Source organism: uncultured Algibacter sp. (assembly GCF_947487575.1).
GTDB lineage: Bacteria > Bacteroidota > Bacteroidia > Flavobacteriales > Flavobacteriaceae > Algibacter_B.
The window spans coordinates 1-57,671 of the sequence record NZ_CANKXG010000009.1 but is presented as its reverse complement, the minus strand read 5'-3'; the positions used below and the strand labels follow the sequence as shown (position 1 = coordinate 57,671).

Here is a 57,671-nt window from a genome sequence, read left to right as displayed (position 1 = left end):
GATTCCAGATTTAATTAACACACCTCAAGGTATTAAGAAAGTATTTTGGAGTCGTAGATGGTGGATTGCAGATAAATACAAAGACACTATTCTTTCAACTTACACTAGAAGCTTGTCTTTTAAAGCAATTAAAAACCAGGCTATTATAAAATATATTGGTCAAGAAACGATTCCGTATTATGAAAAACAACCGTTTACTAAGTTTTCGAAACGAAATAAGCATATAATTGTTTTTAGTTTAGACTCCGAACTTTTACTAAATAATATAAGAAAGTTACGCACGGTTAAACCATTAGTAAAACTCATATCCTCTCTCTCTTATAATTTTACTGCGATAATTAATAAGTTTAAAAACAAAAAGCGTGTTAAAGGTTTAACTTATGAATATATTTCTTTTATAGATAACCATTCATGGAAATATATTGAACCCTTTTTAAAAAATGATTTAGTTGTAAAAACACCCGTATATATCAATTGGCAAATAGATAATAGCCAATACACACAAGTTAAAAACAAATATAAATCCTCACATTATTGTTTAATTAATAGTTCTACAAGCAATATTTACAACCTTAATTTTTTGGTTAAAAAAGAGACTATTATTGGTTTTATTTCAATTCTAGTAAGGAATACAGAGTTTCATATTCGATATTTTATAACTAGTGAAGATAATTATGATTATTGTGTAGACGCCTTGATGGATAATTTCATATTAGCAAAGGCAACTATAATCCATACTGAAAATGATAAACTAGGTAGAAGCTTAAATAGAAGGTATTTTAGTACTCATACTAAAAAAAGAGAAATATTTACCCTTGTACATAAAGATGTAAATTTAGAAACAAAAAACATCCATATAACAGATCAAGATGGTAATTTTGCATAATTAATTTTTTCATGAACCTCATACCAAATCTTAAAAAATCTTTTGAAAAACATGCTAGCAAAAATGCATTATGTATTAATGATGTTTTTTATACGTATAAAGCCTTTTCTGAACAAATTTTAAAAATTAGAAAATTAATTCAAACAGAAATATCTTCTAAGGAAAAGTTTATTGGTTTAATAACAAATGATGATATTCAAACCTATGCCTCTATTTTTGCACTTTGGTTTGAAAACAAAGCGTATATACCAATAAACCCATCGGCGCCCATGCAAAGAAATAAAGAGGTTTTAAATTCTACAGGAGCTAGTTATATTTTAAATTCAAATATAGATGCTTTTAATGACGAAGCATTTTCTGTATTACCAACTCATAATATAGGTTATAATTCATATAAAATTAAAGAGGGAGAAATTAACCAGAACGGAATAGCATATATTTTATTTACTAGTGGAAGTACTGGAAAACCAAAAGGAATTCCTATAACACTAAAAAATGTAGATTCATTAATATATGCATTAACATATGATGGAGAATACATTTTAAACGATTCTGATAGGTGTTTACAAATGTACGACCTTACTTTTGATGCCTCACTTACTGCATTTTTACCAGCATTTTTATCAGGTGCATGTAGTTATACTGTTCCGCCAGGTAGCATGAAATACTTTCATATTTTTAAACTTTTACAAAAGTATGAGTTAACAGTATTAAAAATGGTGCCTTCAATAATACACTATCTGCGCCCATATTTTTCTGAAATATATGCAACTAGTGTTCGGTATTGTATTTTTGGTGGCGGAAAACTTTATGAGGATATTGTAAAAGAATGGCTAAAATGTATTCCAAATAGTAAATTATATAATCATTATGGCCCTACAGAATGTACAGTATGCAGCACTTATCACACATACTCTAATACACTAGGTAAATCGCATAATGGCGTAATTTCAATAGGAAAACCATTAAAAGGTTTTAATCATCTTATTATTGATGATAAGAATAATATCATAGAAAGTGGTGATGAAGGGGAACTATGTTTATCTGGGCCACAAGTAACGCTTGGTTATTGGAAAAATGACACTTTAAATTCTGCTTCGTTTTTCACGAAAGAAGTTAATGGAATACTAGAACAATTTTACAAAACTGGTGATATATGCTATGAAGATTCAGAAGGGTATTTAATGTATATAGAACGTAAAGATTTTCAGGTAAAAATTAGAGGTTTTAGAGTTGAATTAGGAGAAATCGAATTTCACTCAAAAAAAGTTATAACAAAAAATAATCTCTCCATAATTGATATAAATAATAGTAATGGAAATAATGAAATAGCACTAGTAATAGAAGGTAAAGCATTTGATATTAAAGAATTACAAAACCATTTACAAAGTGTACTACCAAACTATATGGTGCCTACAAAATATTTTTTTCTTGATAACTTTCCACATAACACTAATGGTAAATTAGACAGAAAAGCATTGAGAAATTTAATAAAAACAGATTAAAAATGAATAAAGAAGATATTTTAAGATCTATAAATCAGTCCTTTATAAAAGTACTAGAACATGATAATTTTAAACTTACAGAATCAACAACCGCAAATGATGTTGATGGATGGGAATCTGTGACACATATGATGATTATTACAGATATAGAAAACACACTTAATATTAAGTTTAAACTAATGGATTTAATGGGTATGAATAATGTGGGAGATTTAATTGATACTATAAAAAAAGAAATATAAAGGCTAAATTATTAACTCATATTTCTTAATTTTTAGTAAACCATCAATCGTCTTAATTAAAAAATTTCCGTCATAATTTAAGACAAGTTCACCTGGTTTGGCATTCTCGAATTTTTTAAGAAGAGGTATATGTATTATGACTTCTGCTTCGAATATTTTATAATTTTTAAGTTCGATTTTTGCAATACAACCTTGTGTATCGACACCAAAACTTTTAATTTTGCGTAAAAGATTTACTGTATTGTCTTCTTCAAAATTTAAGGTTTGCATTGTAATAGTTCTATTAAAATAAGTGCCTTTTTCAAGTTGCTTAATCCCTATGTTTTTAAAATCAGCTTCTTTTAATTTTTTCCAGCCTTTGATAAAAACAACTCCTTCCATAGACATAGCTAAATGATATAAAAGCCCTAAATCAATATCATTTGTTAATTCTTCCTTTTGTTGATAAATAATATCTCCAGTATCAACCCCATTATCTATATAATGCATAGTTGCTCCGTAAAAATCATAATCTAAATAAAACACACCATTCATTGGTGTTTTTCCTTGTAAATGTGGCAGGTATGTAGGGTGTACATTTATAAGTATTTGATTAGAACCAAATCTGTTTACAGGAAATAATATAGGGCAGCCATTGGAAATTAAAACATCAAAATTTAAGGCTAATAATTCATCCAAACATTTTTGTTTTTTATCCATTGAAAAAGTTTTAAAAACTAACCCTTTTTCATTAGAGTAAGTTTCCAAAAAACTATTCTTTAAAGCATAAATTGATAGGTTTATAAATTCTTTATCTTTCAACAACTCTTCAATAACATATACCCTAGAACCAATTAAAACAATATTTTTTTTGTTGCCCATTATGTTTCTTATAAAATTTAAATATTTACAGATACAAATCTATTCATTTATATCCATTTTTAATACATTGCGAAACATGAACAATAATATAAAAGAAAAAAAAGGCTATGGTTCTTTTTTTTCACACATTGACTCTGAGTTTTTTAAAGATTTCCCTAATAGTTTTATTCCAAAGAATAATAAATTATTCTATTCAGGGAGACATGCTATAAAATATATTATTGAAAATATAAATAAAATAAACAAAGTAAATATTATTTGGGTTCCTGAATATTATTGCCAGCATGTAACACATTGGCTTAAACAAAACTATAATAACATTAAGTTTTATGAAGTTAAACCAGCAAATAACTCATATATAATAGATGGAAGCAATTTTTTAAAAGAAAATGATATTATTTTAATAAATAATTTCTGGGGAACATCAGAATGCTTAATAAATTACACTGAAAAAAACTTTCAAATAGTTGAAGATCATTCACATGGTTGGTTGAGTAAATCCTGTATAGAAAGTAATGCAGATTTTTGCTTTGCTTCTTTAAGAAAATCTGTACCTACTCCATTAGGAGGAATTGCTTGGATACCAAATGGCGATAAACTAGGAGTTATAGAAGTAAACGGTTCTGATTATTTTAAAAATATATGGACTAATATTTCCAACGCTATGCTAAAAAAGCAAGAATTCGAAAAAAAAGAAGGTATAGATGAAGATTTAAAGAAAGAATTTTTAGAATTAGTTTATGATGCAGAAAACAAAATGCACAATAATTACGATTTATTTGAAATTGACACTAAACATAAAGTTATACTTAAAGAGTATTTGAAACATAACTATTTAGATTTCAAAAAGAATAATTTTGAAAAAATAGTTAAGCTAATAAACCAAAATAATAAATTTTCAATTTTAAATAATGATACTACACCATTTGGATTAACGCTTCTCTTTCAAAATATTATCGAATTAAATGAGTTTAAGGAATATTTAATATTTCATTCTGTTTATCCATCCTTGCTATGGCCCAATAACTCAATTAAATATGGGTATTTTCTTAATATACATGTTGATTATAGATATAACAATTTAGATATAGAATATATTGCTAGTGTAATTAATAATTATTTTCAAAAACAGTAATTATAAATTTTAAGATTATAGAATTTACTAATTAATAAAATATGTCTATTGCTAATCTCAAAATTTACTCCTAATCAAAAATATTTACGCTTTAGCGTAAAATATAGTTTAATAGGTTAAACCGTACTATTTTTACCATATGAATTCATACAATATAATTAAAAGGGTATTAGATTTTTTCGCAGCATTAATCGCCTTGCTTATGCTATCCCCTATTTTTTTATTTGTTTTTTTCTGTTTATTAATGGTAAATAACGGTAAACCTTTCTTTTTTCAAGAGCGCCCTGGGAAAAACGGCAAATTATTTGAAATAATAAAATTTAAAACTATGGCTGACTATAAGTCAGAATCAAATGAAAATATTCATAGTCTAAATCGAGTTACTAAAATTGGTGGTTTTTTAAGAAAGTATTCTTTAGATGAAATCCCGCAGCTATTAAATGTTGTCAAAGGAGACATGAGCCTTGTTGGACCAAGACCACTATTAACTAAGTATTTGCCTTTGTATAATAATGAGCAAAAGAAAAGACATGATGTAAAACCAGGTATTACAGGTTGGGCTCAGGTAAAAGGAAGGAATTCTATCTCTTGGGAGCAAAAGTTTAATTTAGATGTCTGGTACGTTGAAAATCAATCTTTCATTTTAGATATAAAAATCATTTTTCTTACTATTAAACGAATTATTATTCCTGAAGGAATAAATAACGGTGGGGAAATAAATATGCCTGAATTTACAGGGTCAAATATGAATTAAGTAATTTGTGAACTTTAAATCAATTTGAACACATACTTAGCAGTAAGTTATAAAATAAAACATTCTCCCTAAAGACTCTAAAAATCAAAAAGATTATGTATAATCTTAAATTCCAAACTAACAAAAATGTTATTGACATCAATAACTACAACAGTATTTTAGATAAATTTGAGAAATCTAGTGTATTTTATTCTTTACAGTACTGCAATTATACCAAAGAAAAATGTTTAAGTTATTTTCTTTTAACTAAAAATAACTCACCCTTAGTATTATTGCCTATATACTTAAATAAAATTGAATCTAAAGCAATAAATAGTGAGGAAGACTATTTTGATGTTATATCACCATACGGATATAGTGGTCCTTTAATTAATAACGATGCCTCTATAGAGGATATAAAAGTGTTTTGGACTAAGGTTGATAATTGGTATAAAAACAATAATGTAGTAACAGAATTTATTCGTTTTAATTTAGATAATAATCATATAAATTATTCTGGACATCTGATACCTACATTAAACAATGTGAAAGGGAAAATAGATGATTTTGATTCTATTTGGAATAACTTCAAACAAAAAGTAAGAAATAATTACAGAAAAGCTTCAAATAGTGAACTGACCTTCAAAATTTATGATAAAACCAAAACCCCTAATCTTATTCAAGATTTTTATGATATTTATATAAAAACGATGGTTAGAAATGATGCTGCTAGAAATTACTTCTATCCAAAAAATTATTTTTTAGATTTAGTAGAAAATAATTATGATAATACGCTCTTAGCATTTGTTTATAAAGATGATACTCCAATTTCAGCAGAATTAATAATATGTAACAATGGAGAACTTTATTCCTATTTAGGAGGGACACTTCAAGATTATTTCAATTATAGACCCAATGATTTTTTAAAAATTGAAGTTATTAAATGGTCATTAAAAAACAATAAAACCCACTACATACTTGGAGGAGGCAGAAGCAATAATGATGGTTTGTATCAATACAAAAAAGCATTTTTTCCTAAAGAAGAGGATGCGGTTTTCTACACAGGCAGAAAGGTAATTAATGAAAACATTTACAATAAATTAATTAGAGATATAAAAATTGAATATACTAGTGTTGAAAATTTAATATCAAACTCTAAAAACTATTTTCCCATCTACAAAAAAATGAATAACACATCACCTAAATCATTCTCGGTTATAACTAATAAAGAAGAATGGCAAAAAGCTCTACAAAAAGCTAATAATTACGATTTTTATCATACCTATGATTATCATGAGCTATCAAAACAAGATAATGAAAAAGCTATACTAATAGTATATAAAGAAGATGATAAAGAAATATTTCTTCCACTAATAATTCGTCAAATACCAGAAACCACGTATTTTGATGCAACCTCCGTATATGGATATGCTGGACCATTGCAGAAAAATATAGATCATACTTTTGATAATGCAAATTTTATCAAAAATTTAAATAATTTTTTTAAACAAGAAAAAATTGTTTCAGTTTTCTCAAGATTAAACCCTTTTATAAAAAACCAAAAAGTAGTATTAAATGGTTTAGGTGAAATTAATAATCTTGGTAATATTGTTAACATTGATTTAACTAAAGATGTCGGTGAGCAAAGAACTATTTTCTCAAAAACTACAAAACGCTATTTAAATAAATGTAGGAAGTTATGTGACTTTAAAATAAGTGAGAAATCAGAAGATATAAATATGTTTATTGATTTATATTATGAAAACATGGATAGAGTTAATGCTCAAAAGAAATACTATTTTTCTAAACAATATTTTTACGACTTTATTAATAGTAGTGATTACAAAACAGAAGTATTGTTTGCATTAGATAAAGAGTCTGGAGATATTATATCAGCAGCTATGATGGTAAAAACCAACAGTATAATTCAATACCATATTTCAGGAACAAAAAATGACTATCTAAATCTTTCCCCGATACGATTACTTATTGACGAAATGAGACTTAAAGGTTCTGAAGAAAACTACACTTACTTTAATTTAGGAGGAGGGCTTGGCAATAATGAGGATGAATTATTTAGGTTTAAGTCTTCTTTTTCAAAAGATTTTAAACCATTTCATGTGTGGAAACATATAGCAATGCCAGATGAATATAGAAATTTAGTCATAGAAAAAGAATGTAATGATTCAGATGCAGATTTTTTTCCTCAATACAGATATAAAGAAAATTTTATAACATTATAACAATAATTTAATCAACAATCTTTACTAACATTTATTTAGTCATACCCTAATTTTATTAAACTAAACCAATCCTAAAGATAATTTTCAACTATTATTTTAGAAAATGATAATAACATTTTACTTATGCTTTCATATCTAACTATTAAAAGATTTTTAGACATTACATTATCATTGGTTGGCATATTATTACTCCTGCCTATATTCATTATTGTGTTTCTTTGTTTAATCTATATTAATAAAGGAAAACCATTCTTTTTTCAGGAACGACCTGGTAAAAATGAACGTATTTTTAAAATAGTAAAATTTAAGTCCATGACAGACCAAAAAGATGAACACGGACAGTTATTACCAAATGCGCAAAGAGTTACCGTGTTTGGTAATTTTATAAGAAAATATTCTTTAGATGAAATACCTCAACTATTTAATATCTTAAAAGGTGATATGAGTTTAATTGGTCCAAGGCCTTTACGAGTTCATTACCTACCATATTATACTAAAAAAGAGTCTATTCGGCATAGTATAAGACCTGGAGTTACTGGATTGGCTCAAGTCTCAGGAAGAAACCTTTTAAGTTGGAACAAGAAATTAGCCTTAGATATTGCGTATGTAGAAAACATATCATTTTCTAATGATTTTATGATTTTACTTAAAACAGCAAAGAAAATTTTTAATACAAATAACATTGAATTAGATCCTGATATGCCAGATCTTGATGATGAAAGAAAACATAAACTTACGTGAAACACAATATACTTTTTACATGTGCTGGCAGACGAAACTACCTTATTAACTACTTTAAAAAAGAGTTAAATGGTGACGGACTCGTAATTGCAACTGATAATCAATTAAATGCTCCAGCCTTAATAGACGCTGATGTTGCATTTACAGTACCTGATATTTACGATGATAATTACATTCCACGTTTAAAAGAAATAATCAATGAATTTAATGTGTGTTTAGTCATTTCTTTAAATGATTTAGAATTACCCATTTTATCTAAATATAAACATCAATTAGAAAGTAAAAAAACTAAAGTTCTTATTTCTGATGAAACAGTCATTTCAATTGGATTTGATAAATGGAAAACTTATCAGTTTTTAAAGAAAATAGGACTTAACACCCCTAAAACTTTTATTAGTATAGATGAAGCTATTAAATGTCTTGAAAATGGAAGTTTAAAATTTCCTTTAGTTATAAAACCTCGTTGGGGAAGTGGGTCTATTGGGGTGGAGTTTCCTGAATCTATTGAAGAACTTCGATTAGCATATAATCTTCAAAAAATTAAACTAAAAAGAACAATATTAAACACTGCAAGTAAAGAAGACATTGAAAACTCAATTATAATACAAGAAAAACTTGACGGAAAAGAATTTGGCCTAGATATAGTTAATAATTTTAAGGGTGATTATTTTGGTACTTTTGCTAGAGAAAAAATTTCGATGCGTTCTGGAGAAACAGATAAAGCTCAATCTATTGTGTTAGATATTTTTGATAAAGTAGGTAAAGAAATTGGTAGTAGCTTAAAACATATTGGTATTATGGACGTAGATGTCTTTCTGGTAAAAAAACAATTATATGTTTTAGAATTAAATCCAAGATTTGGTGGCGGTTATCCTTTTTCCCATGAAGCTGGAGCTAACATTGCTGCGGTTTACATTGGTTGGCTAAAAAGGCAAAGTAATATTGATATTTTGAAACATATAAATTATCAAGAGCATATTACCTTTAGCAAATGTGATAGATTATTAAAGGTAAGTAATTAAATCATTTAAGGTACTCTATAATTGATTTAGCGACAAGAGCCCTACCGTGGTTATTCCAATGTTTATCATAAATTAACGTAGTTGGAACTTTAGCCTTCGTCAAGTCCTGAGATAAATCTATAAATTTATAGTTATTCTTTTCTAAATAATTGATAAACGCATCAGGTGTTTGCGCTTCCTCTAAAAGAAATATAAACCTTTCTTTATCGAAATTATAAGTTTTAACTAATTCATTGAAATTTGACAAATAGTCAAGATTCATTTCTTTTAAACTACTCTTTGTATTTACTTTTTCATTCTTTTTTTCTTTAATCCTAAAAGAAATTAATTGAGTAAATCGTTTTTTTAAAGCATCAACTGCTCCAATACTGTTCATATAAGTTAACAACTTAATTTTTCGCAAGTTTCTATAGAGAGGAGACTCTAGCTTCATTCTATCCTGAATAATTTTATGTTTACCTCTTTTTAAATCCGTATGAAACTCAATGCCGATAAAAACAAAATCTATATAATCAAAATCCTTTTTATATTGATGCATTAAATTAAATTGATCTGCTAAGTCATAACCTGCATAACCATATTCATAGACCTCAATACCTTTTAACGTGTTTTCTATTTTTTTTCCTATTGAGGAATTATAATCTTGATGAAAGCCCTCAATAAAAGAATCTCCAACTAAAGCTATTTCCTTTTTATCATCAGAAGGCGTAAATTCTCGATAAGAATTAAATCCAGAACTATTTATTCTGAATTCAGAAAAATTTTGTCGTCTATTACCAGTAACAGAAAACCCACTTTGATTTGGTTTCCACTTTTCTACACCAAAATCATCAATTATTCTAACAGGGTAATCTTTTGTTAAATGGAATACACGAATTATTAATTCTAATAAGACCAGGATTAGAACAAAATAAATGAAACTTTTGAAAAATAACTTTTTCATTTTTAAAAACATTAATATCATTGTTTAGACAAAATAAAGTCACCCATTACCAAATAATCCAATCCTGTTGAGAAAAAACACCGTATAGCATCTTTAGGCGATTCAACCACTGGTTCTCCTTGAATATTAAAACTCGTATTTAACACCACAGGAACTCCTGTTTTATCTCCAAGGCTTTTAATTAAATTATAATAACGTTCGTTTGTTTCTTTGTTCACAGTTTGTAACCGTGCACTGCCATCTACATGTGTTACAGCAGGAATAACACTTTGCTTATCATGTAACACATTACATACTTTTAGCATAAATGGTGCTTCAACCTCTAAATCAAAAAAATCATCTTTTGCCTCTACAATTGCTGAAGGAGCAAAAGGTCTATAAGCTTCTCTAAATTTCACTTCAGAGTTAATTTTATCCTTCATTTGAGGAAATGCTGGGTTTGCCAAAATACTACGATTTCCTAGTGCTCTAGGTCCAATTTCCATTGCGCCTTGAAACCATCCAATAATATTTCCTTTTTCTAAAAGAGAAGCCGCTTCATCACACACATCTTCAAAATAGTCATATTTAAGTTTAGCACCTTTAAGATCTTTTTCTATGTCTTCGTTCGAATAACTTGTACCCACATAAGGGTTATTATGAACAAAATTCCTTTTTTTATTAAAAACACCGTTATAAAGATAATATGCCGCTCCTATTGCTGTCCCATTATCACCTGCTGCAGGCATAACATATACATCATCAAAAGGACTTTCTCTAACTATCCTACCGTTCATAACACTATTTAATGAAACGCCTCCCGAAATAACCAAATACTGAGCTTTTGTTTTTTTATAAAGAATATCGCATATCTCTAAAACCTTGTTTTCAAGAACCCTTTGAAAGGCCGCAGCTACATTCATATGGCGCTCCTTAAAATCCTCTCCATGCTTTCTTGGTTCCCCAAAGATCTTATAAAATTTTTCGGAACAGCGTTCCCATCCCATATTTTGATAATTAAAATAACTTAAATCAAATGACAAACGTCCATCCTTATCAACTGTTATCATTTTATCGACTTCTTTCAAAAATACATTGGGGTCTCCCATAGGAGCCAGCCCCATAGTCTTGCCTTCATCATAACTAGTTCTAAATCCGCAAAACTGAGTTGCTACTTCATAAAAAGCACCTAATGAATTTGGAAAATAGCTTTGACTTAAACATTTAAAGTTGTTTTTTTTACCAACCCCTAACCATGTAGTTGCCCATTCTCCATGCCCGTCAATTGACAGTAAGGCAGCTTCCTCATATGGGGATACAAAAAAAGAACCAACTACATGACTATAATGATGTTCTATAAAATGAATCTTAGGGCCATTTAATCTACTCTTAAAATGATACTTAAACCAATTCCAAAAATCTTTTTGTTTACTATAATTAGTAACTACTATTTTATTAAAATAAGCTTTTAAGCTTTTAATCACTTTAATCCCATACCATATTTTTTTAAAAACATCATGGTTTGGCTTTATTGAAACCGCAATATGATCTATATCATCATATTCTAATTTTGCGATTTTTAAGCACCTATCTATTGCTAACATAGGGAATTTTCGAGTATGTTTATCTCTATTAAGCCTCTCCTCCTCTATGGCAGCCAGTAAGACCCCATCCTTTATTATACAAGCAGTTGAGTCATGAAAATAATAATTTAATCCTAAAATAACCATTTTAATTTTTTTTAGTTAGAACATAATTTTAATTTGCTATTAATATGTTCATATCTCATTAAGCTATTTTAGTTCATAGGGTATAATTAATGTAAAGTATTTTATTTTTTTAAAATCAGCTTATGCATTCAATGAGCTTAAAACTGAAAATAAATAAAAGATCTATCTATTCCACTATCATAAAACAATAAAATCAATAAAACAACCAGTATGTAAGCGATAAACCTTACTATTTTCGATTTAAATTTAAATGGTGAACGCTCGTCTTTTCTAATTATATATTCATATATAACAAACAATCCAATGAGAACAAAATAATCAATCATTCTATAACCATTAGGATGCGCATAATAGCCAAACGAAAAATCAGTAAAAATTCTTTTTATATAATTAAAAGCGTCAGTTATTGAAGCAGATCTAAAAAATACCCAGGATAAAGTTACTATCGAAAAAACCATTAAACCTCTTAAAACCTCAGTAATTGAAGGCAGTAAAGAATGTTCTCCAATAATTGAATTTTTATATTTTGTGTTTTTACCCATTAAAAAAACAGGTATAAATGCCAAAGCATGCAATGCACCCCATGACACATATGTCCATTTTGCCCCATGCCATAAACCACTAATTAAAAACACAATAGTAATATTTCTTAATGATAACAATTTAGTTCTTTGAGAGCCTCCTAATGGAATGTAAACATAATATTTAAACCAAGAGGATAAAGAAATATGCCATCGTCTCCAAAACTCAGCTATGTTTCTTGAAAAATAAGGAAACTTAAAATTAGACATTAATTCTATTCCGAATAATTTAGCTGTTCCAATAGCAATATCTGAATATCCACTAAAATCACCATAAATTTGAAAACTAAAAAAGACGACCCCAAGAATTAGGGTCGAGGCTGGGTAGTTACTGTAATTTGTAAATATATCATCGACTATTGGAGCAAGTGCATTAGCAATAACCATTTTTTTAAACAAACCCCAAAGTATAAGTTTTATACCATCAACTGACTGCTTATAATCAAATGTTCTTTTATTTATTATTTGAGAAAGTAAATTTGAAGCTCTTTCAATAGGCCCTGCTACTAATTGAGGAAAGAAACTTACAAAAGCTGCAAACGACAAAAAATCTTTAGTTGGTTTAATTTTTTTAAAATAAATATCAAGCGAATAAGACATGGTTTGAAAAGTATAAAACGATATTCCAACTGGAAGAATCACTTTCAAAGTCCAAGTATTTTTAATGTCATAACCAAATATAGAAATCATTTCGATCCAAGAATCTACAAAAAAATTATAATATTTAAAAAACCCTAAAAGACCAACATTAAAAATAACACTAAGCCAAAGCCATTTCTTACGACGTGAATTGGTTTTAGTTGAGTCTATTTGAATCCCTACAAAATAATCAACAATAGTACTTAATAGTATTAACGAAAGAAATCTCCAATCCCACCAACCATAAAATATATAACTTGATATTAATAAAAGTATATTTTGAGATTTTATACTATTCTTTAAAGCACCCCAATAAAGCACATAAACAATAAAAAGAAATATAAAAAACTCTAACGAATTGAATATCATGCATTAATACTTTACAGGCAAATATGAAAGAAGTTATTAATACTTACAAAAATTTTCTTTGAAATACTTAAATAATTCCTTTAAATGAAATAGTATGTACTTTGAACAAAAAAAAAGCCCTAAACAAGGGCTTTTACAAAATATTATTCGATAAATAATATTTATTACATATCATTAAAAATAGAATGCATCAAACGTTTTTTATCATTGATACTTTCTTCAAGAGAAATCATTGTTTCTGTTCTATACACCCCTTCAATATCATCTAATAAAAAGATAATTTGTTTGGCATGTTCAGTACTTCTAGCTCTAATTTTGCAAAAAATATTAAATTTCCCAGTGGTTATATGCGCCACAGTAACATATGGTATTTCATCTATACGTTCTAAAACAAATTTTGTTTGAGAGGTGTTATTTAAATATACACCTACATAAGCAATAAAAGAATAGCCTAGCTTTTTGTAATCTAGCATTAAAGATGATCCTTTAATTATGCCAGCCTCTTCCATTTTCTTAACACGTACATGAACCGTACCTGCAGATATTAATAACTTCTTAGCAATGTCAGTGAACGGAATTCTAGTGTTATCAATTAACATATCTAGAATTTGATGATCAATTTCGTCTAATTTAATTTTCCCCATAATTAATTATTCTTATATATGAAGCAAAATTAATACATTTTCATTAAAAATAAGACACTAATACTAGGTTTTATTTCGATAAAAGCAATTTTTTTTCATTATTCAATATTACGCAAACGTTTTCGTAACCCAATTTCAGCAATTTACCATCAGCATTATAAACTTCTGCACCATTTGCTTCAATTTCTTTATGAGCATAAACACCTGTTAATCTTTCAATTTTTTCTATTCTTGGTATAAATTCAACCTTATTTTTAATCAAACGTTCTTGAAATTGAATACCTATATCAACTATTACATTATTAACCAGAGCATTTCTGATAATTACATCAAAAAAACACTTATCATTTTCAGGAATTAAAAAATAGGACTCATAGTAATTTCCCGTAACCTTTGTTTTTGAAATATAGTCTAAAGAGCTTAAATATGAAGTATAAATTAATTCTCGAGTTAAATCTCGAGCATAATCATTAGCAAAATGCCCCGCTTCAAATAATATAGTAGGCACATTTTCATTTTGAAACGTATCCCCTACACAATTCAAATTAAAAGCATCATCATAAACACCAACTTGGCCAGGTATAATTTTTTGCAAAGTATTATTCATTACCCCTATAACCTCCATAGCTATTTTTCTATTAGGAGTTATTGTACAAGTTTCATCTTGTGCTGGCGCTAAAAAAGACACCGTTGCTGACTTATCTGTAGTTCCAGCACTAAATATAGTCCGCTGACCATGCAAATTATAACAAAAATGAGGTTTAAAAGAATCAAAAATTGTTCGCAATACCTTACTCTCAGGCTGTGTCAAGTTTTGAGCATCTCTATTTAAATCTACTTCATTAGCATTTATTCGGGTATATGCGAATGCACCGTCAGGGTTTAAAATAGGAATAATATATAACGTGCAGGATTCTAATATATAATTAAGCTCAGATTTTGAATATAAAAGGGTGTTTAACAAATCAAATAATGCCTTGGTGGTTGTAGATTCGTTTCCATGCATTTGGGACCACATTAATAATCTCTTATCTCCATTACCAATTTTTAAACCATAAATAGGATTGTCTAAAACTGATTTACCAATGGTTTCAACATGAACACTATTCGATAAATTTTCCAGCAAATGCTCGATATGTTTATTGGTAATATAGCGATGTGATAAACTCTTTTCTGTATACTTTAAAAACAGGTTTTTTATATATTCTACTTGCATAGTTATTTTTTACTTAACAAAAGTAAACATTTAACAATTTACATTTGTAAACGGTTTTTTTGAATGATTTGTTTACATAAATACACAAACACGAACCAAGATAGACGCGCATAAACGCCATATTAAAAACAAAACAATTAGACATATATAACTATATATAAATCAAATTATTAAATGCAAATACATGAAGTTATAATTAACTAATTTAATCACCTTAAATACAATAAATAGGGTTATTTAAAGTTATATTATTACATTTGTAACATGAAATAGTCTCAAAACATTATTTACATTGATAAACACCAAAGATTTCATAAAAAGACTTCAAAGAATCATAGATTACTACGGAGAATCCGCCTCATCGTTTGCTGATAAAATTGGAGTGCAACGCTCCAGTATTTCGCATATTTTATCAGGCAGAAACAAACCAAGTTTAGATTTTATTTTAAAGACACTCTCCGCCTTCCCCGAAGTGGATCTATATTGGCTTTTTAACGGCAAAGGAACTTTTCCTTCTGAAGAAAAAATAAAAGACTCAAACCACAAACTACCCCCTGTCGCAAATCAGGAAAAAACCTTGAAAGAATTAAAAAAAGACAAAACCATTGATCGTATTGTTATTTTTTATTCTGATGGAAGTTTTAAAAACTACGACAATTGATTACATAGTTTATTAAATTTGCAATTCAATATTACATCATGAAGTTATTATTTTTTATAGCTCTATTGAGCCTAACTAGCTGTTACGAAACAACCAGAGACTGCACGGATTACAAAACCGGTTCATTTCGCTTTGATTACACTGTGGATGGTGTTGCTAAAAGCGGTAACTTTAAAAGAACAGAACGCTATAGTATTAATTTTTACGACGGAAAAACAGATAGTTCTGAGGTAAAATGGATAAACAATTGTGAGTTTGTGCTATATAAAATAAACCCTGTGTCTATTTCGGAAAAAGACCCAATTCACATGAAGATACTAACAACCACAGACAGCTCCTACACTTTTGAATACTCTAAAGCCTCTTTCAACGAAGGCGAAAAGAAACGGAAAGAAAAAGGTATTGCTTATAAAATCGAATAACCCCCTAATCAAAAGGATACAAAAAGTACTCAACCAGATTAAACTTCAATTCCTTTTTATCCGTAATCTCATACGTTAAAAAAATCTCTCCCCAAAACTCCCCATCTGAAAAATCTGCTACTATCCATTTATGATTTAGCATTTTTACTGTATTTAAAAGCATTTTCCTGCCTTCACTAGCAGCATATGGGATTATAGGATGCTCACCTTTCACTTCATTTAATTTATATAACTCATCTTTTATAAAAGGAATCAACTCATCTATTTCATAGCCTTCATCTTCAAAATAACTAATAGCATCTTCATTTCTATCTAAGTTAAAATGTGATACCTCCAGAATATCGTTTTGCAAAGCAGCTACAGAATCTTTATATATTTCCAATTGAGACTCGCTTGTAGCTAGCTTTTTATTTATGTCTTCAAAAATACGTTTTGCGCTTACATATTGAAACAAAACCAATAATGCCGCAAATACAAATAAATACATAAAAATTCTTTGTTTCATTCTTACTATGATTTAAACTGTTATTTTTAATCCGTCATAAGCCAAAAACACATGTTTTGGCAACAATTGCTCAACTTCATCATGAAAACCTAGCAAATGACTAATATGAGTCAAATAAGCTGTTTCAGGACTAACTTTATCTATAAACGCTAAAGCCTCTTCCAAATTAAAATGTGATTGATGCGACTGAATTCTCAGCGCATTAACAACCAATACTTTAACGTTTTTAATCTTTTTAATTTCTTTATCAGAAACTGTTTTCATATCTGTTAAATATGCAAAATCCTTAAATCTAAAACCAAAAACCTGAAGCTTAGCATGCTTACCATTAACAGGAATAACCTCTAATCCCTTCAAATCAAAAGATTTATTTTTTTTTATTCTATTAGCTTTTACCTTAGGAGCCCCAGGATATCTATTTTCTTTTTTAAAAACATAATCAAAACGCTGCTTCAACGATTTAATAACACGCTTATGAGCATAAATAGACACATCACCTTGCTTGAAATAAAAAGGCCTAATATCATCAAAACCAACTACGTGGTCGGAGTGCTCATGTGTAAACAAAATACCATCTATACGTTTTACGTTTTCTCGCAACATTTGATACCGAAAATCTGGACCACAATCCACAACATACGTGCATTCACCCCATTCTACCAGAATAGAAACCCGCAAACGCTTATCCTTTGAATTATTACTTAAACAAACGGGATGATCGCTCCCAATAATAGGAATTCCTTGAGATGTTCCAGTACCAAGAAATGTAATTTTCAAAAATCTAAAATTTTACACAAAAATAAGTTTATTTTTTTGTTTGCTGTACATATTTGATACCTTTGTAAATACATGATCTAACCTATATAAATATGGAAATTGCCATTACCGGAGATAAAGAATTTAACGATATCCCTTCTTTAAAATCCAAAGCACTCCGAATAAACTTAAACGAAAACATCTACGGATCATTTGCTGAAATTGGCGCAGGACAAGAAACTTGTCGTCATTTTTTTAGAGCTGGTGGCGCATCGGGTACTATCGCAAAAGCCATGTCTGCTTATGACAAAGATTTTAGCGACGCCATTTATGGCGCCGAAGATGATGGTCGCTACGTAACTGAAGCACGTTTAAGAAAAATGCTTACTCATGAAATGAACCTCATGGAAAACAGGTTAACTCGTGAAAAAAACCCGAATAAAATATTTTTTACTTACGCCAACACAGTTGCTACTATTGATTTTGCAAAACAATTTAAAGGCCATGGTTGGGTAGGAATTAAATACCAAGTTGAATCTAGTGGCGATTACAATGAAATCATTCTTCACGTTCGCTTTAAAGAAACTGACGCCAGACTACAACAAGAAACACTAGGCATATTAGGAACAAATTTAATCTATGGAGCGTTTTACAAATACAATGAACCCAAAAAACTACTGCGCTATCTATACGACCATTTAGATAAAGACCAAATTGAAATAGACACCATAAACTTCTCTGGCCCTGTTTTCGAAAACATAGATAACAGGCTAATGAGTTTACAATTAGTAAAAAACGGCATGACTGACGCCGTAATGTTTGGTCCAGATGGAACAAATGTTTTACCAGCTCGAATATTCTACAAGAAAAATATTTTAGCCTTACGCGGAAGTTTTAGACCAGTTACTAAAGTAAACATGGCAATGTATGAGAAATCATATGAAATGTTTATTAAGGAAAATAAAGTTGACGAAAAGAAAACTGTTGTAGTTTTTGAAATTACACTCTCTAATTTAAGAGCTGAAGGCGAAATTGACGAGCAGGATTTTATTGATAGAGCAGACTTATTATGCTCTCTAGGACAATCTGTTATGATATCTAACTTTCAAGAATACTTTAAGGTTGTAGAGTATTTTTCAAACTACACAAAAGCACGCATGGGACTTGCCATGGGAGTAAGTAACTTAATTGATATTTTTGACGAAAAGTACTACAGACACATTAGCGGAGGCATACTTGAAGCTTTCGGTAAACTATTCTTTAAAGATTTAAAAGTTTACCTATACCCTATGAAAGATGCGAAAACTGGCGAACTTATTAATAGTGAAAACTTAAAAGTTTATCCACGTATGAAAGAACTATATAAATTCTTTAAATACAACGGAAAAGTTATTGACATTAAAGATTACGACGAGAGTATTATGAATATATTCTCAAGAGAAATTTTAAGAATGATTACTGAAGATGAGAAAGGCTGGGAAGACATGATTCCTGAGGGCACTGCCGAATTAATTAAAGATTACAGATTGTTTGGCTACACCAGAAGACCTTTAACACTAAGCAGGCGAAAACCCCAGAAGAAGAAATAAAAAATTTAAAACGGCTATTTAAAAATAGCCGTTTTTTTATGCCAATATTTGAGCTGCATGATCTTTAGTTTTTACTTTTTCAATAACGCGCTCAACTACACCTTCTTCATTAATTAAAAACGTCATTCTATGTATGCCATCATACTCCCTTCCCATAAACTTTTTTGGACCCCAAACACCAAAAGCATTAATAACAGTTTTATCCTCATCTGCAAGAAGCGGAAAAGGAAATTCATATTTGTTTTTAAAATTAGATTGTCGTTTTGCTGAATCAGCACTAACACCTAATAACTCATAACCCTGAGCTTGAAGAGCCGCATAATTATCTCTTAAATTACAGGCTTCAACAGTACAGCCAGGTGTACTTGCTTTAGGGTAAAAGAACACAACTAGTTTTTTTTCTTTATAATCACTTAAAGAAATTGTATTTCCTTGCTCATCTTTTGCTGTAAAATTAGGCACAGCATCACCTTGTTTTAATGTGTTCATAGTCTTAACTTTGATTTTTTACCAAAAATACAATTTATGACTAAGAAAGAGAAGGTGAATTTTGTTATTAACACACTTTACAAACTTTATCCAGAAATCCCTATTCCTTTAGACCATAAAGACCCATATACTTTATTAGTAGCTGTTTTACTATCTGCTCAATGTACCGATGTAAGAGTGAATAAAATAACACCAATTCTTTTTGCTGAAGCGGACAACCCATACGATATGATTAAATTATCCGTAGATGAAATAAAAGAAATTATCAAACCATGTGGACTTTCCCCAATGAAAAGCAAGGGTATTTACGGCTTATCAAAGATACTTATAGACAAACATAATGGCGAAGTTCCTCAGAGCTTTGAGGCTTTAGAAGAATTACCAGCCGTAGGCCATAAAACAGCCAGTGTAGTCATGTCTCAAGCTTTTGATGTACCAGCGTTTCCAGTAGATACCCATATTCACAGATTAATGTACCGATGGAATTTAACTAATGGAAAGAACGTGGTTCAAACCGAAAAAGATGCAAAACGCTTGTTCCCAAAAGAACTATGGAACGATTTACACCTTCAAATTATTTGGTACGGACGCGAATATTCCCCAGCTCGCGGATGGGATTTAAATAAAGATATTATTACTAAAACTATTGGAAGACAGTCGGTTTTAGACGATTATTACAAATCAAAAAAGTCCTGATTTTAAAAAACCAGGACTTTCATAAAACTTAATTTAGAAGCGCTTCAAACTTCATTTTATTACAATTTATAATACTTAAAGCCTTAGAGTAATTTAGAAGAAAATTAACCGTTTCCTCTCGCGGTTCAAGGTTTTCTATATTTTTAATAGAATTTTCAGAGTAAATTTTTGCCATTTTATTAATTTAAGGGTTAATTCAAACTAATAACGCAGCAAATTTCACTTTATTGCACTAGTTGGTTAACACAATATTATGCTTATCTATTATCTTTCTTAAATTTATCAATGCATAACGCATTCTTCCTAGAGCCGTATTGATACTAACTCCTGTCCTATCCGATATTTCCTTAAAGCTCATATCATTATAAATACGCATCATTAAAACCTCTTTTTGATCTTCAGGAAGTTCGTCAACCAATCGTCTTACGTCATTTTCAACCTGCTCTTTAATAATCGTTTTTTCAGCATTCAACTCGGGATCACTTAACACCGAAAAAATACTAAACTCACCTGTATTATCGAATTTAGGCATCCTATTGTTCTTCCTAAAGAAATCAATTACTAAATTATGAGATATACGCATTACCCAAGGTAAAAACTTACCTTCCTCATTATAAGCACCTCGCTTAAGCGTACGAATTACTTTAATAAAAGTATCTTGAAAAATATCTTCAGCGACATCTCTATCATATACTTTAGAATAAATAAAACTGTAAATCCTTTGTTTATGCCTTTTTATAAGCGTTTCTAAAGCTCTTTCGTCTCCTTTAATGTAGTAACTAACTAGAGTGGCATCTGTAATAAGTTCTTTTTGCATAATATTTACTTTTAATGCACGAAATATTGTCTTCGGTGCTTGGGGTTATTAAGTTTAAAAGTAATTTTATGCTATAGACGCGTGTTTTTGAAGTTGTTAATAACTCCAAATATAACAACAATCGTTCCTAAAAAGCAAAGATTCTTATCTTTTTTTAACCATTTATTCGATAAACGGTAATTTTTTATGCTCGTTGACTTGTATTATCTTTGCAAACTATTCCCTTAAAAACCTATGAACACCATTCTTTCTGAAGTAAATCCAAAAGAAAACATCATTATTAAAGGTGCGAAACTGCATAATTTAAAAAATATTGATGTTGTGATTCCTAGAAACAAACTCGTAGTTATTACTGGGTTATCAGGTTCAGGAAAGTCTAGCTTGGCGTTCGACACGCTTTACGCGGAAGGACAAAGACGCTATGTAGAAAGCTTATCGAGTTATGCGCGTCAATTTTTAGGCCGATTAAACAAACCAAAAGTAGATTACATTAAAGGCATTGCTCCTGCTATTGCTATTGAGCAAAAAGTAAATTCCACCAATCCGCGTTCAACAGTTGGCACAACAACAGAAATTTACGATTACTTAAAACTATTATTTGCAAGAATAGGAAAAACATACGCTCCTGTTTCCGGATTAGAAGTAAAGAAAGATACTGTTACAGATGTTTTAAATTATTTAAAAACATTTGAAGAAGGCGAAAAACTACTACTCCTCGCTCCTATTTATTTAGAAGAAGGACGAACGATGGCAGACAAACTTAAAACACTTCAACAGCAGGGTTATGCTAGAATAAAAGTTAAAGATTCTGTTTTAAGAATTGACGAAGCGCAGTCTGTTTCAGAAAAAGAGCCAGTTTCGTTAGTGGTTGATAGAGTTATCACTAAAAATGAAGAAAATTTTTATAACCGACTAGCTGATGCCGTTCAAACAGCTTTTTTTGAAGGCAAAGGCGAATGCATCATTGAGATATTAAGCACTAAAAAACAACACCCTTTTAGCAATAAATTCGAATTAGATGGCATTACTTTTTTAGAACCCAATGTACATTTATTCAGCTTTAACAATCCTTACGGCGCCTGCCCTAAATGTGAAGGCTACGGAGATATTATAGGTATTGATGACGATTTAGTTATCCCCAACACTGGGCTCTCTATTTACGAAAGTGCCATTTTTCCGTGGCGCGGAGAAAGCATGAGCTGGTATAAAGACCAACTGGTAAACAATTCTCATAAATTTGATTTTCCAATACACAAACCGTTTTTTGAGCTAACAGAAGCGCAAAAAAAATTAGTATGGACAGGCAATAAACACTTTGAAGGACTGAATTCTTTTTTCAAAGAACTAGAATCTAAAGCTTATAAAATCCAAAACCGCGTCATGTTATCGCGTTACCGCGGAAAAACAAAATGCAAAACCTGTAATGGTAAGCGCTTAAGAACGGAAGCCAATTATGTAAAAATTGCAGGTGCCACCATAACCGATTTGGTTGAAATACCATTAGACAAACTCACAAGCTTCTTTAAACAACTCGAATTAAACGATTACGACACGCAAATAGCTAAGAGACTATTAAAGGAAATAAATAACCGATTATCTTTTCTTAGCAATGTAGGCCTAGACTACCTAACCTTAAACAGAAAATCAAATACACTTTCTGGAGGAGAAAGTCAGCGCATTAATCTAGCAACCTCTTTAGGTAGCAGCCTGGTAGGCTCCATGTATATTCTTGACGAACCTAGTATAGGTCTACATCCAAAAGATACCGAGCGCTTAATTTTAGTTTTAAAATCTTTGCGCGATTTAGGAAATACAGTAATTGTAGTTGAGCATGATGAGGATATTATGAAAGCCGCAGACACTATTATAGATATTGGTCCAGAAGCAGGCACCTTTGGGGGTCATGTTGTGGCAGAAGGTACTTATGCCAATATTTTGGCTTCAGAATCTCTAACAGCCAAATACTTAAATGAAGAGTTAAAAATTAAAGTACCTAAAACTAGAAGGACATCAAAATACCATGTCGATATTATTGGAGCTCGCGAAAACAACCTAAAAAATATCGATGTCACCTTTCCGCTAGGCATGCTAACCGTTATCACAGGAGTTTCTGGTAGCGGAAAAAGTACATTAGTTAAAAAAATATTATTCCCAGCACTTCAAAAAAAACTAACCGACTTTAGCGACAAACCAGGACAATTCACAGCTTTAAAAGGTAATTTTAGTAGCATAAATCATATCGAATTCGTTGACCAAAATCCAATCGGCAGGTCATCAAGATCAAATCCTGTAACCTATATTAAGGCCTATGATGATATTCGCGCCCTATTCTCAAAACAGAAATTAAGCGCCATAAGAAACTATCAAGCCAAACACTTTTCTTTTAATGTAGATGGCGGACGCTGTGAGACTTGTAAAGGCGAAGGTCAAGTAACCATTGAAATGCAGTTTATGGCAGATGTGCATTTAGAATGCGAAAACTGTAAAGGCAAACGCTTTAAAAAAGAAGTACTAGAAGTCACTTTTGCAGATAAAAATATTGACGATATCCTTAACTCAACCATCGATGATGCCATAACGTTTTTCGAAGCCACAGAACAAACAAAAATCAAAAATAAACTACAGCCACTTCAAGATGTTGGTCTGGGCTATGTTACTTTAGGGCAAAGCTCGTCTACCCTTTCTGGTGGCGAAGCCCAACGCATCAAACTCGCCTCTTTTTTAGGCAAAGGAAACAACAAAGACAAAGCTCTTTTTATTTTCGACGAACCCACAACAGGCTTACATTTCCACGATATTCAAAAACTCCTAAAATCCTTTAACGCTTTAATTGAAAAAGGACACTCTATTATTGTTGTGGAGCACAATATAGATTTAATAAAATGTGCCGATTACATTATCGACCTTGGCCCAACAGGCGGCGAAAAAGGCGGAAACCTTGTTGCTCATGGCACTCCCGAAGAAATCGTAAAAATAAAAGCTTCCGAAACAGGAACGTATTTAAAAGAGAAACTTTAAGACAATTAAAACTATTTGGGCGTTACCACAATCCCGATAGCTATCGGAAGGGCTTTACGTTGCAAGCCCTAACGCAAACAAACACACATTAAACTTAGCAATACATCTTAATGAAACATAAAAGCAAATAGCCCCAAGATAACAACCGCTAATGGTGCCACTAAAATTAAAAACAAAAACGAAGTAATACTAGCCTTTAAAAAGGTTTTAAATGCGCCTTGTTGATAAAATCGCTTTAAAGCAATACACAAATAAATAAAGGTTGATAGCGCAATTAACCAATCTATCCAGTCTGGAATGTCAAAAATAAAATTAACACCAATAATTAAACTAAAAACGGTAAACAAAAAACAGAAATAATAAAAGCTAAACACCAAATGGTGCGCATACAAGCCTTGCTTTCGGTATAACACCTTCAAAATAAACGCGAATATTGGCAACAAGAAAAACATAGCAATAGGAATAGCATCATAAAACGCCTGTAGAATACTCCCGCCCTTTCTGGATTTATAAAATTTCAAGGCCTGTTTAAACATTTGCCTTTTAACCATTCCGGCATCCTCTCCCATTCCCATGCCTTTATAAATAACATCATCAGATGCTCCCGCAGCGATTAAAGAATCTACAACCGTTGTACTAAAATCAAAATTAACCATTCCGTTTTCTTTAAAATTCTCGGCATTAACCATCGAATCTATTTCAATATCAGAAAACCCATGTAAATACTTATTATCATTTAAAGTTTGCCTTAATTCTGTACGCGCAACAGAATCCTTTTTATTTTTCAACTTCAGCTGTAAAGCCTCTAAAGAATCTCTAAGATGCAAATCTTCTATTTTATCAAGTATTTTTTCTGCTTCTGGTGCTTTTAATGTTTTTGAAAGGTTCTCATCTAAACTTTCTATTTGATTGCGTTGTATAAACGAAAACAAAAAGAAAAACACCACAGCAATAAACAAGTACATTTGTGCAGGATGCAAATATAACAAACGTTTACCCTCTATAAACTTACTAGCTAAATATCCAGGTTTAAATAATAACGGGAAAAAGCTCTTAAAAAACCGTGCATCAAAAGAAAAATAATTGCTAATAGTATTATAAAACAATACCCCAACAGTAAGCTCGTCCTTGGCTTGCTGCCCACAATATGGACAAAACTTAAAACCCTCCTTAAACTGTTTCTCGCAATTTTTGCAAGTTTCTTTATTGTTTTCCATTTAAAATGATTGGTGTTATAAAAGTACGGATTTTATAAATAATAAATTATTTAACAAAATAACGTAACCAGCTTTAAATCAATTGTTTATTTTTTAAACCATTGTTAATATTACGTTAACACCTATAGTTTTCTATTTTTTTGGCACGCATATTGAAAAACGCTAAGCAACAGTAGAATTCGAAATACTGTAGTCTCAAAAATTTAAGATGACTTAAAAATTTCGAAATGTTAAATTAAATCCTATATGATTATGAGAAGAGTATTACTAGTATTTGCAAGTTTGTTAATAGGATTAACAACTGCATCAGCAACAGAGCTAAGCAGCCATAACTCAAAAATAAAGTTTGAAAAAAAGAAAAAAAATTATCGCTTTGCGCAACCCATTATATTTATGGAGCGCGGTATTGAGTTTTTAATTTTTCCTGACGGAAGTTTCGATTTTAATACCAAAACAAATAACAATTATGATGACGATATCTATTATAGAAGAAACTCAAGACGAAGCAATGTAAATGTTAGCAACCGTGGGCCAAATTCAAATATTCAATATACCTTAAATCGCTATACAAACAGAGGAGTTTCAATATCTCGTGATAGAGATGGTGCCGTAAGGCGAATTGGTAATGTATATTTAAATTATGACAGAAGAGGTCGATTAACTCGTGTAGGCTCTATATTCATGAGATATGACAGAGGAAGACATTCTGATTTATCGCAAGTTGGGGGTTTAAAAGTTCATTTTAACAAATGGGGAGAAATTGTAAAAACCCGAGGCCAAATAAACCGTTTTAACAGAGACTGCGATTTTAGAAATACACGAAAAAACATGTACGGATACCAAAACAACTATAATAACGACTGGCATAGTAATGATGGTGTTTACGATGATAACTACTACTATTTTAAACAAAATGGTAAAGTAAAGAAACACAAAAAGAACAAAAAATAATTTTTTGAAATTAGTTAGAAATAAAAAACCTCGAAGCTGTAATGGCTTTGAGGTTTTTTTACGGTTCGTTTAACGTCTAGTATAAGAATAGTAAGTAATTAAAATGTACTTACTTTTTGGGTTTTTGCTTAGCTAAATTTACAATTTTTATTTTAAAAACAACTACGACGTGACCGATTGTTGCTTCATTAAAGTAAATTGTCTGGCGCAAAGCATTTTGTGTATGGGACAATTTCATCTCCTTTTTTACCGATAATGTGTAGTGCATTAATGCTGAGTTCGTTAAATGTTTTTACTGAAATTTTCAAAAGTTTAGATTTTTATTAATGGTTGTTTATTGAAAAAACTTTGGTTCTAAATACAAACAATCATTTGCTAAATCGTAAATGATATTCATTTTATTTAAAACTACATTTCCAAATGCACCGACATACTCTTCGCTTATTTGTGAACCTTCTTGTGCATTTGATAACGCTGCTATTACATTATAAAATGAATAGTTGCTGATTTTTATTTCTTTAATTAATCCTAATGGTGATTTGTATAATTCTCCATTGGAATCCCTGCTTGTTGAACTACCTACTATTCTAAGTTCCTCTTCCAGATTTAGTTTTTTTACTGCTGGGGTATTAAATGAAACTTTATCGTCAGCTCCTGTGTCTAGCATAAACCAACCGTTAAATAAAGAATCTTTTACCATAAAGGATGATTTTATTAGAGGCACTCCTTCATCCATCTTAACTTCTATTTTCCTCTTATTACCACTGTATTTAAATGTTTTTGGGTCATACAATTTAATTGTTCCTCTATCATAATTTATACTAACTACATAATTTATAAAAAACTCACAGCCTATAATCCCGTCAAAATCAACATTCTCATATGGAATTGAATACAGGGTTAAATTTTTAATATTGATATTGCCAATTTCAATCTTATTATTTGAACTTGATTTAACTATAGAAGTTGATGTTGCACCGACATTTATATCTTCTCCATCAAACTTTAATTTTAATTTATTTCGAGCTATACTATCTACTACAACATACGAACTCGCTCCAGTGTCTATAATAAATATTAATGAATCAATTTCATTAACTTTTACTTTTATATATAATTGATTATCGTCTCTTAATTCAAATGGAAATGTACTTAATGCTTTATTTACAGTCTTTGATGCTTTAGTTAAAATAAGTGATTTATTTTTAGTAGAACAACTCAAAAAGGTTGCAATTAATAATAATGATACAATGTATTTCATATTTCTTCTTTTTTTATTAAATTAATGAAATGCTCTTCATTATCTTTTTTAAATTCTTGATATAATTGAGTAACATTCTTACTAATTATATTTAGTTGCTTCAAAATTTTATCTTGTTCAGAATTATTCATTTCACTCAACGAAAACTTCGTAGCATATTGTTCTTCTTGGTCAAGTAGAATACAAGTTTGTTTTCCTTTTTCGGTTAGGTGTAGGTTTAAGTTACGTCTATCTTTTTTTTCATTTTTTTTAATTACATAACCCTTAGCAACTAATTTTTTTATTGCTTTTGCTGTGGTTGTTTTATCAACTAAAAGAATGGATGATAAATCCTGTTGGTTAATTCCGGGGTTTTCTTTTACACGCAGTAAGAATTGGTATTGTCCTTTTTCGAGATTTATAGATTTCATTAAAAAATCAGAAAATGAGTTGAGTCCTCTATAAATTTTTCCGATTTCTCGTAATATTTCTTTATTCATATTAAAATTAGATGAAAGTTCAACTAATGCAAATTTATGAAAACAAGTTGAAAGTTCAACTATCTGTTTTTTTAATGTTTTATATCCAACGTCAAACCACGATAGGTTATTTTTCGTATAAGATCAAGTAACAACCACTTAACTTGAAAATAGTTATTAACTATTTTACTAGTATTTACAAGCCCTTAAACCCTACTCTATTTTTTTGGCACGCTGTTTGTATTTACTAAAACAGTAACCCAAAAAATTTACAATTATGAAAAAGTTTATATTCTTATTAGCAGGTTTAGTTCTAACCGGATTTACTGTTAACGCAAGCACAACCAATATTGAAGCAAATGCAAACACAGCATCAACTTATTATGGAGGTTATGGAAACTCTTTTATATTTAATGTAGATGGTGTTGAGTTTTCGGTGTTTAGAGATGGACAATTCGATTTTAACCTTATTAGAAACAATTCGCGCTTTGGCGTTAATATCAACACACGAAACGTAAATATTAGTTTTAACTCAGGTTACGATTATAATGCTTACGTACAATACGACGAGTTCGGAGCTATTATTCAAATAGAAAATATTCCTATCTATTATGACTACTACGGGCGTATTAGTCAAGCTGGAAACGTAAATATACATTACAACAACTTTGGTTACATAAACCGTATTGGAGGCTTAAATGTATTTTACAGAAACAATGTATACTCGCACTATACTGGATTTATAAATGTGTTTAACAGAGGTTATGTTTACAGACCATGGCACAGATATTACAGCATCCCAGCATACGATTACTGTGTTGTTTACAATAGGCCGTACAGACAGTTTTACAACCCTGTGCGTTACACATACCACAGAGGGTTTCAAAACAATTACAGACCTAGAACTGCTATTGCTAGCAGAAGAGGTAATAAAATTTCTAGAAACAGAAGTTATGCTACTGTAAATAGAAGCAAAAGAAACGTTACTCAAATTAATAGAAGTGCAAACTCTAGAAGAAGTGTTGCGAGCAATAACACAGTAACAAGACGAAATAACAATACTGTAAATAGGAACTCTAGAAACAATAACGATTTAAAGAGAACAAACAGACGCGATAATAGTTCGGTTAACAGAAATACTAATAGAGAAATTACAAGTACACGAAGAGCATCTTCTGGAAATAATTCTCAAGTAAATAATACTAGAAGAACTAGAGATAACGTTGATAGAAGTAACAATAGAACGAGTACAAGAGCTAATACGGTAAAACGTGAACAAAAAACTAGAACGGTTCAAAAACCAAAAAGCACAAATACTCGTACATATAAAAGAAGTAATAATAATACTAGAAATACCCAAGTAGCTCAACGCAGAACGGTAAACAAACCTAGAACAACGCAAAAACGTACAGTTTCTAAGTCTACACAAAGAACGTCAAGGGCAATAAAAAGCAGAGGTAATTCTAGCAACAATAAAAGGTCGACAATACAGAGAAAACGATCGTAAAAATTTTGGTTGGTTAGTTTGGAAAGCCCTACGAAATGTATGCCTCAAAGCAGCATCGTGGGGTTTTTCGTTTTCAACAAAATCTTGTCATTCCTGCGAAGGCAGGAATCTATTTTGAAATAAGTTAGCCTACCAAGTAATTCGAAAACAACAGGAGTCATAAAACTTATATAATATTTCGACTGCGCTCAACACTCAATTAACTTAAAAAGCTCTATTACTTTAACTTTAAATACTTTTTTATTAAAAGCGAAATATCTTCAGAAAAGTTAAATCGATATACCACAAAAGCATACAGCAAAGTAATTAACATCGACTTTAAGCCCATATTAATAATAGGCATAAAAGGAAATTCCCAAAAGTAAAACAACAATATACTAACTATTAAAAGCACACCAATCTTTAAAGTAGCTAGAGTAAAAGGAAATATTTTAAACTTTTTATAAACAAAGAATAATTTTATCGAGTTATACAAAAAAATAGCTGTAAAGGTAGCCATGCCAGCACCGTTAATTCCTAGTATTGGTATAAATACAATATTTAACACAACCATTAAAATAACCAAAAAAACACCTAACACTAACACAATTCGATAATAATCACTATTAAATAAAATAGCATTATTACTTCCTAAAGCATTATCATAAAGCTTAGTACAACTTATCATAAAAACTACCAATAAACCACCGCTAAATTCTTCTGGAATTATATAATAAAGTTGGTTAATATTTAATACAATCAACAAGAATATAAAACCTCCAACTACAAATAGATTTAGAGAACTCCGTTTGTATAAATCTTCTAAGGCGTTAAAATTTTTTTCATTTAAATATTTAGCCGATAATGGTGATAATATTTGATGCATAGCGCGTTGAGGCACCGCAATTACTGAAGCAATGTATATAGCGACTCCATAATAAGCGACCTCTTTAATATCAATATAATGCCCTAACATCACTTTATCAACATCTAAAAGAATCGTAGCTATTGACCCTGCTATTATGATTAAAAAAGAGTATTTTAAAATATTACGTAAATTCGGCACACGTTTAAAGATAATCACTGGAAGTTTTACACTAAAAGCATACACATTCATAACCAGCATCCTTACTACATAAACCACTACAAATCCTGCCATAAATTGTTCAATGTTTATTACTTTAAAATGTAATAAGAACAGCAGAATCATAGCTCCCACTCTATGAAAAACTTCTTTCATGAAATTTCCAAAAACCGTTTGCATTTGCACTTTTGCCCAAGCAAAAAATACTTCAAAATAAGCCAACGCAATCGCTATAATTACCGTATGCCACAAATAATCTTTTATGATTTCGTTTTTCTTTGATAAAAAGCTTACAATAGTATCATAACTCACATAAGTAATTAAAATTAAAGGAAGTATAACACATATAGGCAACACCAACATAAGCGTTAAAAAACTATTTAAGCAAATTCTTGTCTTAAAAGTTGAATAGAATTTCACCAAAGTATTGTGCATACCAAAAGCCATTAGCGGCATAATAACATATGCTAGTGATAGCATGTAGCCCACCATTCCATAATATTCATCGCTTAAAAACTCAGTGTATAAGAATAAGGTATTAATGGCTCCAATTAAAAACCCTAAATAGGTGGAAATTATGTTTTTAAAGGATTGCGATATAACGATTCCCATTATAATAAATTAGCTAACGATTTTGTAAGCGCTTTTCTGTGATATTTTTGCAACCCAACTGGATACGATTGCAATGTTTTATTTTGAAACGACTTATACTGCTCTAAGATAATTCTTTTTAGCGAGTCGAAATCGGAGTAATTAAAATAGTGACCCGCATTAGTTTCTTTTATAATGTTTTCGACATCCGAGCCATTTGGTCCAATGGCAATTATTGGTCTATTTGAAATCATGTATTCAAATAGTTTTCCTGGAATAATACATTTAGTCTCTTCTGAATCAATCTCAATTAACGCTAACAATTGTGATTTTTTTTGATATTTAATTGCCTCCATATGTGAAACATAACCTACATTATTTACATAATTGCTTAAATTATACTTCTCAATAGATTTTAGCACACCCTCGCTTACATAACCAACGAAATTAAGTTGAAAATCTTTTGAAAAACTTTCATATTCACTTATTAAATCACCTAAAACTTGCCATAAAATTTCAGGATTTCGTTTTGATAATAACGACCCAATATGTGATAATGTAAACTTGGAATCCATCTCAAAATCTACATGTTTCACATCATCATAACCATTTGTAATAACTTCAATAGGTTTATCTGTAATCTCCCTAAACTCCTTTTTGGTCACAAAACTTGTTACAATAATTTGGTCTGAGGTGTTTAAAACCTGCTTTTCTAACGATTTATGCTTAGCTTTCGAGGCAGAGCTTAGCCTTAACTGCTTATGATAACCTATAGTTGTCCATGGGTCTCTAAAATCTGCCAGCCACTTTACACCTAATTTCTGTTTTAACTGAATACCAATTAAATGCACACTATGTGGTGGACCAGTTGTTATAATCGTTTCTATGTTTTCTTTTTTAATATAATCCAAAAGAAATGATACCGAGGGCATTACCCAACCTACTCTCGCATCTGGAATAAAAAAATTACCTCTTACAAAAAGCATTGCTTTTTCTAGAAAAGATTGTTCTTTTTCATCAGCAATAATGCCCTTACTAATAGTTTTGGAAGATTTACTTGAAAATAACCCAGCCCATTTATAAGGTTCATTTATAGGGTGCTTAATAATGGTAGCTGCCTTTGACACATCAGAAACCAAACTCTCATCAACTATAGGATAATTTGGGTTTTCGGGAATAAAAACAACAGGTTCAACATCAAATTCTGGCAGATATTTTACGAACTTTAACCAACGTTGTACTCCAGGACCTCCTGCTGGAGGCCAATAATACGTTATGATGAGCACTTTTTTTTTATTCATCCTTTCTTTTGAACTCATAAAATAATCCACCAAGCAACAATACACCAAGCAAAATAGAACTTGCAAGCGTTATTTTACTTCCTGTTTTAACTACTTCTGGATCAAACTTAAATTCTATGGTATGGCTTCCTGCTGGAATTTGCATGCCTCTCAAAATATAGTTAACGCGCATATGATTAGTCTCTTTGCCATCAATAAACGTTTTCCATCCATCAGGGTAGTAAATCTCTGAAAACACCGCAAAACCATTATTAGAGTTTTTAGATTGATATTTTAAATAATTAGGCTTAACCTCTGTTAGTCTTATAGTTGCCAATGAATCTACGCTATAGCTACTTGTAGGTTTCTCTAAAACACCAATAACCTTTTGCGCTGAATAAATGGCTTTATTTTTATTATCTAAACTATCTAATAGCGTTATTTCTTCATTTGCTGAATCAACCTTTTTTAACGACTTCACAAACCAAGCATTACCATTGGCGCTTTCATTCTCATAAGGAAACGCATTTCCTTTTTCATCTTGAGCTACAATGTATTTTGTATTGAGCATATCCAATACATTAATGTTGTTTTTCGATATATAAAAATCAAACACTTCACTATAACGTCTTAATTCCGCTGCATTATACCCATTTAAAGAATTATGATAATACGAAGGCTTTGAAGGCCCAGAAACTAAATCAAAAACCCTGTAATGCGATTTGTTTTTTAATATGTATGTATCAACTTCAGAAGCTTGAAACGGTTTACTCATTTTAATTCCAGACACGAAGTCGCTGCTATTAACATAACGCCTATCAACACTAACTAAATCAAATAATATTAATACACCAAACACAATAATAAGCACGCGTTCTTTTAATTTATCCGTTAGAAATAAGTACATGGTTCCAGCGGATAGCAATACTAAAATTAAAGTTCTAATAGCATCGCTTGTAAGCAGCGACTTTCTATCTGCTTTTAACGCATCAACAAAGTCCTGCCCATAACTCTGGCGAAAAAAACCATCGTTTCTGCCTACAAAATCAAATAAAGAGGACTTAAATAACAAAAACACAATTGCAATACTTCCTGTAATAATAGTTGCATGCTTTAAAGCCTTTAATTTATCTTCTTTCTTTTCAAAATCATTAAAAATCCTAACCAGCCCCATAATTGCTAAAGCTGGAATACATAACTCTAAAACTACTTGTATAGAAGTCACCGCTCTAAACTTATCATAAAGAGGCACAAAGTCAATAAAAAAATCAGTTAAAAATCCTAAATTTTTTCCATATGATAATAACAAGGAAAATAGCGTTCCACCAACAAGCCACCATTTCAATCTTCCTTTTACCAAAAACAAAGCAAAAACAAATAAAAATAAAACAACTGCCCCAACATAAGCTGGTGCCGCAACACCAGGTTGTCCTCCATGATACATAGGTGCTTCTTTTGAAAAATCTAACGCATCTTTTGTTGACGCTCCAAGCTTTCTTATAGCCTCATAAGTATTAGAATCTTTTCCTAAATTCTCACCATCTCCACCTCCAGTTAATCTAGGAATAAAAAGGTTAAAGGTTTCTAAAAAACCATAACTATAATGAGTAATATATTCTCTATCTAATCCAGAAGTCACTTCTTTTGGTGAGCCATCTGAATTTATAGTCAATTCGCTTTTACTACGCTTACTTTCTTTTACGTATTCGCTTGTTGCTAAAAAATTTGTAGCATTTAAAGCTATACCCAAAACTACCGCTCCAATCAAAACACCAATAGACTTAAAATAATGCGGAAGCATTTTTTTACGATAAGCATCGATTAAGTATGCAATACCTAGAACAATCACCAAAAACATAAGATAGTAGGTCATTTGGAAATGATTCGCCACCAATTCTAGCCCCATAGCAATGCTTGTCAACAAAAAACCGATAATATATCGTTTTTGAAAAACCAACAAAATACCACTTAAAACCAAAGGCATATAGGCAATAGCATGTGCCTTACTATTATGACCAACTCCAAGAATAATAATTAAATACGTTGAAAAACCAAAAGCTAACGCACCGAGCGCCGCAAGCTTAAAATCGACTTTAAGCACCAATAAAAACACATAAAAGCTTAATAAATACAGAAATAAATAATCTGCTGGTCTTGGTAAAAAACGTAATGTTAAATCTAATTTCTTTATATAGTTATGAGGATACCTTGCTCCAAGTTGATAAGTTGGCATACCGCCAAAAGCACTATTGGTCCAATACGTTTCTTCACCTGTTTCAGCTTTAAAATCTTTTTGCTGCTTACTCATGCCTATATACTGCACTATATCGTTTTGATATATGGCTTTTCCTTTTAAAACAGGGCTAAAATACGCTAGAGAAATAATAACAAAGCCTAGCAAAATTAACACGTGAGGTAATACTTTTTTAATTGAAAATGACATGAAACGGTTTTAAAAAATGATTCTGAAAAATAGTTATAATTTTTCAGAAGTATACATATTGATATTATTTACTTTAAAGGTAAGTTTTCATCAATGAAAATAAATAATGTACTACTCCTCAATTTCTTCGTAATCCACGTATTCACCAACATCTTTGTTAGACACTTTAGTTTTTGGAATTTTATCAATAGTTATTTCGCCTTCCTTTTTTTGAGGTTCTGGCTGTTTCCTTTGTCCAAACTGACCGCCGAAGCGTTGCTCAGCTTTTTTTGTTGCATATTTAAGCAAAAAAGGTGCAAAAATCCTGGAAACAATCTTAATTCCGTAATATACTAAGGCAATTATAAGAATGGTTTTTAATAAACCCATTTTTTAACTTTTATTATTTAATAAAACAAAAATACAATTCTATCCGTTTAAAAAACGTTCAAGAATGATAAAAAAAGTATAAAATATCTATATTTGAAGTGTCTTTAATACATTTATTAAAGCAATAATTAAACTAACAAGATTATGACCCCATTTAGATCTACATTGTTTTTCCTACTAAGCCTGGTTACCTCTCAGGCTTTTTGTCAATATACAGATGTTATTAACTCCAATAGACCCGGGGTTTCTAGAAGCGCCTTTTCTGTTGGTACTAATGTCGCACAATTGGAAATTGGCCCTTATATAGTAAATGAAAAGCACACTCCTTTTCAATACGAAGTATCTGGGTTTGGAGTTGATTTTGCCGCACGTTATGGATTATTATTAGAAGAATTGGAAATAAATATTGAAGGTTCTTATCAAAATGACACCTTTACAAATAACAGATCAAGTATTGTAGACAAAAGCAAGCGTGCTAACTTTAAGTTTTTAGCCATTGGTGCAAAGTATCTGGTCTTTGACCCATACAAAAATGCTGAAGAAGACAAACCAAACCTATATAGCTGGAAAGCAAACCGACAATTTAAATGGAAATCCTTAATACCAGCCGTATCTGTTTACCTAGGAGCTAACTACGACATAGAACCAAACCCATATACTTATTTTGGCATAGAAGGCTTTAGTCCTAAAGTTATGATAGCTACACAAAATAACTTTTCTGGAGGCTGGGTATTTGTTATGAATTTAATTAAGGATAGAATTGGAACAGACCAATCTGATTTTCAATACATACTTACTCTAACACATTCTTTCAGCCCAAAATGGGTTGTTTTTGGGGAAACCCAGGGTATTCAAAGTGACTTTTATGCCGATAACCTATTTAGATTTGGTGGCGCCTATTTATGGGGCAAAGATTTTCAATTAGATACTGCTATTACTTTTAACACCAAAGACACACCATCAATACTTAGTGTTAATTTTGGAGCGTCGTACCGGTTAGACTTTCATAAAGATAAAGAAGTAGATAATGGTACTTCTGCTAAAGATGAAGGAAAAAGGCAAGCTAATAGAAAAGGGAAAAACAAAAAGAAGAGTAAAAAAGAAAAAGATTCAATTGAAAAAATAAACAAACAAAAAAAGAAAGATGTAGATTTTGATTAATAAGTAATAATCATCACCCATCACATATATATGATAAAACTTAAAGAAGTACAAACAAAAAAAGATCTTAAAGCTTTTGTCAAGTTTCCATTTACACTCTATAAAGATTCAAAATACTGGGTTCCCCCAATTATAAGTCAAGAGATGAAAACTTTTAACAAAAAAGAAAACCCTGTACTTAATGATGCCGAAGTAAAACTGTTCTTAGCCTATAAAAACGGAAAACTCGTTGGCAGGATTGCTGCAATAATAAACTGGCTTGAAGTAAAAGAGCAGAAACAAAAAAAAATGCGTTTTGGTTGGTTTGATTTTATTGATGATTTAGAAGTATCTCAAACACTTTTAAATGAAGTTGAAAACATAGGGAAATCGCATAATCTTGAATACGCTGAAGGTCCAATTGGCTTTTCAAACCTAGATAAAGTTGGTGTGATGACAGAAGGATTTGACTCTATTGCTTCGATGGTAACTTGGTATAATCATGCCTATTACATTAAGCATTATGAATCTGCTGGGTATAAAGTAGAAAAATCATATTCTGAAAGCAAGTTTCCCTTTAAAAATGTACAGCCAGAGTTTTTTAAAAAGGCTCAGGAAATTATTAAAAGACGCTACCAACTCACTCCTCTTAAACTTACCAAGACAGAAGAAGTTATGCCTTATGCAGACAAAATGTTCGATTTGTTTAATGAAAGCTATGCATCATTGTCTTCGTTTGTAGCTATTAATGATATTCAAAAGGAATATTTTAAAAAGAAGTTTATAAGTTTTATAAATCCAGAATATATCAAATTTATAGTTGATAAAGATGACAACATGATTGGCTTTGCTATTGTAATGCCAGGATTTGCTAAAGCATTACAAAAAATGAATGGCAAATTATTTCCTCTTGGATTTAGACACATCATGCATGCAAAAAAACACAGTAAAGATGCCATTTTCTACTTAATAGGGATTCACCCTGATTACCAAAACAAAGGTGTGCACGCAGTTATTTTTAACGAATACTACGAAACTTTCAAAGAAAAAGGGATAGAAATGTGTTATAGAACTCCAGAATTAGAAGACAACGAAGCAATAAAAAAAATCTGGAAGCACTTCTCTCCCGAAGTTTACAAACGCCGAAAAACATTTAGAAAAAATATAGCATAAAAAAAGCCGATTCTAATCAGAATCGGCTTTTTTTTATTTTTTTCTTATTAGACTTACTCTCCCATTGCAGCCATAACTGCAGCAGATAAACGCTTATATGTACCATTATCCAAACGCTCTCTAATAGCATCAAAAGCATCTAAAGTTTCAGAAACATCTTCTAAAGTATGCGTTGCAGTAGGAATCATTCTTAGTAAAATTAACCCTTTAGGTATTACAGGGTAAACAACTATAGAACAGAATATTCCATAATTTTCGCGCAAATCTCGCACTAGTGCCATGGCTTCAGGGATACTGCCTTTTAAGTAAACTGGTGTAACACAACTCTGAGTAGTTCCAATATCAAACCCACGTGCTTTTAAACCAGATTGTAATGCTCTAACAATTTTCCAAAGATTATCTTTTAATTCTGGCATTGTTCTAAGCATTTCTAAACGCTTAAGCGCTCCAACAACCAATTGCATTTGCAAAGATTTTGCAAACATTTGAGAACGTAAATTATATTTTAGATAATCAATTATTTCTTGATCGCCAGCAATAAAAGCTCCAGTACTTGCTAATGACTTAGCAAATGTTGCAAAATACACATCTATATCATCTTGAACCCCCTGCTCCTCACCAGCCCCAGCTCCTGTTGCGCCTAAAGTTCCAAAACCATGAGCATCATCAACAAATAATCTGAAATTAAATTTCTCTTTTAGAGCTACGATTTCTTTCAAACGCCCTTGTTCTCCTCGCATTCCAAAAACGCCTTCAGAAATAACAAGAATCCCTCCACCGGTTTGTTCTGCCATTTTAGTAGCACGTTCCAAATTCTTTTCTAAGCTTTCAACATCATTATGCTTATAGGTAAATCGTTTTCCCATATGTAAACGCACACCATCTATTATACAAGCGTGGGCATCTACATCATAAACAATAATATCCTCTTTAGACACCAAAGCATCTATTGTTGACACCATACCTTGATAACCAAAATTCAAAAGATAGGCAGCTTCTTTACTAACAAAAGACGCTAATTCGTTTTGAAGTTTTTCATGTAAATCGGTATGACCAGACATCATTCTTGCCCCCATTGGATAGGCGGAACCATATTGAGCAGCTGCTTCAGCATCTACTTTACGAACTTCAGGATGATTTGCTAGCCCCAAATAATCATTAATACTCCAAGTAATAACTTCTTTTCCTTGAAACTTCATGCGATTTGAAATTTCTCCTTCTAACTTAGGAAATACAAAATAACCTTCAGCTTGAGAAGCCCATTTACCTAATGGTCCTTTGTCTTTATAAATTTTTTCGAATAAATCTTTCATTAAGTAAATCTTCTTGCTATTAAAATTAAGCCATAACTACAACTAGCCTATTACTTTTTTAGGGAATTAAACAACTAAAAGCTTAAAAAACAAAGAAGCCTTTAGCTGTTAGCTAGTTGATGCAAAATTAAATATTTATCTGGTTTGAACATAATTTTTAAGGCTCAATTATTAACAAAACATAAAAAGAGGTGAAATTCTACTAATGCAGTAAAATTCCACCTCTTTTTACAAGATATTATTTTTGTTATTTTATGTATTGTATGTTTTGAGCAGCGGCTTCATTTATACTATCAAAGAAACCTTGATCATTCATCCATTTATCACTATAAACCTTACTCATATACCTTGCTCCATGATCAGGAAATATAACAACTACATAATCATCTTTCTTAAAACGATTTTCTTCTCCAATTTGCAATAAAGCCTGAGTTACAGCACCAGATGTATAACCAACAAACATACCTTCTTTTTTTGCAATTAACCTAGCTGTATGCGCACTATCTTCATCTGTTACTTTGATAAACTCATCTATGATATCAAAATCTGTAGCTGTTGGAATCAAGTTTTTCCCTAAACCTTCGATTCTGTATGGATATATCTCTTTTTCATCAAACTCTCTAGTTTCATGGTATTTCTTGATAACAGAACCAAAAGCATCAACTCCTATAATATTTATATTAGGGTTTTGTTCCTTTAAATATCTAGCCGTACCAGAAATGGTTCCACCTGTTCCGCTACATGCTAACAAATGTGTTATTTTACCTTCTGTTTGTTTCCAAATTTCTGGCCCTGTAGATTTGTAATGCGCATCAATATTTAATTGGTTAAAATACTGATTAATGTATACCGAACCCTTAATTTCGCTATGTAATCGCTTAGCAACTTCATAATAAGATCTTGGGTCGTCTGCACTAACGTGAGCTGGACAAACATAAACCTTAGCTCCCATTGTTTTTAACATGTCTATTTTGTCTGGAGACGATTTAGAACTTACTGCTAAAACGCAATCATAGCCTTTAATTATACTTACCATAGCTATACTAAACCCAGTGTTACCTGAGGTAGTTTCTATAATGGTATCACCCGGAGTAAGAATACCTTTTCTTTCGGCTTCTTCTATAATGTAAAGTGCTATTCTGTCTTTTGAGGAGTGTCCTGGGTTAAAAGATTCTACTTTTGCATAAAAGTTACCTTTAAACTTAGAAGCTATTCTATTAAGTTTAACAAGCGGAGTGTTGCCTATTAAATCTAATACATTATCAAATACTTGATTTCTGTTTTTCATATAAGCTTATTATAAACTGCTTGTTTTTACTAAACACAAAGACAGTTTAAACGGCACAAAAATAAAACTTTTTTTCATTATGAACAAATACCTTCTAGATCTAATAAAAATGCATATTCTAAGGCAACCTCTTTTAAACTTTCAAAACGCCCAGACGCACCACCATGACCAGAATCCATATCAATATGTAACAATAATATATTTGAATCTGTTTTTAACGCTCTTAGTTTCGCAACCCATTTTGCTGGTTCCCAATACTGCACTTGCGAATCATGTAACCCTGTTGTAACAAGCATATTAGGGTAATTTTTAGCCTCAACGTTATCATATGGGGAATATGATTTCATATAATTATAATACTCTAATTCGTTAGGGTTCCCCCATTCATCATATTCTCCTGTAGTTAAAGGAATCGTATCATCTAGCATTGTAGTTACAACATCAACAAATGGAACTGCGGCTAAAATTCCATTATAAAGCTCTGGGTTCAAATTAATAATTGCCCCCATAAGCAATCCTCCTGCCGAACCACCATAGGCGTATAAATGCTCATTTGAAGTATATTTTTGTTGTATTAAATATTTTGAGCAAGCAATAAAATCTGTAAACGTATTTTTTTTGGTAAGAAGTTTTCCATTTTCGTACCATTCGCGTCCTAAAAACTCCCCTCCTCTTATATGTGAAATAGCATAAATAAACCCTCTATCTAATAAACTTAAACGAATACTTGAAAACGAAGGGTCAATAGTTGAACCATAAGAACCATAAGCATATTGAAGTACTGGATTTGTACCATCTAACTTAATGTCTTTTTTATAAACTAATGACATAGGAACCTTTACTCCATCTGAAGCAGTAGCCCAAATACGCTTAGTTTCGTAGTTTTCTTTTTTAAACTTTCCTCCTAGAACCTGCTGTTCTTTCTTAATTTCGCTTTGTTTTGTTTTAAAGTTATAATCAATTACTGACCCTGGAGTGTTTAAAGCATTATATCCATAACGTAGTAAGTCGCTTTCAAAATCTGGATTATTACCTATAAAAGCTGTGTAGGTTTCAGATTCAAATGGTAAATAATAATCTTCTTCACCATTCCAACTTATAATTCTTAATTTATTTAATCCGTTTTCGCGTTCATTAATAACCAAATACGCTTTAAAAATTTCAATATCTTCAATTAATACAGATTTTCTGTGCGGTATAACATCTTTCCAATATTCTTTCTCGGTATTATTTTCACTGGTTTTAACAACTTTAAAATTTGTTGAGTTTTCAATATTTGATATGATATAAAAACTATCACCATAATGGGCAATATTATACTCTAAATCCTTTGTACGTGTTTGAAAGACCTTAAACTCATTATCTGGAGTATCTGCTTTCAAAATGCGATATTCTGAGGATAGTGTGCTTGAAGAACCAATTACAATATATTTTTTTGATTTCGTTTTGTATACAAATGTATTAAAGGTTTCATCTGTTTCATGATAAACCTCTATATCTGTTTTGCTTTGAGTATGCAATTTATGCTTAAATATTTTATGAGAACGCAAGGTCACATCATCCTTCATTGCATAAAATAAGGTCTTATTATCATTTCCCCAAGTAGCACTTCCTGTTGTATTTAAAATTTTATCTGAATAAATTTCGCCTGTTACCAAGTTTTTAATTTGAACAGTATATTGTCTTCTACTTACTGTATCTGTTGAAAAAGCAGCCATTGTATTATCTGGACTTATAGATATTCCTCCCAAATTGAAATAAGCATACTCTCTTGCCATATCGTTGCAGTTAAACAATAATTCCTCCTCAGCTTCTAATGTTTCTTTTTTACGTATATAAATAGGATAATCTTGCCCCGCTTCATACTTAGTAAGGTACCAATAGCCATTTAACTTATAAGGTACAGAAGTATCATCCTCTTTAATTCTACCTTTCATTTCCTCAAATAAATGCTTCTGAAAATCTTCAGTATGTTGCATCATTTGTTTAGCATAAACATTCTCTAAATTTAAATAATCTATTACATCCTGATCTTCCTTATTGTTTAACCAATAATAATTATCAATTCGTGTTTCATTATGAATTGAGAGTTCTTGAGGTATTTTTTTTGCTATTGGAAACTGATTTACTTTTTTCAATGAAGAAGATTTTATTCTTAAGAGTTTAAGCTTCCAAAAATAGAAAAATTAAATAGCTTTGTAATATTATTAATTAATTTATAAAATTATGTTTGGAGATATGATGAATATGATGGGTAAACTTAAGGAAACCCAGAAAAAAGTAGAAGCTACTAAAAAACGCTTGGATACCGTTTTAATTGATGAGTCTAGTAATGATGATAAACTTAAAATTACTTTAACTGCTAATAGAACTATCAAATCGATTGAAATTGACGACGAATTACTTGTTGATAAAGAGCAGCTTACAGATTACTTAATTATCACGTTAAATAGAGCAATTGAAAATGCCACAAAAGTTAACGAAGCCGAATTAGCTGCCGTTGCTAAAGAGGGCATGCCAAATATTCCTGGAATGGATTTATTTAAATAATAATCTGTCTTTAATATACTATCAATAATAAAGTGATTTTAATGATTAATTTTTAAAAACACACGCCTTTACCGTTAAATACTTTAATAAATTGAATGTGAATACTATTAACAAAACAGATTTATCTTATGAAATGTAAATAAAACCGACAAGATGCAATTAATAATTCATAAATCTAATAGTTTGGCATTTAGTCTAAAAAATCCAAAGTCAATAATACCATCCAATATATTTGTATGTGTAAATTGTAAAAACTAATATAATATTATGAAAAACATTACCAAACTTTTATTACTAGCAGTACTTGTAGTATTTGCTTCGTGTCAGAATGAGACACTAACAGAGGGAGCTTCTTCAATAGTTGAAGATGAATTATCAATGGAAGATGAAATCTTAGTTTCTGATGGAGAAGAAGATGAAACATTCGTTTTAAATAATGACCTTACAACTGAAATGCCAGCTCCAGAGCTTTCATTTTCTTTATCAAGTAACTCGACTGCAGAAGGAACTCCTTCTTGTACTCCTGATTTAGACGCTTTAGAATTAAGTTTACCAGATACGGTAACTGCAACAACAACTGCAAAGCCAGGAGTTGACGCTTACTTTTCTTTAGATATTTTAGACTCTGACTTAGCTGGTACAGATATAGCTGCTTGGTGTGTAGACCAAGATTTAAGTTTAAATCAAGAAGAAACGCTAGAGTTTGCTGTATATTCTAGTTATGAAACACTTCCTGATGGTGAATTTGAGTTCCCTGAGAACTTTGATTTAGTAAACTGGGTTGAAAATCAAAACTTTGTTGGAAAAGTAAGTCCTAGTGGAGGAACTTATACTTTTGGACATGTACAATATGCTATTTGGAAACTTGTTGATGATTCAATTTGTGTTTCATGTTCTTTCTTAACTAGTCCAACTGGTACTTGGAATACTGATAGCGCTAACAACATTGCTAAAGCTCAAGAAATTGTTGATGCTGCAGTCGCGAATGGTCAAGATTTTGTTCCAGGGTGTGGCGAAAAAGTTGGTGTTATTCTTAACCCTGCTGGAAAACAAGCTATTATAATTTTTGTTGATGTTCCTGAAAAAGAAGAGGAATGTAGTGATTGTGAAGGAAAAGTTACTAAATTAGAATTAGAATTTGACTGGAGTTGTGCTAAGAAAATTGACATCGTACAAAGAGATGAAAACACATGCTATGGTAAAAGAATTTATTGTAACAGAAATGTACAACCAGGTGAGAAAATAAATATCTCTGGAGGTAATAGTAACGGAACATTTGGTAAGTATATCTACATCTATATTAACGGATGCTACTATACTAAAATTGAAACTGATTGTGATGTTAAAATAGGCCCTGGTTATACAAAAGGTGTATTTAATGTAATTAGCGGTGAAAGCAGCAACGGAGGTGAACTTTGTGAGTATGTTAAGCCAGATTACAACAAGTGTTACAGACACTGGAGTTGTAAATACTATAACAGCTGTAGATACGGATATTAATTAATGTAACAAACACATTAAAATATTTAAAAAGAGGCATTTAAAAATGCCTCTTTTTTTATGCACAAAATTGATTTAAACTATTTTGACAAATGGATTATCAGAAACTAAAGAAGAAATGCTCTTTAATTAACTTTTCTATCTTCCTTTTTAAGGATAGACAAAGCTTTATATAAAATAGGTAAAGGATTCTTAACTATAAAACGAATTGGAGAATGCTTGTATATGTAATTAAATCTAAAAAGAAAAAATGGATTTCTTTTAAAGTTCTTAACCAAACCCTCTAAACTCAAATACGAAATAGATTCTGTTTTTTGTAATTCTATTTTATTACCCAAAGTTGAGAGAATATACAAATACGGAAAGTTTACACCTGCAATCGATGGAGCATCTGTACCTAACCAAAATCTAGTATTTATTTCAATAACTTTAAAAACTTTACTTTTCTCATCATACCTCCAATCAATATTGGCTACTCCAGACCAATTCAAGCTTTCCATAAGCTTTTTTGTATTCTCAATCAACTCTTCGTTTTCAATAAAATCAAAACCAATTTGCGGGGTCAATATACCATCTCTAAAAACAGTTCCTTTTTGAATGGAATAAGCTATTATATTTCCATCTTTGCACAATACATTACAACATAAATCATAACCTTCAATAAATTCTTGAACTATTGTATCGCAACTAAAGTTGTTGGTTTGGTAATACTCAATAATGTCTTCTTTATTTTCTACTATACTTATTCCTAATCCACCACCACCACCATCAACTGGTTTAATTAACATTGGAAAATCAAAGTTCTCAACTTCAGGAAAGTTATTTGGTTTAACAATTAAACTTTTTGGACATGGAATGTTATGTTCTATTAAATGTAAATATAATAAGCCTTTGCTTCCAGCAGAATTAAGATTCTCTATACTTGGTAAATCACATATTTTGTTAGCATATTTTAATTTGTGCTTGTTTTTAACAATAGTTCTAATCCCTGTTTCGTATATAGGCAAAACAAGATTTATATTATGCTTTTCCACTTCATATTTAATATTTTCTAACCACTCATCTTCAGTTGTTTCTGGATAATAGATATACTTCTCTATAAATCTAGAATATTTCATATAACCATTTTTCTTAGTAGACATAACATAAATTTTTACATCTTTTTTAAGAGATAAACAATTTACAATGTACATTAAAACATGAATTTCTCCATCTGGTATTAATACTGAAATTTTTCCTATATTATTATCTATTTCCATCTACTCAAAGCTTTTCAAATTGCTTATTATATTAAATTTATAACTTCTATTAGTTTATTATGCATGGCATCTGTATAATCCAAATGGGTTACCATTCTAAGCTTTCTACCTCCCATACTAATGATATGTATATTTTTATCCGCTAACTGTTTTACAAATAGTTTCTCATCAACGTCATCAATAAGCTCAAAAATTACAATATTGGTTTCAATAGGTTCAACATGCTTAATAACAGATAAATTAGTTAATTTTTCTCCAATTTCTTTTGCCCTTTTGTGGTCTTCTTTTAATCTATCAAGGTTATACTGTAATGCATACAATCCTGCAGCGGCTAAATAACCTGCTTGTCTCATATTACCACCAAATATTTTTCTTATTCTTATCGCATCATTCATAATTTCAGAATTACCGACTAAAATAGATCCGACTGGACAACCTAAACCTTTACTAAAACATACAGATATTGTATCAAACAAGTTTCCATATTGCATAGCAGTTTCATTTTTAGCTACTAAAGCATTCCATATACGCGCACCATCTAAGTGGTAACCTAAATTATTATTTTTACAAACTTCGTTTATTTTAATTATCTCATCAAAATCCCAACATGCACCTCCACCTTTATTGGTGGTATTTTCAACTTCTACTAAACTCGTTTTACTATAATAATAAGCATCTGGATTTATAGCTTCCTCAACTTGTTTAGCTGTAAACATACCCCTAACTCCATCAATGAGCTTACATGATATACCACTGTTAAAAGATGCACCTCCTGACTCATAATTATATATATGCGCATATTTATCGCAAATTACTTGATCACCAGGTTTCGTATGCAATTTTAAAGCCGTTTGGTTAGCCATAGTACCGCTTGGAAAAAACAAAGCCCGTTCTTTACCGAACATTTTAGCCACCTTTACCTCCAATTTATTGATAGTCTCATCTTCTCTAAACACATCGTCACCAACTTTGGCTTGCATCATAGCATCCAACATGCCTTTTGAAGGTTTTGTTACGGTATCACTTCTTAAGTCTATAGTCATGAAATAAATTTAGCTATAAATCTATTAAATATATTATGACCAATTTAAACTAAATTGAAAATCCATTAACTAAAATATATTTTAAGCTAGTAAGTAATTCTTGATTCATTGGTTTTTTTTTAACATAACTAATTAAAAACCAACCATTAATCGGATTAAAAGAATATTTACCGAAATATTTTTTTATGCATATATTATTTTTATACATTACATACATTAAATGCTATTAATCAACCAAAATTAAAATTATGAAAAAAATTATTTTAACAGTAATAGGGATTTGTTTCCTATTTCTATCTTGCGAAAACGAGTCGTTAGATTTTCAAGAAGATGCTTTACAAGAAAATCTGTCGTTTTCTCAATCACTTTCTAGTAATTCGTCATCAGGATGTATTCCAGATTTAGAAGCTTTAGAGTTAAGTTTACCAGATACAGTAACTGCAACAACAACTGCAAAACCGGGAGTTGACGCTTACTTTTCTTTGGACATTTTGGATACTGACTTAGCTGGTACTGACATAGCTGCTTGGTGTGTAGACCAAGATTTAAGTTTAAATCAAGAAGAAACGTTAGAGTTTGCTGTATATTCTAGTTATGAAACACTTCCTGCTGGTGAATTTGAGTTCCCTGAGAACTTTGATTTAGTAAACTGGGTTGAAAATCAAAACTTTGTTGGAAAAGCAAGTCCTAGTGGAGGAACTTATACTTTCGGACACGTACAATATGCTATTTGGAAACTTGTTGATGATTCAATTTGTGTTTCATGTTCTTTCTTAACTAGTCCAACTGGTACTTGGAATACTGATAGCGATAACAACATTGCTAAAGCTCAAGAAATTGTTGATGCAGCAATAGCTAATGGTCAAGATTTTGTACCAGGCTGTGGTGAAAAAGTTGGTGTTATTCTTAATCCTGCTGGAAAACAAGCTATTATTATTTTTGTTGATGTTCCTGAAAAAGAAATAGAAGAAGAATGTTTTGAATGTGAAGGTAAAGTTACAGAATTGGAGCTACAATATAATGGTAGCCAACCTGCTAACATAATTGTGAAAACTAAAAAAGAAGGAGAAGGTGGCAGTAAAATAGTTTTTGAAGGAAACGTTGCTCCAGGCGAAACTTTTAGTTTTATTGGTAATGATAAAAAAGGAACACTAGGTACAGAAATTAAAATTTATGTAGATGGTAATGAAAACACAAAAATTCATACTAGTTGTTCGAAACCTATTGGCCCTGGTTTAATTAGTGGCGATTTTAAAGTTGTAAGTGGAACAAGTCGAGAAGGTGGTAACTTATGCCCTGTTGATACTCCTCCAAATGATGATAGTGATTGTAGTGAATGTGAAGGTAAAGTTACCGAGTTAGAGCTGCAATACGATGGTGGTATAATAGCCGATATTGTTGTTAAAACAAAAGGAAAAGGTAAGAATAAAGAAGGCGCCATTGTATTTGAAGGTACTGTAAACCCTGGTGAAACATTTAGTTTTATTGGCAATGATGACAAAGGTACTTTAGGTACAGAAATTTCTATTTATGTTAACGGGAGTTTAGATCAAAAAATTCACACTAGCTGTTCTGTACCTATTGGCCCAAGTGCTACTTTTGGTGATTATATAGTTATTAGTGGTAAGAGTCGAGAAGGCGGCGAATTATGCAATACAAACTACAGCGATGATGATGATGATGATGATGATGATGATACTGACTGTGATTGCGATGGTAAATTAACCGAGTTAGATTTAGTATATACTGGTGATAATGATTTAATTATTGTAAAAACAAAAGGTAAGGGCAAAGATAAAGAAGGCACTGTTTTGTTTGAAGGAAATCTAGATAATGGAGGAATAATTGAACTAGTAGGAAATGACAAGCACGGAACTTTGGGAACCGAAATTAAGATTTACATTGGTGGTTCTGAGTCTGCAAAAATTCATACGAGCTGCTCAGATCCTAATGTTGTACCTGGGTATATAGTTGGTGATTTTGAAGTTATTCGCGGTGCAAGTCGAAATAATGGTGAATTATGTCCAAACGAAAGTGATGGTCATTAGAATAGTTGTAAAAATCATAAAAAAGCCTAAAAAATATTTTTTAGGCTTTTTTATTTAAATAATCCTAGACAAAATTAATTAAGCATTACAATATAGCAGTATTAAACTTTTAATTTATTCTAATTATCCAAAACTTCCTATTCTTTTGAAAATTTAATTCTATTTTTGTTTAAAAGAAATTACAATTATGATAACATCAGATCAAATTAAAGATCTAAATACCCGCCTCGACAAGCTTAGGCACTATCTTTGACATAGATGCTAAACTTATAGAAATACAAAACGAAGAAGAGCAAACCTTCTCTCCTACTTTCTGGAACGACCCTAAAACTGCCGAAGTCGTTATGAAATCACTTCGAGTTAAGAAAAAATGGGTTCAAGACTACAAAGATTTAAAAACACTTATTGAAGACCTAGAGGTTATCTATGAGTTTTTTAAAGAAGAGGAAGCTACACTAGAAGATGTTGAAAATAGATACAATAAAGCATCTACGCTACTTGAAGATATTGAATTTAGAAACATGCTTTCTGAAGAAGGCGATAGTTTAAGCGCCGTTTTACAAATTACTGCAGGCGCTGGAGGGACTGAGAGTTGCGATTGGGCAAGCATGTTAATGCGCATGTATCTAATGTACGCCGAAAGAAATGGCTTTAAAGTTAAAGAACTAAATTTTCAGGAAGGTGATGTAGCAGGAATTAAAACGGTAACCTTAGAAATTGAAGGCGATTTTTCTTTTGGTTGGCTAAAAGGTGAAAATGGCGTTCACAGATTAGTCCGTATTTCACCATTTGATAGCAATGCAAAACGTCATACAAGTTTTGCTTCCGTTTATGTTTACCCACTTGTGGATGATACTATAGAAATTGAAATAAATCCAGCAGATATCGAAATTACTACTGCACGTTCAAGCGGTGCTGGTGGGCAAAACGTAAATAAAGTTGAAACTAAGGTTCAATTAACACACAAACCTACAGGAATTCAAATTTCATGTTCAGAAACCCGTTCTCAACACGATAATAGATCCAGAGCTATGCAAATGCTAAAATCTCAGTTATATGAAATTGAGCTTCAAAAACAGTTATCACAACGTGAGGATATTGAAGCTGGAAAAATGAAAATTGAATGGGGAAGCCAGATTAGAAACTATGTGATGCATCCATATAAACTAGTAAAAGATGTCAGAACTGCACATGAAACTGGTAATATAGATGCAGTGATGGATGGAAATATTGACGAATTTTTAAAATCTTATTTAATGGCCATAGGGCAACAAGTAGAAGATGATAATCAACTATGAACAAAATAGACACAATAATATTTGACCTTGGAGGTGTTTTAATCGATTGGAATCCTGAATACGTTTTTTTGGATGAGTTTAATGGCAATCGAGAAAAAATGCAATGGTTTTTTGATAATATTTGCACAAATGATTGGAATGAAAATCAAGATGCAGGTTACTCCATGGAAAAAGCTACCGAAGAGCGTGTTGCTCTTTTTCCTGAATACGAAAAACATATTCGCATGTTTTATGGCAGATGGGTTGAAATGCTAGGCGAAGCCATTGATGGTACTGTAAAAATTTTAGATACATTTATTAAATCTAATGACTACAAAGTTGTAGCCTTAACAAATTGGAGTGCAGAAACTTTTCCTATTGCTATAAACCGTTTTGACTTTTTACAATGGTTTGAAGGCATTATAGTTTCAGGTGAAGAAAAAACCAGAAAACCATTTGATGAAATATATCATCTAACGCTAAAACGATTCAATATAAAAGCCGAGAATTCAATTTTTATTGATGATAACTTAAGAAACATTAAAGCCGCCAATAATTTAGGAATAAATGGCATTCATTTTAAATCACCAGAACAACTCATTAAACAATTAAAAATATATAATATTAATTTATAATGATTAAAATATATCATAATAATCGATGTAGCAAATCGCGTTGCGGTTTAGAAATATTGGAGAAATCGGGTAAAAATTTTGAAGTTGTTAAATATCTTGACAATACGCTTTCAGTTAAAGAACTTAAAGACATTATAAAGCTTTTAGGAATAAACCCCATTAAGCTAGTTAGAAAGAATGAAGCTATTTGGAAAGAAAACTACAAAAACAAAGATTTAAGTGATACGGAAATTATAAAGGCTATGGTTGAAAACCCAAAACTTATAGAACGTCCTATAATAATTAATGGTAATAAAGCTGTAATTGGCAGACCTCCTGAATTGATACTTGATATCATTTAAAATTCCGTATTTCTGTTAACAGTATTTTAACCTTCTCTAATTAAACCATACTCTAAATTTGTGGTCAAATTACCAAATCAGTTTTAATGAGTAAATCTTTAGTTTTAACGGTTGTTTTTAGTTTGTTTATAATTTTTGGTTTTAGTCAAAAATTAGAAAAAAAAGAGATTATAATTTCAGGCAAAGTTATTGATAAAGAGACTCAAACCCCTTTGGAATACGCTACCATTGCTTTTTTTAATAAGCGCCAAAACAAAATTATTACCGGTGGCATAACTGACTTAGAAGGAAATTTTAGCATCCCCATTATTTCTGGTATATATGACATTACTATTGAATATATGTCTTTCAAAACCATTACAATTCATAATAGAAAAATGCCTAAATCAGAAGATATTGGTACTTTTTTCCTTGAAATAGATGCAGAGTCACTAGAAGAAGTAGAAATCATTGCAGAGCGTACCACTGTAGAAATCAAGCTCGATAAAAAAATATATAATGTTGGTAAAGACCTTACAGTTAGCGGTGGAAATGTAAGTGATGTTTTAGATAATGTACCATCCGTTTCAGTAGATGCTGAAGGTAATGTTGCCTTAAGAGGTAACGACAACGTACGCATTCTTATTAATGGAAAACCATCTGGCTTAGTAGGTCTTAATTCCACTGAAGCATTAAAACAATTACCAGCAGAAGCCATTGAAAAAGTAGAAGTAATCACCTCACCTTCTGCAAGGTATGAAGCTGAAGGTACAGCAGGAATATTAAATATTATTTTACGCAGAAGTAAATTACAAGGACTAAATGGTTCTATTACATCAAATGTTGGTCATCCTGATGCCGCTGGTATTTCTGGCAATATAAATTATAGAACGGGCAATCTTAATTTTTTCAACACCTCATCTTATGGTTACAGGGAAAGTATAGGGCGCTGGTATAATGATGTAAAATATTTTGATATTAACACTCCAGATTTAGATGAAAAAAGGGATTGGACAGACACAGGAAAAGGACTAACAACAAACGTTGGTTTTGAATGGTACATTAATAAATCTGCTTCGCTTACCTCTGCCCTTGTTTATAAAAATAATGATAATGAAAGAAACTCTGTTAACAAACTCATTCAGTTAGACAAAACAACAGGATTTACTAGCCAAAATATTCGATTAGACCCAGAAAAAGAAGATAATAAAACCATTCAGTATTCTTTAAACTTCACAAAAGATTTTAAAAAAAGTAACCATCAGTTTACTTTCGATTTTCAATATGAAGCGTCAAATGAAAATAAAAATTCATTAATTAATGTTAACGGTATTGATACTGATATTGTTAACACTTTAGAAGATCAAACAGATATTTTATTACAGACTGATTATGTTGTACCTATTGGAGATATGAGTCAAATTGAAATAGGATATCGTGGCAATTTCAAGGATACAACTACAAATTATGAAGTTTTATTACTTGATGATGACACCTCAAATCAATTTGAATTAAACACTAATCTTTCTAATGTTCTTAATTTTAGACAGCACATTACTGCCGCATATATACAGTTTGGTAGTAAAATTGACAATTTTTCTTATTTACTAGGATTAAGAATGGAAGATACTCGTACCACATTAAACCAACCAACAAGTGGTGATTTTAAAAGAAAAGGGTTAACAGGTTATTTTCCAACAGTAAATTTAAACTACGAAATAAGTGATAATGAAAGTATTATGCTTGGTTTTAACCGAAGACTAAGACGTCCACGTGGGTTTATGATGAATCCATTTCCTTCTAGGTCAAGTTTAACTAATGTATTTCAAGGTAATCCAGACTTAGACCCAACATTTAGTAGTAAATATGAAGTTGGCTATTTAAATAGATTTGGGAAATTCACTTTAAGTTCTGCTGTGTATTATGAACATTCCAATAACGTTATGACATTTGTAAGCAGAAAAACGGGCGAGACGGTTACTATTGATGGTGAAAATTTTCCAGTTATTGAAAGAGGTCCTATAAATTTAGCAACCGATAATAGATATGGTTTTGAGTTTAATCTAAATTATAGTCCAGGTAAAAAATGGCGAGTTAATGCAGATTTTAATTTATTTAAGTTAGAGAGGGCTGGTAGTTTTGAAGGTATAGACTTAGCATCAAATAATTTAACATGGTCTGCCCGTTTTACCAATAAACTAACTTTGCCTTATGAAATTGATTGGCAAACAAACATGAATTATAGAGGCCCCAGTAAAGATGCACAAAATGATAGAAAAGGAAGAGCCTCAATAAGCACAGCATTTAGCAAAGATTTGTTTAAAGAAAAAGCTTCTATAGCCTTTAACATCAGGGATGTATTTAATAGTAGAGTCTTTATAAACCATATTACTACTGATACTTTTACAACAAATTTAGAAGCTCAGTTTAGAGGTGGTCGTACTTTTAACCTATCATTTACATACAGATTCAACCAAAAGAAAAAAAGAGAACGTCAAGGTGGATTTGACGGTGGTGGAATGGAAATGTAAATTAGAAGTGAATAGAAAAACAAGACATAAAAAAACGGGAAGTAAGACTTACTTCCCGTTTTTTTATGATTTATATTTTTTTTAAGCTTGTTGACGCTTAGCTTTTCTTTCTTCTCTCATTTCATTAAATCTTTCTATCAAAAATCCTCCTATCCAATAAGGAATAACAAAAGTTAATAAAAAAATCATTAACCAAAACCCTAAGGTTAAAATGCTTAAAAATGCTAAAAAGCCTAAATACTGGTCAAAATCAAACATAAATGTAATTGTCTTTTATAAATACTTTACAAAGATAGTACAAAGAGATTTCTTATACAATATCAAGTAAAAAATTATTAACAGAGTTTTTAACTAATCTAAATTGGGCTGTGGTGTCATGCGCAAATATGGCTTAATCTCATCAACCCCTTTTGTAAATATTCCTCTTGCATCCTCAGTTGTAATTGCAGGACTTATAACTACATCTTCTCCATGTTTCCAGTTTGCTGGAGTAGCAACTTTATGATAAGCAGTTAATTGCAGAGAATCTATAACACGTAACAATTCATCAAAATTTCTACCTGTCGACGCTGGATAAGTTATAATTAACTTTACTTTTTTATCATTACCAATAACAAAAACAGAACGAACCGTTAGTTTACTATCGGCATTTGGGTGAATCATATCATAAAGTTCTGAAACTTTTCTGTCTTCATCAGCAATTATAGGAAAATTAACTGTTGTTTTTTGAGTTTCGTTAATGTCTTTTATCCAACCTTTATGCGAATCTAAGCCATCAACACTAAGTGCAACAACCTTTACGTTACGTTTATTAAATTCTGTAGTATATTTTGCTACAGTACCTAACTCTGTTGTACAAACCGGTGTATAATCTGCTGGGTGTGAAAATAAAATTCCCCAACCATCACCTAACCAATCATGAAAATTAATTTCACCTTCTGATGTTTGCGCTGTAAAATTTGGTGCTTCGTCTCCTAATCTAATTGTTGCCATAATATTTTGATATTTAATTGAAGTTTTAATCCTACTAAATTAATAGATTTTTATTTTTTAAAAGTCATTTTATTAGTTATTTATATGTTAAAAATAAGTAACAAAAACTATCAAAAGTCATCTTTAAAAACACCATAAATGGATTATCTTAGCAGCTTAATAATTTAAGCATTTTTAAGATGAGCTACAGAATAGAAAAAGATACTATGGGGGAGGTAAAAGTACCTGCTGATAAACTTTGGGGGGCGCAAACTGAGCGTTCAAGAAACAACTTTAAAATTGGACCTTCAGCCTCTATGCCTCTCGAAATAGTTTATGGGTTTGCGTACTTGAAAAAAGCAGCTGCATTTACAAATTGTGAATTGGGGGTTTTAGCTATTGAAAAACGAGATTTAATAGCAAAAGTCTGTGAAGAAATCTTAGCTGGTAAACATGATGATCAATTTCCATTGGTTATTTGGCAAACAGGTTCTGGAACTCAAAGTAACATGAATGTGAATGAAGTTATTGCTAACAGAGCACACCAAATAGCAGGAAAGGTTATTGGTGAAGGAGAGAAAACAATTCAGCCTAATGATGATGTAAATAAATCGCAATCTTCAAATGATACGTTTCCAACAGGCATGCATATTGCCGCTTATAAGAAAATAGTAGAAACAACAATTCCGGGCGTTAAACAATTACGTAATACACTAAATGAAAAATCAAAGGCATTTAAAAATGTAGTTAAAATTGGTAGAACACACCTAATGGATGCTACCCCGCTTACTTTAGGTCAAGAATTATCTGGGTATGTAGCGCAGTTAGATTATGGCGTAAAAGCATTAGAAAACACTTTATCACATTTAAGTGAATTAGCTCTTGGTGGAACAGCTGTTGGAACTGGATTAAACACGCCAAAAGGATATAGTAAACTTGTTGCTGAATATATTGCTGAATTTACAGGTTTACCATTTGTAACTGCACCCAATAAATTTGAAGCTTTAGCAGCTCATGATGCTTTAGTCGAAACTCATGGAGCTTTAAAGCAATTGGCTGTATCATTAAACAAAATTGCTAATGACATTAGGATGATGGCTTCTGGGCCTCGTTCTGGTATTGGAGAAATAATTATCCCAGCTAATGAACCAGGAAGTTCCATTATGCCAGGAAAAGTAAACCCAACACAGTGCGAAGCCTTAACAATGGTTTGTGCTCAAGTTATGGGTAATGACGTAGCCGTTTCGGTTGGTGGGATGCAAGGACATTATGAGTTAAACGTATTTAAACCTGTTATGGCTGCTAATGTATTACAGTCTGCACAATTAATTGGAGACGCTTGTAGTAGTTTTGAGGAAAATTGTGCAGTTGGAATAGAACCTAACCAAGAGGTAATTACAACTTTACTAAACAATTCATTAATGCTTGTAACTGCTTTAAATACTAAAATAGGATATTATAAAGCTGCAGAAATAGCAAATACAGCTCATAAAAATGGTACAACCTTAAAAGAGGAAGCTATTAATCTGGGATATGTAACAGCTGAAGATTACGATGCTTGGGTAAAGCCTGAAAACATGGTTGGAAGCCTTAAATAATCCCTTTAAAACATATTTATATAGAAAAAGACAGGTAAATAATTTACCTGTCTTTTTGGTTGGTTAGCTATCAATCCTTTGTAAATTGCAATCCTAAAGGAAATCGGTCAAATATATAACTAACAAATCTTTCTAAAATTAACATTTGTTAAACCTGCAAAAAATTTAAGAAATATTTTTTTCGAATTTGATAAACTTAAAAAAATATTGTCAACCTCTTTTCTATTCTTTTTTTATCTTTCTTCTAATTCTGCTTAATTGTACAGCAGTTATGCTTAAATATGATGCAATTTGATACTGAGGAATTAGCTCTTCAATATTTGGTATTCTCTTCAAAAGGGATAAATAACGGTCCTTAGCATCCATAGAAATTAATTCTAATTGGCGTTCTTCATATTTAATATAAACATGCTCTAGAATTCTACTATACAAATTACCAATGTTTATATCATTCTTTCGCAGCTCCACAATGTCACTAAAATTAGCCTCATAAACATTGCATTCAGTTAGTGCTTCATAGGTTAATTTTGAAGGTTGGCTTTGTATTAATGCAGATAGCCCTCCAGCAAAACTGAAAGGCATAAAAAAGCTTTTATTAAACTCTTTTCCGTTTTCAGAACTCCAATATGCTCTCATCATTCCAGAGACAATCATATATATCTTACTGGGAACTTCACCAGGTCTAGCTATAAGCTCGCCTTGTTTAAGTTTCCTGTACGTGGCAATTTTCTCGAGTTTTAAGAAAGTTTCTTCAGAAACATCTAAAAACGAGTTTAGAAATACTAAGTTAGGGTTCATACTATTTACCTTATTTAACACAGTCATAAATGCTTAATACATATATGTCCGCGCTTGAAAAAGCAGGTTGGTAAAAACTTTTTCAAATAGTTAATAATATATAATTACAAACAAACTTAACCTTTTTTAAAGGCAACTAATTACTTTCTCTATAATTAGCTAATAAATTTGTTAACTTGTAGATAATAAAGAAACTAACTACATATTATCTATAAAAAATTCATAGTTTTACTAATAAATACATTACATGTCCATTATTATAATCAACATCAAAGAACTTCTTCAAGTAAGAGATTAAAATACATTAAAGATTTCAGGTAAAGACATGAAAAATTTGCCAACTAATGAATGACCCCGCAGCAAGCTGACGAGGAATTCTTTAGATTAAAATGAAAATGGCACCAGAAGAAGCTATTAACGCTGCGACCTTAAATGGTGCTTATGCCATGGGGATTGAAAAAGAATACGGTAGTATTACAAAAGGCAAAAAAGCTAATTTTATAATTACAAAACCTGTTCCAAGTTATAATTATTTACCATATTCATTCGGAGAAAATAATATCGATACGGTTGTAATTAATGGACACATTGTCTAGTCCTAAATAGTCGATACAGATTATTAAAGGATTAAATTTATTAATTAAAACTGAACAATCATATGATT

At 30.9% G+C, this 57,671-nt stretch carries 51 protein-coding genes and 1 pseudogene (1 of these 52 running past the window's edge); 26 read left to right on the top strand and 26 right to left on the bottom strand.

The genetic code is table 11. The features are described from left to right. The 3 genes in view from Q0870_RS11370 to Q0870_RS11360 are tightly spaced (at most 11 nt apart) and all read left to right on the top strand, a layout consistent with a single transcriptional unit that may run on beyond the window. Positions 1-886 carry the 3' portion of a hypothetical protein gene (locus Q0870_RS11370; RefSeq protein ID WP_298555601.1) on the top strand. Its footprint begins 212 nt before the window's first position, so only the last 886 of its 1,098 coding nucleotides appear in the window; its start codon lies beyond the left edge, outside the window; the stop codon is at positions 884-886. Between the two features lie 11 nt (positions 887-897). Further along, complete coding sequence (locus tag Q0870_RS11365; RefSeq protein ID WP_298555600.1) at positions 898-2,391, top strand: AMP-binding protein; 1,494 nt, start codon at positions 898-900, stop codon at positions 2,389-2,391. Between the two features lie 2 nt (positions 2,392-2,393). Next, positions 2,394-2,633, top strand: a complete 240-nt coding sequence (locus tag Q0870_RS11360) for an acyl carrier protein (RefSeq protein WP_298555599.1) — start codon at positions 2,394-2,396, stop codon at positions 2,631-2,633. A 3-nt stretch (positions 2,634-2,636) separates the two neighbouring features. On the opposite strand, the gene Q0870_RS11355 is transcribed toward Q0870_RS11360, so the two are convergent. Continuing rightward, positions 2,637-3,494 carry a formyltransferase family protein gene (locus Q0870_RS11355; RefSeq protein ID WP_298555598.1) on the bottom strand — a complete coding sequence of 286 codons (858 nt, stop codon included), beginning with the start codon at positions 3,492-3,494 and terminating at the stop codon, positions 2,637-2,639. Positions 3,495-3,570: 76 nt separating this feature from the next. On the opposite strand from Q0870_RS11355, the gene Q0870_RS11350 reads away from it, so the two are divergent. From Q0870_RS11350 to Q0870_RS11330, 5 genes are all read left to right on the top strand, one after another. After that, complete coding sequence (locus Q0870_RS11350) at positions 3,571-4,629, top strand: hypothetical protein (protein ID WP_298555597.1); 1,059 nt, start codon at positions 3,571-3,573, stop codon at positions 4,627-4,629. Positions 4,630-4,768: 139 nt separating this feature from the next. Continuing rightward, on the top strand, positions 4,769-5,383 hold the full coding sequence (locus tag Q0870_RS11345) for a sugar transferase (protein WP_298555596.1): 615 nt from the start codon (positions 4,769-4,771) through the stop codon (positions 5,381-5,383). 95 nt (positions 5,384-5,478) lie between these two features. Beyond that, positions 5,479-7,605 (top strand): GNAT family N-acetyltransferase, encoded by a 2,127-nt coding sequence (locus Q0870_RS11340; RefSeq protein WP_298555595.1) that lies wholly within the window; start codon positions 5,479-5,481, stop codon positions 7,603-7,605. A 123-nt stretch (positions 7,606-7,728) separates the two neighbouring features. After that, the gene (locus Q0870_RS11335; protein WP_298555594.1) at positions 7,729-8,346 is read left to right on the top strand and encodes a sugar transferase; all 618 of its coding nucleotides are present in this window, start codon (positions 7,729-7,731) and stop codon (positions 8,344-8,346) included. Further along, entirely contained in the window at positions 8,343-9,368 is a 1,026-nt protein-coding gene (locus tag Q0870_RS11330; protein WP_298555593.1) for an ATP-grasp domain-containing protein, read from the top strand. Before Q0870_RS11335 ends, Q0870_RS11330 begins: the two co-directional genes overlap by 4 nt. A 1-nt stretch (position 9,369) precedes the next feature. Here the strand turns inward: Q0870_RS11330 and Q0870_RS11325 are convergent, their stop codons facing one another. From Q0870_RS11325 to Q0870_RS11305, 5 genes are all read right to left on the bottom strand, one after another. After that, complete coding sequence (locus Q0870_RS11325; RefSeq protein WP_298555592.1) at positions 9,370-10,311, bottom strand: hypothetical protein; 942 nt, start codon at positions 10,309-10,311, stop codon at positions 9,370-9,372. A gap of 17 nt (positions 10,312-10,328) precedes the next feature. Then, positions 10,329-12,020: a carbamoyltransferase C-terminal domain-containing protein gene (locus Q0870_RS11320; RefSeq protein ID WP_298555591.1), complete on the bottom strand. Its 1,692-nt coding sequence runs from the start codon at positions 12,018-12,020 to the stop codon at positions 10,329-10,331. A gap of 137 nt (positions 12,021-12,157) precedes the next feature. Further along, positions 12,158-13,609, bottom strand: a complete 1,452-nt coding sequence (locus tag Q0870_RS11315) for an MBOAT family O-acyltransferase (RefSeq protein WP_298555590.1) — start codon at positions 13,607-13,609, stop codon at positions 12,158-12,160. Between the two features lie 164 nt (positions 13,610-13,773). Beyond that, positions 13,774-14,253, bottom strand: coding sequence for a winged helix-turn-helix transcriptional regulator (locus Q0870_RS11310; protein ID WP_298555589.1), 480 nt, complete (start codon positions 14,251-14,253; stop codon positions 13,774-13,776). A gap of 70 nt (positions 14,254-14,323) precedes the next feature. Further along, positions 14,324-15,469 carry a M14 metallopeptidase family protein gene (locus Q0870_RS11305; RefSeq protein WP_298555588.1) on the bottom strand — a complete coding sequence of 382 codons (1,146 nt, stop codon included), beginning with the start codon at positions 15,467-15,469 and terminating at the stop codon, positions 14,324-14,326. 292 nt (positions 15,470-15,761) lie between these two features. On the opposite strand from Q0870_RS11305, the gene Q0870_RS11300 reads away from it, so the two are divergent. Further along, positions 15,762-16,130: a helix-turn-helix transcriptional regulator gene (locus Q0870_RS11300; RefSeq protein WP_298555586.1), complete on the top strand. Its 369-nt coding sequence runs from the start codon at positions 15,762-15,764 to the stop codon at positions 16,128-16,130. Positions 16,131-16,168: 38 nt separating this feature from the next. Next, positions 16,169-16,552 (top strand): hypothetical protein, encoded by a 384-nt coding sequence (locus Q0870_RS11295; protein WP_298555584.1) that lies wholly within the window; start codon positions 16,169-16,171, stop codon positions 16,550-16,552. A 4-nt stretch (positions 16,553-16,556) separates the two neighbouring features. Here the strand turns inward: Q0870_RS11295 and Q0870_RS11290 are convergent, their stop codons facing one another. Both Q0870_RS11290 and Q0870_RS11285 read right to left on the bottom strand, forming a co-directional pair. Continuing rightward, complete coding sequence (locus Q0870_RS11290; protein ID WP_298555582.1) at positions 16,557-17,057, bottom strand: hydrolase; 501 nt, start codon at positions 17,055-17,057, stop codon at positions 16,557-16,559. Between the two features lie 12 nt (positions 17,058-17,069). Beyond that, positions 17,070-17,834 carry an MBL fold metallo-hydrolase gene (locus Q0870_RS11285; RefSeq protein WP_298555581.1) on the bottom strand — a complete coding sequence of 255 codons (765 nt, stop codon included), beginning with the start codon at positions 17,832-17,834 and terminating at the stop codon, positions 17,070-17,072. Positions 17,835-17,926: 92 nt separating this feature from the next. On the opposite strand from Q0870_RS11285, the gene Q0870_RS11280 reads away from it, so the two are divergent. After that, positions 17,927-19,402, top strand: coding sequence for a TonB-dependent receptor (locus tag Q0870_RS11280; RefSeq protein ID WP_298555580.1), 1,476 nt, complete (start codon positions 17,927-17,929; stop codon positions 19,400-19,402). A 36-nt stretch (positions 19,403-19,438) separates the two neighbouring features. Here the strand turns inward: Q0870_RS11280 and bcp are convergent, their stop codons facing one another. Beyond that, positions 19,439-19,891, bottom strand: a complete 453-nt coding sequence (gene bcp / locus Q0870_RS11275) for a thioredoxin-dependent thiol peroxidase (RefSeq protein ID WP_298555579.1) — start codon at positions 19,889-19,891, stop codon at positions 19,439-19,441. Between the two features lie 36 nt (positions 19,892-19,927). On the opposite strand from bcp, the gene nth reads away from it, so the two are divergent. After that, positions 19,928-20,587: an endonuclease III gene (nth, locus tag Q0870_RS11270; RefSeq protein WP_298555578.1), complete on the top strand. Its 660-nt coding sequence runs from the start codon at positions 19,928-19,930 to the stop codon at positions 20,585-20,587. Positions 20,588-20,615: 28 nt separating this feature from the next. On the opposite strand, the gene Q0870_RS11265 is transcribed toward nth, so the two are convergent. Together Q0870_RS11265 and Q0870_RS11260 are read right to left on the bottom strand one after the other, a co-directional pair. Then, positions 20,616-20,762, bottom strand: coding sequence for a hypothetical protein (locus Q0870_RS11265; protein WP_298555577.1), 147 nt, complete (start codon positions 20,760-20,762; stop codon positions 20,616-20,618). Between the two features lie 57 nt (positions 20,763-20,819). After that, positions 20,820-21,404, bottom strand: a complete 585-nt coding sequence (locus tag Q0870_RS11260; RefSeq protein WP_298555576.1) for a sigma-70 family RNA polymerase sigma factor — start codon at positions 21,402-21,404, stop codon at positions 20,820-20,822. Positions 21,405-21,638: 234 nt separating this feature from the next. Here Q0870_RS11260 and uvrA point away from each other — a divergent pair, with 234 nt between their 5' ends. Beyond that, complete coding sequence (gene uvrA, locus Q0870_RS11255; protein ID WP_298555575.1) at positions 21,639-24,422, top strand: excinuclease ABC subunit UvrA; 2,784 nt, start codon at positions 21,639-21,641, stop codon at positions 24,420-24,422. A gap of 107 nt (positions 24,423-24,529) precedes the next feature. On the opposite strand, the gene Q0870_RS11250 is transcribed toward uvrA, so the two are convergent. Next, the gene (locus Q0870_RS11250; protein ID WP_298555574.1) at positions 24,530-25,639 is read right to left on the bottom strand and encodes a DUF3667 domain-containing protein; all 1,110 of its coding nucleotides are present in this window, start codon (positions 25,637-25,639) and stop codon (positions 24,530-24,532) included. Positions 25,640-25,891: 252 nt separating this feature from the next. Between Q0870_RS11250 and Q0870_RS11245 the strand changes: the two genes are divergently transcribed. Beyond that, the gene (locus Q0870_RS11245; RefSeq protein ID WP_298555573.1) at positions 25,892-26,590 is read left to right on the top strand and encodes a hypothetical protein; all 699 of its coding nucleotides are present in this window, start codon (positions 25,892-25,894) and stop codon (positions 26,588-26,590) included. A 334-nt stretch (positions 26,591-26,924) separates the two neighbouring features. Here the strand turns inward: Q0870_RS11245 and Q0870_RS11240 are convergent, their stop codons facing one another. Both Q0870_RS11240 and Q0870_RS11235 read right to left on the bottom strand, forming a co-directional pair. After that, a complete protein-coding gene (locus tag Q0870_RS11240; protein ID WP_298555572.1) occupies positions 26,925-27,851 on the bottom strand; it encodes an aspartyl protease family protein in 927 nt (308 codons plus the stop codon). Next, on the bottom strand, positions 27,848-28,330 hold the full coding sequence (locus Q0870_RS11235) for a MarR family transcriptional regulator (protein WP_298555571.1): 483 nt from the start codon (positions 28,328-28,330) through the stop codon (positions 27,848-27,850). The genes Q0870_RS11240 and Q0870_RS11235 overlap by 4 nt, the downstream gene beginning before the upstream one ends. A gap of 256 nt (positions 28,331-28,586) precedes the next feature. Between Q0870_RS11235 and Q0870_RS11230 the strand changes: the two genes are divergently transcribed. Further along, positions 28,587-29,816 (top strand): hypothetical protein, encoded by a 1,230-nt coding sequence (locus Q0870_RS11230; RefSeq protein ID WP_298555570.1) that lies wholly within the window; start codon positions 28,587-28,589, stop codon positions 29,814-29,816. 217 nt (positions 29,817-30,033) lie between these two features. On the opposite strand, the gene Q0870_RS11225 is transcribed toward Q0870_RS11230, so the two are convergent. From Q0870_RS11225 to Q0870_RS11210, 4 genes are all read right to left on the bottom strand, one after another. Then, positions 30,034-31,491 (bottom strand): oligosaccharide flippase family protein, encoded by a 1,458-nt coding sequence (locus Q0870_RS11225; protein WP_298555569.1) that lies wholly within the window; start codon positions 31,489-31,491, stop codon positions 30,034-30,036. After that, on the bottom strand, positions 31,491-32,771 hold the full coding sequence (locus tag Q0870_RS11220; RefSeq protein ID WP_298555568.1) for a glycosyltransferase: 1,281 nt from the start codon (positions 32,769-32,771) through the stop codon (positions 31,491-31,493). Before Q0870_RS11220 ends, Q0870_RS11225 begins: the two co-directional genes overlap by 1 nt. Next, the gene (locus Q0870_RS11215; protein WP_298555567.1) at positions 32,764-35,193 is read right to left on the bottom strand and encodes a YfhO family protein; all 2,430 of its coding nucleotides are present in this window, start codon (positions 35,191-35,193) and stop codon (positions 32,764-32,766) included. The genes Q0870_RS11220 and Q0870_RS11215 overlap by 8 nt, the downstream gene beginning before the upstream one ends. 111 nt (positions 35,194-35,304) lie before the next feature. Then, positions 35,305-35,562, bottom strand: a complete 258-nt coding sequence (locus Q0870_RS11210) for a DUF4834 family protein (RefSeq protein ID WP_298555566.1) — start codon at positions 35,560-35,562, stop codon at positions 35,305-35,307. A gap of 144 nt (positions 35,563-35,706) precedes the next feature. On the opposite strand from Q0870_RS11210, the gene Q0870_RS11205 reads away from it, so the two are divergent. Next, positions 35,707-36,723 (top strand): transporter, encoded by a 1,017-nt coding sequence (locus tag Q0870_RS11205; RefSeq protein ID WP_298555565.1) that lies wholly within the window; start codon positions 35,707-35,709, stop codon positions 36,721-36,723. Between the two features lie 30 nt (positions 36,724-36,753). Further along, positions 36,754-37,875: a GNAT family N-acetyltransferase gene (locus Q0870_RS11200; protein ID WP_298555564.1), complete on the top strand. Its 1,122-nt coding sequence runs from the start codon at positions 36,754-36,756 to the stop codon at positions 37,873-37,875. Between the two features lie 53 nt (positions 37,876-37,928). On the opposite strand, the gene Q0870_RS11195 is transcribed toward Q0870_RS11200, so the two are convergent. The 3 genes from Q0870_RS11195 to Q0870_RS11185 form a co-directional block, all read right to left on the bottom strand. Further along, positions 37,929-39,188, bottom strand: a complete 1,260-nt coding sequence (locus Q0870_RS11195) for an aminotransferase class I/II-fold pyridoxal phosphate-dependent enzyme (protein WP_298555563.1) — start codon at positions 39,186-39,188, stop codon at positions 37,929-37,931. A 247-nt stretch (positions 39,189-39,435) separates the two neighbouring features. Next, a complete protein-coding gene (locus tag Q0870_RS11190; RefSeq protein WP_298555562.1) occupies positions 39,436-40,476 on the bottom strand; it encodes a pyridoxal-phosphate dependent enzyme in 1,041 nt (346 codons plus the stop codon). Between the two features lie 77 nt (positions 40,477-40,553). Continuing rightward, a complete protein-coding gene (locus Q0870_RS11185) occupies positions 40,554-42,614 on the bottom strand; it encodes a S9 family peptidase (protein ID WP_298555561.1) in 2,061 nt (686 codons plus the stop codon). A gap of 88 nt (positions 42,615-42,702) precedes the next feature. On the opposite strand from Q0870_RS11185, the gene Q0870_RS11180 reads away from it, so the two are divergent. Further along, positions 42,703-43,026: a YbaB/EbfC family nucleoid-associated protein gene (locus tag Q0870_RS11180; RefSeq protein ID WP_298555560.1), complete on the top strand. Its 324-nt coding sequence runs from the start codon at positions 42,703-42,705 to the stop codon at positions 43,024-43,026. 267 nt (positions 43,027-43,293) lie between these two features. Next, positions 43,294-44,526 (top strand): hypothetical protein, encoded by a 1,233-nt coding sequence (locus tag Q0870_RS11175; RefSeq protein ID WP_298555559.1) that lies wholly within the window; start codon positions 43,294-43,296, stop codon positions 44,524-44,526. 125 nt (positions 44,527-44,651) lie between these two features. Here Q0870_RS11175 and Q0870_RS11170 read toward each other — a convergent pair whose 3' ends face one another. Both Q0870_RS11170 and Q0870_RS11165 read right to left on the bottom strand, forming a co-directional pair. Continuing rightward, complete coding sequence (locus Q0870_RS11170; RefSeq protein ID WP_298555558.1) at positions 44,652-45,785, bottom strand: ATP-grasp domain-containing protein; 1,134 nt, start codon at positions 45,783-45,785, stop codon at positions 44,652-44,654. Positions 45,786-45,811: 26 nt separating this feature from the next. Continuing rightward, positions 45,812-46,828 carry a GntG family PLP-dependent aldolase gene (locus Q0870_RS11165; protein ID WP_298555557.1) on the bottom strand — a complete coding sequence of 339 codons (1,017 nt, stop codon included), beginning with the start codon at positions 46,826-46,828 and terminating at the stop codon, positions 45,812-45,814. A 248-nt stretch (positions 46,829-47,076) separates the two neighbouring features. Here Q0870_RS11165 and Q0870_RS11160 point away from each other — a divergent pair, with 248 nt between their 5' ends. From Q0870_RS11160 to Q0870_RS11140, 5 genes are all read left to right on the top strand, one after another. After that, positions 47,077-48,876, top strand: a complete 1,800-nt coding sequence (locus tag Q0870_RS11160; protein ID WP_298555556.1) for a hypothetical protein — start codon at positions 47,077-47,079, stop codon at positions 48,874-48,876. A gap of 187 nt (positions 48,877-49,063) precedes the next feature. Next, a protein-coding gene (gene prfB, locus Q0870_RS11155) for a peptide chain release factor 2 (RefSeq protein WP_298555555.1) occupies positions 49,064-50,174 on the top strand; the annotation gives its coding sequence in 2 pieces (ribosomal slippage) (positions 49,064-49,126 and positions 49,128-50,174; 1,110 coding nt in all). Further along, positions 50,171-50,788, top strand: coding sequence for an HAD family phosphatase (locus Q0870_RS11150; RefSeq protein WP_298555554.1), 618 nt, complete (start codon positions 50,171-50,173; stop codon positions 50,786-50,788). Before prfB ends, Q0870_RS11150 begins: the two co-directional genes overlap by 4 nt. After that, entirely contained in the window at positions 50,788-51,129 is a 342-nt protein-coding gene (gene arsC, locus Q0870_RS11145) for an arsenate reductase (glutaredoxin) (protein WP_298555553.1), read from the top strand. The genes Q0870_RS11150 and arsC overlap by 1 nt, the downstream gene beginning before the upstream one ends. An 86-nt stretch (positions 51,130-51,215) precedes the next feature. Continuing rightward, on the top strand, positions 51,216-53,639 hold the full coding sequence (locus Q0870_RS11140) for a TonB-dependent receptor (protein WP_298555552.1): 2,424 nt from the start codon (positions 51,216-51,218) through the stop codon (positions 53,637-53,639). An 81-nt stretch (positions 53,640-53,720) separates the two neighbouring features. Here the strand turns inward: Q0870_RS11140 and Q0870_RS11135 are convergent, their stop codons facing one another. Together Q0870_RS11135 and Q0870_RS11130 are read right to left on the bottom strand one after the other, a co-directional pair. Next, positions 53,721-53,897, bottom strand: a complete 177-nt coding sequence (locus tag Q0870_RS11135; RefSeq protein ID WP_298555551.1) for a hypothetical protein — start codon at positions 53,895-53,897, stop codon at positions 53,721-53,723. A 93-nt stretch (positions 53,898-53,990) separates the two neighbouring features. Beyond that, positions 53,991-54,632, bottom strand: coding sequence for a peroxiredoxin (locus tag Q0870_RS11130; RefSeq protein ID WP_298555550.1), 642 nt, complete (start codon positions 54,630-54,632; stop codon positions 53,991-53,993). Between the two features lie 179 nt (positions 54,633-54,811). On the opposite strand from Q0870_RS11130, the gene fumC reads away from it, so the two are divergent. After that, positions 54,812-56,209 carry a class II fumarate hydratase gene (fumC, locus tag Q0870_RS11125; protein ID WP_298555549.1) on the top strand — a complete coding sequence of 466 codons (1,398 nt, stop codon included), beginning with the start codon at positions 54,812-54,814 and terminating at the stop codon, positions 56,207-56,209. 222 nt (positions 56,210-56,431) lie between these two features. On the opposite strand, the gene Q0870_RS11120 is transcribed toward fumC, so the two are convergent. Further along, positions 56,432-57,007: a Crp/Fnr family transcriptional regulator gene (locus Q0870_RS11120; protein ID WP_298555548.1), complete on the bottom strand. Its 576-nt coding sequence runs from the start codon at positions 57,005-57,007 to the stop codon at positions 56,432-56,434. A gap of 383 nt (positions 57,008-57,390) precedes the next feature. Between Q0870_RS11120 and Q0870_RS11115 the strand changes: the two are divergent. After that, positions 57,391-57,603 (top strand): annotated as a pseudogene (locus Q0870_RS11115) (amidohydrolase family protein); the annotation flags it as partial. Positions 57,604-57,671 lie beyond the last annotated feature (68 nt).

What these genes read in the sequence shown, in the direction of transcription:
- Q0870_RS11320 (WP_298555591.1), bottom strand. Translation starts at nt 12,020, where the DNA reads ATGGTTATTTTAGGATTAAATTATTATTTTCATGACTCAACTGCTTGT.
- Q0870_RS11335 (WP_298555594.1), top strand. Translation starts at nt 7,729, where the DNA reads ATGCTTTCATATCTAACTATTAAAAGATTTTTAGACATTACATTATCA.
- Q0870_RS11205 (WP_298555565.1), top strand. Translation starts at nt 35,707, where the DNA reads ATGACCCCATTTAGATCTACATTGTTTTTCCTACTAAGCCTGGTTACC.
- nth (WP_298555578.1), top strand. Translation starts at nt 19,928, where the DNA reads ATGACTAAGAAAGAGAAGGTGAATTTTGTTATTAACACACTTTACAAA.
- Q0870_RS11170 (WP_298555558.1), bottom strand. Translation starts at nt 45,785, where the DNA reads ATGGAAATAGATAATAATATAGGAAAAATTTCAGTATTAATACCAGAT.
- Q0870_RS11130 (WP_298555550.1), bottom strand. Translation starts at nt 54,632, where the DNA reads ATGGCAACAATTAGATTAGGAGACGAAGCACCAAATTTTACAGCGCAA.
- Q0870_RS11120 (WP_298555548.1), bottom strand. Translation starts at nt 57,007, where the DNA reads ATGAACCCTAACTTAGTATTTCTAAACTCGTTTTTAGATGTTTCTGAA.
- Q0870_RS11215 (WP_298555567.1), bottom strand. Translation starts at nt 35,193, where the DNA reads ATGTCATTTTCAATTAAAAAAGTATTACCTCACGTGTTAATTTTGCTA.
- Q0870_RS11165 (WP_298555557.1), bottom strand. Translation starts at nt 46,828, where the DNA reads ATGACTATAGACTTAAGAAGTGATACCGTAACAAAACCTTCAAAAGGC.
- Q0870_RS11345 (WP_298555596.1), top strand. Translation starts at nt 4,769, where the DNA reads ATGAATTCATACAATATAATTAAAAGGGTATTAGATTTTTTCGCAGCA.
- Q0870_RS11350 (WP_298555597.1), top strand. Translation starts at nt 3,571, where the DNA reads ATGAACAATAATATAAAAGAAAAAAAAGGCTATGGTTCTTTTTTTTCA.
- uvrA (WP_298555575.1), top strand. Translation starts at nt 21,639, where the DNA reads ATGAACACCATTCTTTCTGAAGTAAATCCAAAAGAAAACATCATTATT.
- Q0870_RS11175 (WP_298555559.1), top strand. Translation starts at nt 43,294, where the DNA reads ATGAAAAACATTACCAAACTTTTATTACTAGCAGTACTTGTAGTATTT.
- bcp (WP_298555579.1), bottom strand. Translation starts at nt 19,891, where the DNA reads ATGAACACATTAAAACAAGGTGATGCTGTGCCTAATTTTACAGCAAAA.
- Q0870_RS11315 (WP_298555590.1), bottom strand. Translation starts at nt 13,609, where the DNA reads ATGATATTCAATTCGTTAGAGTTTTTTATATTTCTTTTTATTGTTTAT.
- Q0870_RS11160 (WP_298555556.1), top strand. Translation starts at nt 47,077, where the DNA reads ATGAAAAAAATTATTTTAACAGTAATAGGGATTTGTTTCCTATTTCTA.
- Q0870_RS11250 (WP_298555574.1), bottom strand. Translation starts at nt 25,639, where the DNA reads ATGGAAAACAATAAAGAAACTTGCAAAAATTGCGAGAAACAGTTTAAG.
- Q0870_RS11260 (WP_298555576.1), bottom strand. Translation starts at nt 21,404, where the DNA reads ATGCAAAAAGAACTTATTACAGATGCCACTCTAGTTAGTTACTACATT.
- Q0870_RS11265 (WP_298555577.1), bottom strand. Translation starts at nt 20,762, where the DNA reads ATGGCAAAAATTTACTCTGAAAATTCTATTAAAAATATAGAAAACCTT.
- Q0870_RS11195 (WP_298555563.1), bottom strand. Translation starts at nt 39,188, where the DNA reads ATGAAAGATTTATTCGAAAAAATTTATAAAGACAAAGGACCATTAGGT.
- Q0870_RS11240 (WP_298555572.1), bottom strand. Translation starts at nt 27,851, where the DNA reads ATGAAATACATTGTATCATTATTATTAATTGCAACCTTTTTGAGTTGT.
- fumC (WP_298555549.1), top strand. Translation starts at nt 54,812, where the DNA reads ATGAGCTACAGAATAGAAAAAGATACTATGGGGGAGGTAAAAGTACCT.
- Q0870_RS11325 (WP_298555592.1), bottom strand. Translation starts at nt 10,311, where the DNA reads ATGAAAAAGTTATTTTTCAAAAGTTTCATTTATTTTGTTCTAATCCTG.
- Q0870_RS11235 (WP_298555571.1), bottom strand. Translation starts at nt 28,330, where the DNA reads ATGAATAAAGAAATATTACGAGAAATCGGAAAAATTTATAGAGGACTC.
- Q0870_RS11220 (WP_298555568.1), bottom strand. Translation starts at nt 32,771, where the DNA reads ATGAATAAAAAAAAAGTGCTCATCATAACGTATTATTGGCCTCCAGCA.
- Q0870_RS11360 (WP_298555599.1), top strand. Translation starts at nt 2,394, where the DNA reads ATGAATAAAGAAGATATTTTAAGATCTATAAATCAGTCCTTTATAAAA.
- Q0870_RS11180 (WP_298555560.1), top strand. Translation starts at nt 42,703, where the DNA reads ATGTTTGGAGATATGATGAATATGATGGGTAAACTTAAGGAAACCCAG.
- Q0870_RS11190 (WP_298555562.1), bottom strand. Translation starts at nt 40,476, where the DNA reads ATGAAAAACAGAAATCAAGTATTTGATAATGTATTAGATTTAATAGGC.
- Q0870_RS11210 (WP_298555566.1), bottom strand. Translation starts at nt 35,562, where the DNA reads ATGGGTTTATTAAAAACCATTCTTATAATTGCCTTAGTATATTACGGA.
- Q0870_RS11140 (WP_298555552.1), top strand. Translation starts at nt 51,216, where the DNA reads ATGAGTAAATCTTTAGTTTTAACGGTTGTTTTTAGTTTGTTTATAATT.
- Q0870_RS11245 (WP_298555573.1), top strand. Translation starts at nt 25,892, where the DNA reads ATGAGAAGAGTATTACTAGTATTTGCAAGTTTGTTAATAGGATTAACA.
- Q0870_RS11340 (WP_298555595.1), top strand. Translation starts at nt 5,479, where the DNA reads ATGTATAATCTTAAATTCCAAACTAACAAAAATGTTATTGACATCAAT.
- Q0870_RS11305 (WP_298555588.1), bottom strand. Translation starts at nt 15,469, where the DNA reads ATGCAAGTAGAATATATAAAAAACCTGTTTTTAAAGTATACAGAAAAG.
- Q0870_RS11200 (WP_298555564.1), top strand. Translation starts at nt 36,754, where the DNA reads ATGATAAAACTTAAAGAAGTACAAACAAAAAAAGATCTTAAAGCTTTT.
- Q0870_RS11355 (WP_298555598.1), bottom strand. Translation starts at nt 3,494, where the DNA reads ATGGGCAACAAAAAAAATATTGTTTTAATTGGTTCTAGGGTATATGTT.
- arsC (WP_298555553.1), top strand. Translation starts at nt 50,788, where the DNA reads ATGATTAAAATATATCATAATAATCGATGTAGCAAATCGCGTTGCGGT.
- Q0870_RS11295 (WP_298555584.1), top strand. Translation starts at nt 16,169, where the DNA reads ATGAAGTTATTATTTTTTATAGCTCTATTGAGCCTAACTAGCTGTTAC.
- Q0870_RS11230 (WP_298555570.1), top strand. Translation starts at nt 28,587, where the DNA reads ATGAAAAAGTTTATATTCTTATTAGCAGGTTTAGTTCTAACCGGATTT.
- Q0870_RS11290 (WP_298555582.1), bottom strand. Translation starts at nt 17,057, where the DNA reads ATGAAACAAAGAATTTTTATGTATTTATTTGTATTTGCGGCATTATTG.
- Q0870_RS11365 (WP_298555600.1), top strand. Translation starts at nt 898, where the DNA reads ATGAACCTCATACCAAATCTTAAAAAATCTTTTGAAAAACATGCTAGC.
- Q0870_RS11150 (WP_298555554.1), top strand. Translation starts at nt 50,171, where the DNA reads ATGAACAAAATAGACACAATAATATTTGACCTTGGAGGTGTTTTAATC.
- Q0870_RS11310 (WP_298555589.1), bottom strand. Translation starts at nt 14,253, where the DNA reads ATGGGGAAAATTAAATTAGACGAAATTGATCATCAAATTCTAGATATG.
- Q0870_RS11225 (WP_298555569.1), bottom strand. Translation starts at nt 31,491, where the DNA reads ATGGGAATCGTTATATCGCAATCCTTTAAAAACATAATTTCCACCTAT.
- Q0870_RS11280 (WP_298555580.1), top strand. Translation starts at nt 17,927, where the DNA reads ATGGAAATTGCCATTACCGGAGATAAAGAATTTAACGATATCCCTTCT.
- Q0870_RS11135 (WP_298555551.1), bottom strand. Translation starts at nt 53,897, where the DNA reads ATGTTTGATTTTGACCAGTATTTAGGCTTTTTAGCATTTTTAAGCATT.